We start from the raw sequence: 55,318 nt of genomic DNA, 5'->3' as shown, positions 1-55,318 counted from the left end.
ACCTGGGCGAGAACCCGGCGATCTGGACACTCCAGGCGCGGTTTCCCAGGGTGCGGTGAGCCCTCGGGGAGTCCCTGGGTGAGCCCGGTGGGTCCCCGGGATGAGCCGCCGCCCCCTCAGCCCTCCACCCGAATCCCCAGCTCCGCCGCCAGCACCCCCGCGAGATCCAGCAGCTGCGTAGGACTGATGACCGCCCCCGCCAGCCGGTCCACGCCACGCGCGATCTCCAGCGACGCGGCCCCGCGCAGATCGACGTCCTTCAGCGTGGCCGCGTTGAGATCGACCCCCTTCAGCTCGCAGTCCAGAAACTCGACCCGCTCCAGCCGGGCACCCCCGAAGTCCGGCTCGACCAGGACACAGCCCTGGAAGACGACGTCCTTGAGGCGGGCCGTGCGCAGGTTCAGGTAGTCGATCTTGCCGCCGCGGATCAGGACGCGCTCCAGGACGGCTCCGTGCATCTGCGTGCCGCCGAGCCGGGCGTCGACCAACTCGACGTCCCGCAGGGTCGACTCGGCCAGGTCGGTGCCCACACCCCGGATGCCGGTGAGGACCGAGTCCAGGACACGCGCATGGTGCAGCCGGGTCTCGTCCAGCGCGCACCCCGTCAGCGCGCAGTCCATGAAACGGGCGCCCCGCCCGTCCTGCCCGGCGAGGTCGGCCGCCACGAACTCCAGCCCGTCGTAGTCCCCGTCCGGCTCCAGCCCGCCGCCGCCGTACGGCTCCAGTGGCGGCAGCCTCACCTCCGGCCGCCGCGCCGACTTCACCCGGGCCCCGCCGACCCCATCCGTCCCGCCCACCGCTCTCCTCGCCATGCCCCCATGCTGCACCCCACCACTGACAATCGCCCTGACCTGCACAGACTCCCCCGATGTCACATTCCGGGGCCCTCAATCAGTCGTACTCACAGAACGGAGCACAACGGAACGGCACGAGAACCACCCCCGACCGAGGGAGACCCGAACCATGCACCGCATCACCGTCATCGGCGGCGGCTTCGCCGGACTCACCGCCGCCATCACCGCCGCCGAGGCGGGCGCCAAGGTCACCGTCCACGAAGCCCACCACACCCTCGGCGGACGGGCACGGACCGCCGAGGGGCAGTACAGGACGAACGAAGGACCGCACGCCCTCTACAACGGCGGCCCGCACTGGGTCTGGCTCAAGCAACGCGACCTCATCGGGCCGCTCGCGCCGATCCCGCCCCTGGAGGCCGCCCGGCTGCGGCTGCGGCACAAGGGCGTACTACGCCGCACCCCGCCCTTCGCGATGCTCAAGCTGCTGCGCCCAGGCGCCCGACAGGCGCCCGTCGACGTCGACTTCATGACCTGGGCGACCGAACTGGCCGGCGAGGAGGGCGCCCGGGCCGCCGCGCACCACTCCGCCGTCGCCGTCTTCCACCACGACCCGGGCTCCCTGGCCGCCGCGTTCGTGCAGGAACGCCTGCGCCGCGCCACCAAGCTCCCGCCCGAGGCCCACTACCCGCGCGGCGGCTGGGCCACCGTCATCGACCGGATGGCCGCCCGGGCCTGGAATCTGGGCGTCCGGATGGAGACGCTCTCCCGCGTCGACACCCTCCCCACCGACACGCCCGTCGTCGTCGCCACCTCGCTCGGCGCCGCCCGCCGCCTCCTCGGCGACGACTCGCTGACCTGGACCGGCGGCCGTACCACCCTCGTCGACCTCGCCGTACGCTCCCGGCGCGGCGACGCCTTCGCCGTCTGTGACCTCGACTCCCCCGGCTGGCTCGAGCGGTTCACCGCCCAGGACCGCTCCCTCGCCCCGGCCGGCGAGCAGCTCATCCAGGGGCAGATCCCGATCGCCCCGCACGAGACGAAGGCCGATGGCATCGCCCGCGCCGAGCAGCTCCTCGACCTCGCCTTCGAGGGCTGGCGCGAGCGCCTCACCTGGCGGCGCGAGGCCGTCGCGAACGGCCGTACCGGCGCCGTCGACCTGCCGGGGACCAGCTGGCGGGACCGGCCCGCCGTCGACCGCGGCGACGGTGTCTACCTCACGGGCGACCAGGTCGCCGCCCCCGGCGTGCTGTCCGAGGTCTCCTTCAACAGCGCCCTGACCGCGGTCTCACTGGCCCTCGGCCGGAACACCCTTGACCTCAAGCATGCTTGAGGTTGAAAAGTGGCTTCCTGACGACGCGTTCTGACGATGCGTTCCGATGGCGCGTTCCGGCGACGCGTCCTGACGACAGCACCAGCCACCGATGGGGGACCCCACATGCACGCCATCCGCCTGCACGCCTTCGGCCCGGCCGACAACCTCACCTACGAAGAGGTCGACGACCCGCGGCCCGGCCCCGGCCAGGTCCGTATCGCCGTAGCGGCGGCAGGAGTCCACCTCCTCGACACCGCCCTGCGCGAGGGCGCGCAGGGCCCCCTGCCCGAACCGCCCGCCCTGCCCACGATCCCCGGCCGCGAGGTCGCCGGCATCGTCGAGTCCCTCGGCGACGGCGTCGCCGCGCTCTGGCTCGGCAGGCGCGTCGTCGCCCACCTCGGATTCGCCCCCGGAGGCTACGCCGAACTCACCGTCACCGAGGTCGAACGCGTCCGTGAGATCCCCGCCAACCTGGACTTCGCCCAGGCCGTCGCCATGATCGGCACCGGCCGTACGACGATGGGGATCCTGCAGTTCGCCGAGCTCGGCCCCGACGCGGTCGCCGTGATCCCGGCCGCCGCCGGCGGCATCGGCACCCTCCTCGTCCAGTACGCCAAACACGCCGGCGCCACCGTCATCGGCCTCGCCGGCGGCCCCGAGAAGGCCGCCCGCGTCCAGGCGAACGGCGCCGACCTCGCCGTCGACTACAAGGCCCCCTCCTGGCCGGACAAGATCCGCGCCTACCTGGGCGGCCGTACCGCCACCGTCGTCCTCGACGGCGTCGGCGGCGACATCGCCCGCGAGACCGTCGCCCTGCTCGGCCCCGGTGGCAGGCACATCGTCTTCGGCTGGTCCGCGGAAGGCATCCACGACGGCGGGCCCTACCTCGTCGACGGTGTCTCCGAGCAGGTCCTCGGCCCCGTGATGATGCGGAAGGCCGGCGGCCCCGACCCCGTACGCACCCTCGAACTGCGCGCCCTCACCCAGGCCGCCGAGGGGCGCCTCATCCCCGCCGTACAACGCTTCCCGCTCGCCCGGGCCGCCGCGGCACACCGGGCCCTGGAGACCCGCGGGACAACCGGAAAGGTGGTTCTGGAGCCATGACCTCCTCGGATGCGACAGGCCGCGATCCGTGGTCTGCTGACCGAATGAGCGTCACCCCAACAGGTGATCACGCGAACGCCGATCCCCGCCGTTGGTGGGGCCTGGTGATCATCGCCCTCGCCCAGCTGATGGTCGTCCTCGACGCGACCATCGTGAACATCGCGCTCCCTTCCGCACAGCGCGACCTGGACATGTCCGACGGCAACCGCCAATGGGTCATCACCGCCTACACGCTCGCCTTCGGCGGACTCCTCCTGCTCGGCGGCCGCATCGCCGACCTCGTCGGCCGCAAACGCACCTTCATCATCGGCCTCATCGGCTTCGCCGCCGCCTCCGCACTCGGCGGCGCCGCCACCACCGCCGGCATGCTCTTCGGCGCCCGTGCCCTCCAGGGCGCCTTCGCCGCCGTACTCGCCCCCTCCGCGCTCTCCCTGCTGACGACGACCTTCACCGACCCCAAGGAACGCGGAAAGGCCTTCGGCATCTACGGCGCCCTCGCCGGCAGCGGCGCCGCCATCGGCTTCATCGTCGGCGGCCTGCTCACCGAGTACCTCGACTGGCGCTGGTGCCTCTACGTCAACGTTCCCATCGCCGTCATCGCCGTCATCGGGGCCCTCGCCCTCCTCCACGACCGCCCCGGCCACGCGGGCGCCCGCCTGGACGTCCCCGGCGTCCTGCTCGGCTGCGGCGGCCTCGTCGCGATCGTCTACGGCTTCAGCGAGGCCCAACCACGAGGCTGGACCGACGCCGTCGTCCTCACCCTCCTCGCCGCAGGAGTCGTACTCCTCACGACGTTCGTGTGGTGGCAGACCCGGGCCGCCCAGCCCCTGCTCCCCCTCCACATCATCAAGGACCGCAACCGCGCCGGCTGCTTCCTCACCATGGCCCTCGCCGTCATCGGCATGTTCGGCCTGTTCCTCTTCATGACCTACTACCTGCAGGTCATCCTCGGCTACTCCCCCGTGAAGACCGGCCTCGCCTTCCTCCCCCTCACCGCCTCGATCATCACCGGCTCCACCCAGATCTCGGCCCGCCTGATCAACCGCGTACCGCCCCGCATGCTCATGGTCCCCGGCATGATCCTCGCCTCCGCCGGCATGGTGCTCCTCACCCGGATGACCGCGGACAGCGAGTACGCCACCGACATCCTCCCCGCCCTGATCCTCATGGGCCTCGGCATGGGCCTCACCTTCATGCCGGTCTTCTCCACGGCCACCGCGGGCGTCGCACCCCAGGACGCCGGCGTCACCTCGGCCACCGTCAACACCTCACAGCAGGTGGGCGGTTCCATCGGCACGGCCCTCCTCAACACCATCGCCACCACCAGCAGCACCGCCTACGTCACCGCCCACCTCACCGACCCCGGCGGCCGCGCCCGGATCGCCAGGGAAGCCGTCGTCCACGGCTACACGGTCGCCATCTGGTGGGCCGCCGGCATCATGCTGCTGGCCGGCCTCATCGCGGGCCTGATGGTCACGACGAAGCCACCGAAGCAGGGCGCCCCGGCGGAGGCGGCGGTACCGGAGTCGGTGGCCTGACCAGATCCACGTGCCGGGGGCGCCGGGAACGAACGTCCACACCCTGTGGATATCCCCGGACAATTCGCGTGAGGCGATTCACGTACGCGAGTAGGGTCCGCATCGTGATCGACATTCCGGACGAGCTGGCCGCATCACAGGAGAAGTTCAACGGGAAAGCGGGCCGCGCCTTCATAGCCGGCCTGCCGGAACTGGCGGCCGAGTTCATGGAACGCTGGGAACTGACAGCCGACGGACGCCCGATGCACGGAGTCACCGCCCTGGTCCTGCCGGTCGTCCGCGCGGACGACACGCGCGCCGTACTGAAGCTGCAACTCCTCGACGACGAGAGCGAGGGCGAGCCCGTGGCCCTGCGCATCTGGAACGGCGACCGGGCCGTACGACTCCTCGATCACGACGAGAGCACCGGCACCATGCTCCTCGAACGCCTCGACCCCACCCGCATGCTGTCCCACCTGGGCGACACCCGAGAAGCGGTCCTCGTCATCGCCCGCCTCCTGACCCACCTCACCTCCGTACCCGCCCCCCGGGGCATGCGCCGCCTCGGCGACATGGCGCAGACCATGCTCGACCGGACCCCGTCGGCCCTGAACCACATCCCGGACCCGGAAACCCGCCGCCTGGTCACCGACTGCGCCGCCGCCGTACGCGAAGTCATCGACGAACCCGGCGACCGCCTCCTCCACTGGGACCTCCACGACGAGAACGTCCTCGCCTCCGACCGCGCCCCCTGGCTCGCCATCGACCCCAAACCCCTCGCCGGCGACCCCGGCTTCGAACTCTGGCCCGCCCTCCACAACCGCTTCGACGCCGACGAGATCCGCTGGCGCTTCGACGCCATGACCGACGTACTCGCCCTCGACCGCGCACGCGCGCGTGCCTGGACACTCGGCCGACTGCTCCAGAACACCCTGTGGGACATCGAGGACGGCCGCCCGCCGCAGCCCCGGCAGCTGGAAATCGCCAGGCGCCTGAGGAACCACGCGGGCTAGCCTCCCCGCATGATCCGCGCCGCGACTCCCGCCGACATCCCCGCCATCCACACCTTCGTCCGCGAACTCGCCGAGTACGAGAAGGCACCGCACGAGGCCAAGGCGACCCCGGACCAACTCCACGAGGCCCTCTTCGGCGAGCATCCCGCCGCCTACGCCCACATCGCCTGCGACGACACGACAGGCGACCCGGTCGGCTTCGCCCTCTGGTTCCTGAACTTCTCCACCTGGCGAGGCGTCCACGGCATCTACCTGGAGGACCTCTACGTCCGCCCCACCGCCCGCGGCGGCGGCCACGGCAAGGCCCTCCTCACCGAACTGGCCCGCATCTGCGTGGAACGCGGATACGAACGCCTGGAGTGGTCCGTCCTGAACTGGAACACCCCCTCCATCGCCTTCTACGAGGCGCTCGGCGCGCGACCGCAGGACGAGTGGACGGTCTATCGGCTGACGGACGGGCCACTCGGGGAGCTGGGCGCACGGGCATGAAGAAACCCAGGCCAGACAGGCGCTGACCTGGGCTTTTCCTTACCGAGAGCCCCCTGTCGGATTCGAACCGACGACCTACGCATTACAAGTGCGTTGCTCTGGCCAACTGAGCTAAGGAGGCCTGCACGCGTGTGACGCGGTGACGTGCCCGAGCAGTGTACCCAGGCCGCGGGGTGGCCCTCTCGAAAATTTCGGCGAAGTTCACACTCCCGCAGGTACTGACAGAAGGTGTTGACGCCAGGTACCGTCCTGACCCAGTCCGCGCATGTGGACTACACCACCCTGGGCTGTGTCCGGGGCGGCTCACCACCTTCCTACAACGGATCGTCCGGCACGTTCCTGCCGGTAGAAGGGGGCCCTTCACCATGGCCACTGTTTCGTTCGACAAGGCGACCCGGATCTACCCGGGTTCCACCAAGCCCGCCGTCGACGCTCTGGAAATCGACATCGAGGACGGCGAGTTCCTCGTCCTGGTCGGCCCGTCGGGTTGCGGCAAGTCCACCTCGCTCCGGATGCTCGCGGGGCTCGAGGACGTGAACGGCGGTTCCATCCGCATCGGTGACCGTGACGTCACGCACCTGCCGCCCAAGGACCGGGACATCGCCATGGTGTTCCAGAACTACGCGCTGTACCCGCACATGTCGGTCGCCGACAACATGGGCTTCGCGCTCAAGATCGCCGGCGTCAACAAGACGGAGATCCGGCAGAAGGTCGAGGAGGCCGCGAAGATCCTCGACCTGACGGAGTACCTGGACCGCAAGCCGAAGGCGCTCTCCGGTGGTCAGCGTCAGCGTGTCGCCATGGGACGCGCGATCGTGCGTGAGCCGCAGGTGTTCCTCATGGACGAGCCGCTGTCGAACCTGGACGCCAAGCTCCGCGTCAGCACCCGTACGCAGATCGCCTCGCTGCAGCGCCGTCTCGGCATCACGACCGTCTACGTCACCCACGACCAGGTCGAGGCCATGACGATGGGCGACCGGGTGGCCGTGCTGAAGGACGGTCTGCTCCAGCAGGTCGACTCGCCGCGCAACATGTACGACCGGCCCGCGAACCTCTTCGTCGCCGGCTTCATCGGCTCCCCCGCGATGAACCTGGTCGCGGTCCCGATCACCGACGGCGGTGTGAAGTTCGGCAACAGCGTCGTCCCGGTCAGCCGTGACGCTCTGAAGGCCGCCTCCGACAAGGGTGACACCACGGTCACGGTCGGTGTCCGTCCGGAGCACTTCGACATCGTCGAGCACGGCGGCGGCGCCGCCGCGTCCCTGTCGAAGGACACCGAGGACGCCCCGGCCGGTCTCGCGGTCTCCGTGAACGTCGTCGAGGAGCTCGGCGCCGACGGCTACGTCTACGGCAGCGCCAAGGTCGGCGACGACCTCAAGGACCTGGTCGTCCGCGTCAGCGGCCGCGCGGTCCCGGACAAGGGCGCCACGCTGCACGTCGTGCCGCGGCCGGGCGAGATCCACGTGTTCTCGACCTCCACGGGCGAGCGCCTCACCGACTGAGGCGAAAAGAGCGACCGACCCGGGCGCATTCACCCGAGTTGACGAAGAGGTCCCCGCAGCAGGCTGCGGGGACCTCTTCGTTGTCGGCAAATACCCCGGCAGACCGGCCATTTCGAGCAGTGTGCGTCAACCCGCTACCCAAAAAAACGCACCGCTCGTCCCTCGAAACGGTGACTAAATGTCGCCAAATCATCACCCCGCGCTACCCTCACACGCGTGAAGCACTCCACTAACGAACAGACGCGAGGCGGCCGGGGCCCCGCCCGCCGGATCGGCCGCTCCCTCGCCCTCGTCCTGCCCGTCGTCCTGGTGCTCTCCGGGACCCTCGCGGTCACCCGGGTCAACTGGTCGGGGAATCCCTCGAACTCGGTGCTCACCGCGTCGGACGCCACACTGTCGGACGCCAAGGCGCCCGCGGCCCGTGCTCCGCAGGACGTGCTGCGCGACCGGCTCCTGACCGAGCTCCAGGAGAAGAACCCCGGCGTCGCACTCACGCACCTCCAGGAGGCGGTCAACGGCCGTCCGTCGCTGGCGAAGCACTGTGTGTCCATCGCGCGTGCCCTGGGCCGTGCCGCGGTCCGTGTGTACGGGCCGACGCGTGCGCAGTCGTACGCCCGCCCGGTCTGTGACACGTCCTTCGCGACGGGCGTCGCGGCGGCGCACAGCTGATCGCGGCTCGACGGGGGGAGGGTGATAACGGCTGATTAAGGAACGGTTGCGACCCGGGTCGCGGGCGGGACGCCACGTACAGTTCGGTCATGACCGATCCGAATGCCGCGTCCCGCCCTGTTCAAGCCGTCGTTCTGGCCGGCGGCCAGGGATCCCGGCTGCGTCCCTACACCGACGACCGGCCCAAGCCGATGGTCGAGATCCCCGGTACGGGGACTCCGATCATCGGCCATCAGCTTGTCTGGCTCGCCGAGGAGGGCGTGACCGACGTGGTGGTCAGCTGCGGCCACCTCGCCGACGTCCTGCAGAAGTGGTTGGCGAGCGCCGACCTGCCGGTGAACATCACGACGGTCGTCGAGACGGAGCCGCTCGGCCGCGGCGGCGGTCTGAAGTACGCCGCCGCGCATCTTCCGCACCCGGACCGGGCCTGGTACGCCACCAACGGCGACATCTGGACCCGTTTCTCGCTGCGTGACATGGCGGACTTCCACACCGAGCGCGACGCGGTGGCGACCCTCGCGCTGGCCCGCCCGCGTATTCCGTGGGGGGCGGTGCAGACGGACGGCTTCGGGCACGTCACGGACTTCATCGAGTCCCCGCCGACGACGTATGAGATCAATGCGGGCGTGTATGTCTTCTCGCCGGAGTTCGCGGGGCTGTTGCCCGAGCGCGGCGATCATGAGCGTACGACGTTTCCCCACCTTGCGCGTGAGCGGCGGTTGGCCGGGTTCCCGATTCCGCAGGGGTCGTATTGGCGTGCCATCGATACGGCGAAGGATTTGACGGAGGCGGCGAAGGAGCTGGCCGCGTTGGGGCGGTAGGGCTCCGGGGGTCGTCTTCAGAGCGCGGGCCGGTGGGGGCTGATCGCGCCTACGCGGCGGAGCCGCATGTCGTCACGGCCCCGCGCCCCTGAAAGGCGTTGCAGTCTCCTGCGACGAAGGGGCCCCGCACGTCATCCGTGCGGGGCCCCTTCGTCGTGTGGGCCAGGATGTTCAGCCGGCAGGCGTGCCCAGGACTTCGCCCACCGGCTCCGCTACCCCAACAGGCCGCCTACCAGGCCCGGCTGGGAGGTGGAGCCTCCGCTGTCGGAGCCGCCTGACGAGCCGCCGGTTGCGCTGCCGCCGGAGGTGGGGCCTGCGGTGGTGCTGGGAGCCTGCTGGACCGGGGAGGACTGCTGCGGTGGGGCCTGCCCGGTGGTGCCCTGGGTCTGGCTGGGCGAGCTGCCGGTGGCGGTGCCGCGGGTGGTGCCCGGGGTGGTGGCGGTGTCGGCGGGCGGGCTGGCTCCTGCCGTGGCGCCCTGGGTGGGGGAGCTGGAGGCCGACGGGGTTTCCCTGTGCCGCTTGGTGGGGTCCTGGGGGAGCGGGGAGCCGGGCAGTTCGTTGCGCGGGGCCTCGCCGGGGCCGGGGACGACGACGCGGTCGGCGTCGCGGACGGCCCCGCCGAGGAGCGAGCCGATGAGCAGGGTGAGCCCGGTGACGATGGCGGTGATGAGGGCGCCGCGGCGCAGGACGTAGCGGCGCAGGTCCCAGAGGTCGGCGCGGGGGCCGAGGCGGCGCCAGGCGCTGCCGGCGAGGCGGCCGTCGATGGAGTAGACGGGGGCGCCGGCGATGATCAGCGGGGACCAGGCGGCGAGGTAGATGATGTCGGGGGTGTCGTAGGCGGGGACGCTCTTCCAGCTGACGGTGACGAGGAGCGCGGCGGAGAGGCCGGCGCCGACGACCGCGCCGACGCGCTGCCAGCAGCCCAGGATCGTGAGGACGCCCACGATGACCTGGAGGAAGGCGATGACGAGGCCGGCGCCGACGGGGTGCTGGAGGGCGAACTGCCGCAGCGGCTCGGCGACTTCCCAGGGGTGCAGGGTGTTGAGCCACTTGACCATGGAGCCGCGTTCGCCGCCGTCGAAGTAGACGGGGTCGCAGAGCTTGCCCATGCCGGCGTACATGGAGATGAAGCCGAGGAAGATCCGGAGAGGGAGGAGGACGACGCCGAGGTTCATGCGGCGGCCCGGGTAGTAGGCGTGCCGGCCGGGGTCGTCTCCGTGGCGCTTGGCGGAGCGGGTGTGGTCGGTGCCGCAGTAGTCGTCGAACTGCTCGCTGCTGTAGGCGGGTTCGTCGTCGACGCTGCCCACCGTCCGCATGTTCGGCAGGAGTCGGGTGCCGTGCGGGGTGGGGGTCCCCCCGCTCGAGCGGAGCCGAGGGTGGGGGAGGGTGCGCTGGGCGCCGACGACGGGGGTTTCGACGGTCCGGGTGAGGTCGTCGTAGCCGGTGTCGGCGTAAGTGCCGTCGGCGTAGCCGCCGTTGACGTCGACGCGGGGGATGACCTGGGTGGCTCCGGCGTCGGCGGCGGAGGGGGCCGGTTCCTCGCCGTGGCGGACGCTTCCGCCCCGTACGGCCTGGAGCAGGCGGTGGGCGCCCGTGTCGTCGGGGTCGGACTTGCCGCTCCAGACGACGGGCCGGCGGCGGGCGCCCGCGCTCGCGCCGGGTCTGCCGACCGCGGCGCCGGCGACGGGCATCAGGGCGGTGTCCTCGGTGGCGCTCAAGTTCCGTGCGATCCGCGAGGATTGGCCGCGCCGCGTCGAAGCGCCCAACTGCACGCGGAAGCTCGCATGATTGACGATGATCTGCGCCGGATCGCTCGGCACCTTCACCATGCTCAGCGCGGGAGCGTCGTCGAATCCCGACGGGCCGTCCCCCGTAGGTGTGCGGGGTGTTCTGGTGTCCACGCTCATCTAACCGAGTGACGTGTGGTTAGGACACTGCCTTGACTGGGCGGATCTGTCCGGGCCCCGTCAAGGTTGTCCTCGACGCCAGGAATACCCCGTGTGGGTGACTACGTCGAACAATCGCTCAGGCGCGTCGTCGTGCCGTCTCGTAGAGCACGATGCCCGCCGCGACACCGGCGTTGAGCGACTCGGCGCCGCCCGGCATCGGGATCCGCACCCGGTGGTCGCAGGTCTCGCCGACCAGCCGGGACAGTCCCTTGCCCTCGCTGCCGACGACGATGACGACGGGCCCCGACAGGGCTTCCAGGTCACCGAGTTCGGCCTCACCGTCGGCGGCCAGGCCGACGACCGTGATGCCGGCCTTCTTGTACGCCTCGAGGGCGCGCGTCAGGTTGGTGGCGCGGGCGACGGGCGTACGGGCGGCCGTACCGGCGGACGACTTCCAGGCGCCGGCGGTCATGCCGGCCGCGCGCCGCTCGGGGACGACGACGCCGTGGCCGCCGAAGGCGGAGACGGAGCGGACGACGGCGCCGAGGTTGCGCGGGTCGGTGACGCCGTCGAGGGCGACGATGAGGGGGTCCTCGCCCTTGTCGTAGGCGGCGCTCGCGAGGTCCTCGGGGTGCGCGTACTCGTAGGGCGGGACCTGCAGGACGAGGCCCTGGTGGTTGAGACCGTTGGTCATGCGGTCGAGCTCGGGGCGGGGGGCCTCCATGAGGTGGATCCCGCCGCGCTCGGCGGCGAGCTGGAGTGCCTCGCGGACCCGCTCGTCGTTGTCGATGAACTGCTGGACGTAGAGCGTCGTCGCGGGCACGCCGTCGCGCAGCGCCTCGAAGACGGGGTTGCGGCCGACGACCATCTCCGAGGTGCCCTTGCCGCCCCGGCCGCGGGCCGCGGGCCGGCGTACCGTCTGCTTCGCCTTGGCGTTGGCGACGCGGTTCTTCTTGTGTCCCTTGCGCATCTCGGCGGGCGGGGTCGGGCCCTTGCCTTCGAGACCCCTGCGTCGCTGGCCGCCACTGCCGACCTGCGCGCCCTTCTTGCCGGACATGCGGCGGTTGTTGGCTGCCATGACCTACCTGTCTGTTCTCTGCTTCTGTTCACTGCGAATTCGAAGCGTGCGTGTGTACGTATATGCAGTGTGCCGCCCGGATGGCCGGGCGGCACAATCGATCAAGAAAGGGTCAGCGCGGGCCGAGGCTCCAGCGCGGACCCTGCGGGCTGTCCTCGATGACGAGACCGGACTGGTTGAGCTGGTCGCGGATGGCGTCCGCGGTGGTCCAGTCCTTGCGGGCGCGGGCCGCCTCGCGCTGGTCGAGGACCAGTCGTACGAGGCTGTCGACGACCCCGTGGAGGTCGTCGCCGCGGTCGGTCTCGCCGGCCCAGTGCGGGTCGAGCGGGTCCAGGCCGAGGACGCCGAGCATGGCGCGCACCTCGGCGAGGCGGGCCACGGCGGCTTCCTTGTCGTCGGCGGCCAGCGCGGAGTTGCCCTGCCGGACGGTGGTGTGCACGACGGCGAGGGCCTGCGGGACGCCCAGGTCGTCGTCCATCGCCTCGGCGAAGGCGGGCGGGACGTCGGCGGAGGGTTCGACGACTCCCCCGGCCTTCTCCACCACGCGCTGCACGAAGCCCTCGATCCGTGCGAACGCGGACTCGGCCTCGCGCAGGGCCTCCTCGCTGTACTCGATCATCGAGCGGTAGTGCGGGGTGCCGAGGTAGTAGCGCAGGACGATCGGGCGCCAGCGCTGGACCATCTCGGAGACGAGGACGGAGTTGCCGAGCGACTTGGACATCTTCTCGCCGCTCATGGTGACCCAGGCGTTGTGCACCCAGTACCGGGCGAACTCGTCGCCGTAGGCCTTGGCCTGGGCGATCTCGTTCTCGTGGTGCGGGAAGATCAGGTCCAGGCCGCCGCCGTGGATGTCGAAGGCGGAGCCGAGGTACTTGTGGGCCATCGCCGAGCACTCCAGGTGCCAGCCGGGGCGGCCACGTCCCCACGGCGTCTCCCAGCTGGGCTCGCCCGGCTTGGCCGCCTTCCACAGGGCGAAGTCGCGGGGATCGCGTTTGCCGGTCTCGCCCTCGCCGGAGGGCTGGAGCAGGTTGTCGAGCTCCTGGTTGGACAGGCGCAGGTACTCCGGGAAGGACCTCACGTCGAAGTAGACGTTGCCGTCGGCCTCGTAGGCGTGTCCGCGCTCCATGAGGCCGCGCATCATCTCGATCATTTCGGTGACGTGGCCGGTGGCGCGTGGTTCGTATGTGGGGGGCAGGCAGCCGAGCGCGGTGTAGCCGTCGTCGAAGGCCCGCTCGTTCTCGTAGCCGATCGACCACCAGGGGCGGCCCTGGTCGGCCGACTTGGCGATGATCTTGTCGTCGATGTCGGTGACGTTGCGGATGAACGTGACCTCGTAGCCGCGGTACTGGAACCAGCGGCGCATGATGTCGAAGTTCAGGCCCGAGCGGATGTGCCCGATGTGCGGTGCTGCCTGCACGGTGGCGCCACACAGGTAGATCGAGACACAACCCGGCGTGAGCGGGGCGAAGTCACGGATCTGCCGGGCGCTGGTGTCGTACAGGCGAATGGTCACGAGTCCAGGGTAGTAGGCGCAGGGCGATGCCTTGCGCCCGTTCCCGCCAAGGCCACACATTCGTGACGTCGGCCGGCTTCGTCAGCCGGTCCGCACCACCAGCGCCGTCGCGATCGCCATCAGCCCCTCCCCCCGTCCGGGGAAGCCGAGGCCGTCGGTGGTCGCGCCGGACACCGAGACGGGGGCGCCGGCCGCCTCCGACAGAAGTTTCTGCGCCTCGTCCCGGCGCTTGCCGATCTTCGGACGGGGTCCTACGACCTGTACGGCGACGTTGCCGATGGTGAAGCCGGCCTCGCGGACGATCCGGGCGGCCTCGGTGAGCAGCGTGACACCGGAGGCGCCGGACCACTCGGGGCGCCCGGTGCCGAAGTGCTGACCGAGGTCTCCGAGGCCGGCCGCCGAGAACAGGGCGTTGCAGGCGGCGTGGGCGACGACATCGGCGTCGGAGTGGCCGGCGAGTCCCGTGCCCTCGCCCTCCCACTTGAGGCCGGCGCACCACAGCTCGCGGCCCTCTTCGAAGGCGTGGATGTCGGTGCCGATGCCGACCTGCGGAAGCAGGGCTCCCTCAGAAGCCATCGGTGAGCCTCCTGCGGGCCAGGACCGCCTCCGCGAGGAGGAGGTCCAGCGGGCGGGTGACCTTGAAGGCCTCCTCGTGGCCGGGGACGGTCACGACCGTCTCGCCGAGCTGCTCGACCATGCTCGCGTCGTCGGTCACGTTGTCGATGACCGTCTCGTGGGCGCGGACCAGGGTGGCTCGGTCGAAACCCTGCGGGGTCTGTACGGCACGCAGGCGGGCCCGCTCGGGAGTGGCCACGACGGGCTCCGGCTCGCCCGGCGTCGCGGCCGGTTCGACCTCCTTCACGGTGTCCGCGAGGGGCAGCGCCGGGACGACGGCCACGGCCCCTTCCCGTACGGCATCGATGACGGCGTCCACCGTGTCGACCGGGACGAGGGGGCGGGCCGCGTCGTGCACGAGCACGATGTCGTACTCGGGCGGCAGGGCGTCCAGGCCGAGCTTCACGGACTCCTGGCGGCTCTCGCCGCCGGGCACCACGAGGTAGTCGGTGCGCTCGGGCAGGGCATGCGCGTCGAGCAGGGACTTGACCTCGCCGGCGCCGTCGGGCGGGGCGACGACGACCACGAGGGAGACGGCTCGGGACGCGGCCAACGCGCGCAGCGCGTGGATGAGCATGGGCGTGCCGTTCAGCGCGCGGAGCGCCTTGGGGGCGCCCGGGCCGAGGCGTACGCCGCGGCCGGCGGCCGGAATCACCGCGGCCGTGCGTGCAGCCGTGGGCGACGGAGGCGAAACGTCAGACATCGGTTCCTGTCAGGTTTGTGTGATCGAGGCCCTGCCGCCAAACCGGCGTCGTCCGCCCGGCAGGCGCCGGTTTGGCGGCAGGGCCTACGTGGGTATGGCCTCAGCGTGTCGGGAACGACAGCTTGACCGGAACCCTTCCGTGACCCTGGTCGAGGCCGTTGTCCGGGCCCGGCACACCAAGTATCGGGGGATCTTCCTCGAGATGAACACGCGTACGGCGCCCGAGTGCGGACATGCCGCAGCGCCCGGCGACGAGGAATACGTCATCGGGCACCGCGGCATTTCAAATGTGCTGAGGCTGGCTTGCGCCGGCGTCAGGACGCGAGGACCTCGTCGAGCAGGGCCTCGGCCTTGTCCTCGTTCGTGTTCTCCGCGAGCGCGAGCTCGCTCACCAGAATCTGGCGGGCCTTGGCGAGCATGCGCTTCTCACCGGCGGAGAGTCCACGCTCACGCTCACGACGCCACAGGTCACGCACGACTTCCGCGACCTTGATGACATCGCCGGAGGCGAGCTTCTCCAGGTTTGCCTTGTAGCGACGCGACCAGTTCGTGGGCTCCTCGGCGTACGGCGCGCGCAGCACCTCGAAGACCCGGTCCAGTCCGTCCTGACCGACCACATCACGCACGCCGACGAACTCCGCATTGTCCGCTGGCACACGTACCGTCAGATCACCCTGGGCGACCTTCAGCACCAAGTAGGTCTTGTCCACGCCTTTGATCTGGCGAGTTTCGATGGCCTCGATCAGCGCGGCCCCGTGATGGGGATAGACCACGGTGTCGCCAACCTTGAACGTCATGTGACAGGTACCCCTTCCGTGGCTATCCAGAGTAACACGGAAACTGCGGGTTCTGAATGGCGTTTTCGCAGGTCAGGGCATATCTCGGGGCTTGACAACAGCAACAGGAACGTGCTGCGCGGGTTGAGCGGAAGAATGTATTCGCAGGTCGGAGCGGCTGTCCGGGTGAGGTGAAACGCGTACGTTACACGCACTCGGAGGCCCCTCCAGGTGGCCGAACATCCCCATATGTCCGCTTCCAAGCGTGCGACTTCCGCTACTCCGTTCGGTACGTGGAGTCGGGTACGAGACGAATCCGGAATTGATCACAGGGTCGCCCGACCGGCCGATCGTGATCAATTCAGGGGTTCAAGGATTCCTGCACAGAAAATCCCCGGCGCACGGTCGGCGGTACTTATGTGAATGGCGGACAAGCGCCCGGCCCAATGTGACTCAGGGGTCACTTGTGAGCACTGCGGCGACGGCCCGCCGAGGGAAGACGGAGGAAGAGGAGGACCCGGGGGGAGGGTCGGGTGCGGCGGCGTGGGAACGGCTCGGTAACCTGAGGCCGCTGACAGACACTTAGTGCGGCTTTACGGGCCGCCTCGCTCGAGTCAAGGAGTTGCCGCCGCCGTGAGCAGCAGCCTTCGACGCGGTGCCCTCGCCGCCGCCGCCATCGCGTTCTCGATCGCCTCGCTCTCCGCGTGCGCGGCCGGCAACAACGCACAGACCCTGGAGGTCAAGCCGGACAACGCTGCCACGACGGTCGGGACCATCAAGATCCAGAACGTCGTCGTCATCACCCAGCCGGACGCCGCGGCCGAGGGCCCGGCCGTCATCTCCGCCACTGTCTTCAACAGCGGCGACACCGCCCAGACACTGGACTCGGTGAGCGTCGCCGGCGGCGGCACCGCCGAGCTCAAGCCCGCCAAGGGCAACGGCAAGGTGACCGTCCCGCCCGGCGGCTCCGTCATCCTCGGCGGCAAGGGCAACGCCTCCGCCGCGCTGACCAAGGTCGGCGAGACCGTCAAGGACGGCAACGCCCAGAAGATCACCTTCACCTTCAGCAAGACCGGTCCCGTGAACCTGCGCGCGTTCGTCGTCCCGTCCGAGAGCTACTTCTCCAAGTGGGGCCCGACCGAGATCCCGGCGACGCCGAGCGACACGGCGAGCCCCACCGCGACGACGGGCGAGGAGCCGGGCACCGGCACCTCGGGCTCCCCCACCGAGTCCGCGTCGGGCACCCCGGCCGGCTCGGCCACCCCGACGGACACCGCGGCCGCCGGCCACTGAGCGGCCGTCCGAGATCGTCGTACGACGGAAGGGCGGGACCTCACCACGAGGTCCCGCCCTTCCGCATGAGGTGCGTGTCGGGCTACGGCTCGAACTTGTAGCCGAGGCCGCGGACCGTCACCAGGTACCGCGGCGCGCCCGGGTCCGGCTCGATCTTGGCGCGCAGGCGCTTGACGTGGACGTCGAGGGTCTTGGTGTCGCCGACGTAGTCGGCGCCCCAGACCCGGTCGATGAGCTGCATACGGGTCAGGACGCGGCCGGCGTTGCGCAGCAGCATCTCCAGGAGGTCGAACTCCTTGAGTGGGAGGTCGACCTTGGAGCCGGAGACCGTCACGACGTGGCGGTCCACGTCCATGCGCACCGGGCCCGCCTCCAGGGCGGCCAGGCTGACCTCCTCGGGCTCCCCGCGGCGGCGCAGCACGGCACGGATACGGGCGACCAGCTCGCGGGAGGAGAACGGCTTGGTCACGTAGTCGTCGGCCCCTATCTCCAGCCCGACGACCTTGTCGATCTCACTGTCCTTGGCGGTCACCATGATGACGGGGACGTTGGAACGGTTGCGCAGCTGGCGGCACACCTCGGTGCCCGGCAGGCCGGGCAGCATCAGGTCCAGGAGGACGAGGTCGGCGCCGTTGCGCTCGAACTCGTCGAGTCCGTCGGGCCCGGTGGTCGCGACGGCGACCTCGAAGCCTTCCTTGCGGAGCATGTACGACAGGGCGTCGGAGAAGGACTCCTCGTCCTCGACGACGAGCACTCGGGTCACGGAAGGACCTCCGGGGAGGGGAGCGGTTCGTAAGAAGATGGCTGGGGGGTGGGGTCGTCGGGCTCGTCATCGAGACCGTCGAGGTCGGGGTGCTGCTGCGCGCGGTCGCGGGCCGCACCCGCCTCCGGCAGTCGGAGGGTGAAGGTGGAGCCCTGTCCCTCGGAGCTCCATACGGTGACCTCCCCGCCGTGCGAGGCGGCCACGTGCTTGACGATGGCGAGGCCGAGGCCCGTGCCGCCGGTGGCACGGGAGCGGGCCGGGTCGACGCGGTAGAAGCGCTCGAAGATGCGCTCCTTGTCCTTGTCGGAGATCCCGATCCCCTGGTCGGTGACGGCGACCTCGATCATGTCACCGCCCGGCGCGGTCACCCGGCGTGCGGCTATGCCGACACGGGTGCGGGCGGGCGAGTAGTTGACGGCGTTCTCGACGAGGTTGCCGAGGGCGGCGGCGAGCTGGCCGCGGTTGCCGTAGACGTGCAGGTCGGCGGTGCCGCCGGCGGCCATGGTGATCTGCTTGCTGCCGGCCTGGTGCCGACAGCGGTCGACGGCCTCGGCGACGAGTTCGTCGACGCGGACCGGTTCGGCGTCCTCGAGCGGATCGTCGTTCTGTACGCGCGAGAGGTCGATGAGTTCCTGGACCAGGTTGGTCAGTCGGGTCGCCTCGATCTGCATGCGGCCGGCGAAGCGTTCCACCGCCTCCGGATCCTCCGAGGCGTCCATGACGGCCTCGGACAGGAGGGAGAGTGCGCCGACCGGGGTCTTCAGCTCATGGCTGACGTTCGCGACGAAGTCGCGCCGCACCGCCTCGATGCGCCGGGCCTCGGTGAGATCCTCTACGAGGAGCAGCACCAGGCGGGAGCCGAGGGGTGCGACGCGTGCGGAGACTGCGAGGGCCTCGCCGCGGCCGGTGCCGCGTCTGGGAAGGTCCAGCTCCACCTGGCGTATCTCCCCGTCGCGTCTGGTGTCGCGAGCCATGCGGAGCATCGGGTCCACGGAGAGCTTGCCGCCGCGGACCAGCCCGAGGGCGTACGCGGCGGAGCTGGCCTTGACCACGGCGTCCGCCTCGTCCAGTACGACGGCCGAGGACCGGAGTACGGACAGGACGGTGTCCACACCCGGCGGAAGCACCGGGTCCGTGTGCAGTGAGGTGCGGGTGGGGCGTTTCTGCTCCCGCTCGCTCCAGCGGAACGCCAGCATGGCGATGACGCCGGTGAGTACACCGGCGATCGCTGCCGCTGCGGCGACCGCCGCGTTCACGTCCATGCACCCAGGTTAGGCACGGGTCGGGCTCCGGCCACAGCCGTCCGAGTGCGAGCTCGAACACTCGTCGCCCAGAGTTCACCTTGGAGCCAGTGATGGTTCATTTGGGGTGACGGAAACCGACGCGTACAGGGCGGAACGTGGGAGCGTGGGGTACGAAGCACCGGTTTTGCACGCACAGGCGCGCCGGGCCCCGGCCCCCGGTGACCCCCGAAGACCACGTACGAGAGGGAATCCCTGATGCGGGACGCGTACCACGAGGAACTTGATTCGATCGGCGACGGTCTGGTGGAGATGGCCCGGCTGGTCGGGTCGGCGATCGGGCGCGCCACGACGGCGATCCTCGACTCCGACCTCAAGCTGGCCGAGAGCGTCATCGAGGCCGACCAGCGGGTCGACGACCTCCAGCACGAGCTGGAGGCCCGGGCGATAGCGCTGCTGGCCCGCCAGCAGCCGGTGGCGACGGACCTGCGGATCGTCGTCACGTCGCTCAGGATGTCGGCCGACCTGGAGCGCTCGGGCGACCTGGCCCAGCACGTGGCGAAGCTCGCCCGGCTGCGCTTCCCGGCCCGTGCGATCCCGCACGACCTGCACGCGACCATCCTCGAGATGGGCCAGCTCGCGCAGCGCCTGATGGCGAAGGCCGCAGAGGTGATCATCACGAAGGACGTCGACCTCGCGCTCCAGCTGGAGCAGGACGACGACGCGATGGACCTCCTCCACCGCACCCTCTTCCAGCACCTGATGGACGACCGCTGGAAGCACGGCATCGAGACCGCCGTGGACGTCACCCTGCTCGGCCGCTACTACGAGCGGTACGCCGACCACGCCGTCGCGGTCGCCAAGCGGGTGGTGTACCTGGTGACGGGTGAGCACGCGGACGATCTTCAGCAGGAGATCCAGTCGGTGGCGGGGGTGGAGGGGGCGTGACGCTTCGGGGGTGCGAGTGCTGACCCTTCGGGCGTGCGAGGCCTGACCCGTCGGGCGTGCGGGTGCCTGTTCGGGGCGCTTGGGAGCCTCCGTGCGCCGTTGATGCGCCCATCGGAACGGGCATCCAATGGGCACAGGCACCAGCCTTGAGGAGGGACCATGGCCGAATCCCCCAGCACCCCCGGTACGCCACCCGACCCCACCCAGGAACGCCCGACCGAGCAGCCCGCCGAGATCAGGAACCTGACCTTGATCTCCGCGTGCGGCTGCGGGTCGGGGTGCGGGTGCGGGTGCCAGTCGGGGAACCCGTGCCAGTGCGGGTGACGGCGGCGTAGGGCGCCGACGGTCTCGTACGGCTTGGTTTGTACGGCTTGCTTCGTACGACGGTGAAGGGCTCCGGTGTTCGCCGGGGCCCTTCTCAGCGTCTCGGCGTGTCAGTGCTCGGGAGTCTTCCGGACCGTGAGGAAGACCTCGGTGGACCCGAGCCGCCGACCACCCACCAGGTCCGCCGCACGAATACTCTCCGGGTAGCCCGGGCTCCCGTACAGGCGCACCCTGAAAGAAGAGCAGGCGAACCACTCGCGCACTCGGAAGGACAAGGAGGTGCGAGGCCATGACGCAGTTCATGGACGTCCACCACGGCTTCGAGGGCATCACGTCCGAACAGCTGAGGGAAGCGCACGACGCCGACCTCGCCATAGAGAAGGAAGAGGGCGTGCACTTCGAGCGGGCCTGGGCCGACCCGGAGGCCGGAATCATCTACTGCCTCTCCGAGGCACCCTCTGCCGACGCGGTCCAGCGCGTCCACGAACGGGCGGGTCACAAGGCGGACGAGGTCCATCGGATACCGCTGTCGATCTGACGCACTGCACGAGGCCCTGATACTCGACGGCGTGCCGCAGGAAGACGCCGAGGCGGCAGTCGCGGCACTCCGCGATGTGGGAGCCGCGGCAGAAGCAAGGGAACAGCCACCGCCGGACTTCCTCAGGCCCTGACGACTGTCCCGAACAAAAAGCCCCCGCCCCGCGAGAACCGCAGACCGGGGGCTTACTGGCGTCTCGTTACCTCTTCTTGCCCTGGTTCTTGACCGCCTCGATGGCCGCCGCTGCCGCGTCGGGGTCGAGGTAGGTGCCGCCGGGCTTGAGGGGCTTGAAGTCGGCGTCGAGTTCGTACGACAGGGGGATGCCCGTGGGGATGTTCAGGCCCGCGATGTCGGCGTCGGAGATGCCGTCGAGGTGCTTGACGAGCGCGCGGAGGCTGTTGCCGTGGGCCGCGACCAGGACCGTGCGGCCGGTCAGGAGGTCGGGGACGATGCCGTCGAACCAGTACGGGAGCATGCGGACGACGACGTCCTTGAGGCATTCCGTCTGCGGGCGCAGCTCCGGCGGGAGGGTCGCGTAACGCGGGTCGTCGAACTGCGAGTACTCGGCGTCACGGTCCAGCGGCGGCGGAGGCGTGTCGTACGAGCGGCGCCACAGCATGAACTGCTCCTCGCCGAACTCGGCGAGGGTCTGGGCCTTGTCCTTGCCCTGGAGGGCGCCGTAGTGGCGCTCGTTCAGGCGCCATGAGCGGTGTACGGGGATCCAGAGGCGGTCCGCGGACTCCAGCGCGAGCTGGGCCGTGCGGATCGCTCGCTTCTGGAGCGAGGTGTGCACCACGTCGGGCAGCAGGCCGGCGTCCTTGAGCAGCTCACCGCCGCGGACTGCCTCCTTCTCGCCCTTCTCGTTGAGGTTGACGTCCACCCAGCCGGTGAACAGGTTCTTCGCGTTCCATTCGCTCTCGCCGTGGCGGAGGAGGATCAGCTTGTACGGTGCGTCGGCCATGCGTATGAGCGTAATCCAAGGGCTGGATGCCTCGTGCGTCCGCTCGACAGACGGACAGTTGACGGGATCTGCTGGGTCGCCGCGGTGGGGGTGGGGACTGCTGGCGATGTAGTGAGCGGTTCGGGACGCTGATGCGGCGGCTGCCGGCGGAGGAGTCGGCCGTCGTCGAGGCGCCCGGTGCGGCGGAGCCCGAGGTCAGCGCGGCCTGAGACGGGCTGACCAGGCGCAGGCACCGCGCCGGTTCCTGTCCCGGCGCCACGGGCGTCCTCACGGATGCATCCACGCCCCCTTCACCACCTTGTCGACCGCATTGCGCGGCCCATACACCGCGATCCCTACCAGATCCAGCTCCCCCGTCGGTACGGCCCGCACCGCCGCCCGGTTGTCCCGGTCGTTCCCCGTCGCGAAGAGGTCGGACGTGAACAGCGACCGCGGCAGCGCGCGGGACAGCACGCGCGCGTGGGCTGTCGTCAGCGTCTCCTTCGTGGCCTCGAAGACCATGACCGGCTGGCGGAACATCGGCAGGTAGGGCACGCCGTCGGCGTCCTCGTACGGTTCGCCGATCACCTCGGGGACCTGCGTGCCCAGGCCGCTGACCAGGAACGCAGTGACGTTCAGGCGCTGCCAGGGCTCCAGGTCCTCGCGCAGCAGGACGGCGATCTTGGTGTCGAAACGGATGGGTTCAGTGCTCATGCTCCGAGACTGCCGATCGCCGTACGACACCGTCTTGTACGTTCTTTGCATGACCGCCCAGCGGAACGTCTCCGCCTGGCGCCCGCAGGTGCCGGGCATCGTCGAGGTCTTCCACGCCCACTTCACCGAGTACGCGTATCCGATGCACGTCCATGAGGCGTGGACGCTGCTCATCGTGGACGACGGGGCCGTGCGGTACGACCTCGACCGGCACGAGCACGGCACGCCGCACGACACGGTGTCGCTGTTGCCGCCGCATGTGCCGCACAACGGCTCCCCCGTCACCCCGGAGGGCTTCCGCAAGCGGGTCCTCTACCTGGACGGCTCGCACCTCACCGACGACCTCATCGGTGCCGCCGTCGACGGGCCCGATCTGCGGGATCCCGTGCTGCGGCTGCGGGTCGGGCAGTTGCACGCCGCGCTCGCCCGGCCCGGGGACGAGTTGGAGGCCGAGAGCAGGCTGACGCTGGTGGGCGAGCGGTTGCGGGCGCATCTGCGGCCGAGTGCCGGCATCCCGGTCCCGCGCCGGGATCCCGTCCTCGCCCGGCGGTTGCGCGAACTCCTCGACGAGCGGGTTGCCCAGGGACTGTCCCTGGACGAGGCCTCGGGGCTGGTGCAGGCCCATCCCGCCCATCTCGTACGGGCGTTCAGCGCCGCGTACGGCATCGCGCCGCACCAGTATCTGAACGCCCGGCGCGTCGACCGGGCCCGGGGCCTGCTGCTCGCCGGGCGCGGGCCGGCCGACGTCGCCGCCGTCACGGGGTTCCACGACCAGGCTCATCTCACCCGCCACTTCAAGAAGTTGGTGGGGGTGACGCCGGGGCGCTACCGCGACAGCGGGGGGCGGGCAGGCCGTAAGTGACCCTTGGCCAGGTGCCGACGCGGCGTCAGTCGGCCGGCCGCTGTGTCAGATGGGCGAACGCGTCGAGGTTGCGGGTCGGCTCGCCACGGGACACCCGCCACTCGTACTCCTTGCGGATGGCGGAGGCGAAGCCCAGTTCCAGGAGGGTGTTGAAGGAGCCGTCGGCGGCTTCCAGGACCTGGCCGAGGATGCGGTCGATCTCGTCCGGCGTGATGGCGGCCAGGGGCAGTTTGCCGGTGACGTAGACGTCGCCGAGGGGGTCGACGGCGTAACTCACGCCGTAGAGCTTGAGGTTGCGTTCCAGGAGCCAGCGGTGGACGCTGGACTCGTTCTCGTCGGGGTGGCGGATGACGAAGGCGTTCAGTGAGAGGGAGTGCCGGCCCACCAGCAGGGACACCGTCGTCGACAGCTTGCGGGTGCCGGGGAGCTTCACGACGTAGTTGCCGGGTGCGGGGCTCTCCCACTCGAGTTCGGCGTCCTTCAGGACGCCCTCGATGACCTGTGCTGCCTTCTCTGCGTCAGCCATGGTGGGAGCGTACGCGACGCCGATGGGACTGGGCCGCGGCCGTGTAGACGTCCGCGGTCGCGGCGGCCGCGGTGTCCCAGCCGAACGACTGGGCGTGCCGGGCGGCGGCCGCGCCCATCCGGGCGGACAGCTGCGGGTCGTCGGCGAAATCGGCCAGCACGCGCGCGTAGGCGGCGGGATCGTGCCCTTGTACGAGGATCCCCGTCCGTCCGTCGTCGACGGCCACCGGCAGCCCGCCGACCGCAGCCGCGATGACCGGCGTGCCGGCCGCCTGGGCCTCTATGGCGACCAGCCCGAAGGACTCGCTGTAGGACGGCATCACGAGCACGGACGCGGCCCGGAACCAGTCGGCGAGCTGCTTCTGGCCGACGGGCGGGTGGAACCGTACGACATCGGCGACGCCCAGGCGGGCGGCCAGCTTCTGCAGGCCCTCCGGCTTGGCGAGGCCGCTGCCGCTGAGGCCTCCGACGACGGGCACGAGGAGGCGGGAGCGCAGTTCGGGGCGCTCGTCCAGCAGCACGGCCACCGCGCGCAGCAGCACGTCCGGTGCCTTGAGGGGCTGGATGCGGCCGGCGAAGAGGGGGATCAGGGCGTCCTGCGGGAGATCCAGGCGGGCGCGGGCGGCGGAGCGGCCGTCGGCGGGGCGGAAGCGGTCGAGGTTGACGCCCGGGTGGACCACGGCGACCTTGGCGGGGTCGGCCGCGTAGTGCCGTACGAGTTCCTCGCGCTCCTCGGCGGTGTTGGCGATGAGGCGGTCGGCGGCGGCGACGATCTGCGTCTCGCCGATGACGCGCGCGGCGGGTTCGGGGGTGTCGCCGTCGGCCAGGTTGGCGTTCTTGACCTTGGCCATGGTGTGCATGGCGTGCACCAGGGGGGTGCCCCAGCGCTGGGCGGCGAGCCAGCCGACGTGGCCGGAGAGCCAGTAGTGGGAGTGCACGAGGTCGTAGTAGCCGGGGCGGTGGCCGGCCCAGGCCTGCATCACGCCGTGCGTGAAGGCGCACAGCTGGGCGGGGAGCTCCTCCTTGGCGAGGCCCTCGTAGGGGCCGGCGTCGACGTGCCGGACCAGGACGCCCGGTGCGAGCTCCACGGCCGGCGGGAGGGCGGCGGTCGTGGACCGCGTGAAGATCTCCACCTCGATGTTGATCGCGGCGAGGCGCTGCGCGAGTTCCACGATGTACACGTTCATGCCGCCCGCGTCGCCGGTGCCCGGCTGGTGCAGCGGTGAGGTGTGCACGGAGAGCATGGCGACCCGGCGGGGCCTGCGGTGCAGCCTGAGCCGGGGGGGTGTGGCCGACGAGAGCCGCCCGAGCCTGGTGACGTGCTGGCTCACGGGCGTTCCTCCTCGCTGCGGGCATGCCTGACGGAGGGTGTGGGGCGCCCTCCAGAATCGGAAACACGGAGGGAGGCGTTCCCATTCCTGGCGGGGCGGTTTTTGCCCAGGCATTACCGGGTTTCGCTCAACCGTTCGACGGCGGTATGCGTCGGAAATGTGACGGCGGCACCTGAACCCGAACCCCGGGCGTGGCTCGGGGGTGACCCGGAAGCCGCCTACCCTCATACGCATGACATCCCGCGCCGCGGCCCTCCCCCACTCTCGGCTTCGTTCGAGCGGGGGGACCCCCATCGTGGGCACGGTGACGCGCGGGACGACCAATCCCAACCGGCTGCGGCGCATGGACCGCTGGATCGCGGCGACGCACGGCGTCGAGCTGCGCCGGGCGGACGACCCCGTCGCCGTCGACCTCGGGTACGGGGCCGCCCCCTGGACGGCCGTGGAACTGCTGCACCGCCTGCGTACCGTGGCGCCACGCGCGCGCGTGGCGGGCGTGGAGATCGAACCGGCGCGCGTCGCGGCGGCGAAACCGTACGAGCGCGACGGGCTGGTCTTCCAACACGGCGGCTTCGAGATCCCGGTCCCCGGGCCGCTCCACCTCGTCCGTGCCGCCAACGTCCTGCGTCAGTACGACGAGGCCGAGGTATCCGCCGTGTGGAAGCGGCTGCGTTCCCGGCTCGCGCCCGCGACGGCGGCCTCCCGTGGCGGACTGCTCGTCGAGGGGACCTGCGACGAGATCGGGCGCCGGCACGTGTGGGTCGCGCTCGGCCCGGAGGGGCCGCGCACGGTCACCTTCGCGACCCGGCTGGGGTCTCTGGAGCGGCCCTCGGACCTCGCCGAGCGGCTGCCGAAGGCGCTCATCCACCGCAATGTGCCGGGCGAGCCGGTGCACGCCTTCCTGCGCGACTTCGACCGCGCCTGGGCGGCCGCCGCGCCCTACGCGTCGTACGGCGCCCGCCAACGGTGGATCCGGGCGGTGCGGGACCTCGCGGCCGACTGGCCGGTGACGGATGCGCCGGGGCGGTGGCGGCAAGGAGAAGTGACGGTGGCGTGGGGGGCGTTGGCGCCGCGGGCCTGAGCGCTCGGCCGTCCTGGCCTGCGGGGAACGATCTCCGTGAGTCGTTCGTCACACAGGCGGGGAGATCGTCATGCCGGGGATGGAATGGGGGCAAGCACTGACTCTGTCGTCGTGTGCGGCGACCTCTGTCGTTTCGCGCGGCTCCATGGCACGATCCCCCAGACGTCCGTAAGTTACTGACGGTCAATCAGGTTGGGGGCAGAGGTATGGGTACGGGCAAGCGGGGCCTGATCGCGTCGGCCGTGACCGTGGTCAGTGCGGTCACCGTGCTGGCGGCACCGGGCACGGCGTTCGCGAACCCGACACCGACGCCGAGTGCGAGCGCGTCCACGACCGCCCTGACCAACAAGGACCTTGAGGCCGTACGCGCGCAACTCGACAAGCTCTACCGCGAGGCGGCCGCCGCCACGGACGCGTACAACGCGGCCGAGGAGAAGGCCGAGCAGCAGTCCGCGCAGCTCGTCGAGCTCGCGAAGAAGATCGTCCAGGGCGAGGAGCGGCTGGACGAGCTGAAGGAGCGCGCCGGCGCCGCGGCCCGGTCCCAGTACCGAAGCGGCGGGCTGCCGGACGAAGCCCACCTGATGCTCAGCGACAACCCGCAGGAGTTCCTCGACGGCGCCGGGCGGGTGCTCCAGGGACAGCGCGCCACCAAGGGCTTGATCGCGGAAACGTCCCGCACCCAGCAGGACTTGGAGCAGTACGCCAAGGACGCCTCCGCCCAGTGGAAGAAGCTGGAGTCGGGCCGCAAGGCCAAGGCCGCGGCGCAGAAGAAGATCGAGCAGCGGATCGCGGCGGCCGAGAAGCTCGAGTCCCGGCTTGAGGCGGACGAGAAGAAGCGCCTCGCCGAGCTGGAGAAGCAGGCCGCGCTCAAGGCGCAGACCTCCTGGCTCGACTCCGGCGTCCTCGACGGGATCAAGGGCGGCGCGACCGCGCAGGGCAAGAAGGCAGTGGAGTACGCGACCGCCCAGATCGGCAAACCGTACGAATGGGGCGCCGAGGGACCGAAGACGTACGACTGCTCCGGCCTGACCTCACAGGCCTGGGCGAGCGCCGGCAGCGCCATCCCGCGCACCTCGCAGCAGCAGTGGCAGCAGCTCACGCGGGTCGACGTCGCGGACATGCGGCCCGGCGACCTGATCATCTACTTCGACGACGCCAGCCATGTCGCGATGTACGTGGGCGACGGCGCGATCATCCATGCCCCACGGCCGGGACGGACGGTGACGCTGGCGGGTGCGGGGTCGATGCCGATACTCGGGGTGGTGCGGCCGGGCGCGTGAGGCTGCGCACGGCCGGGCGCGTGAAGGTCTGCGCGACCGGACGCGTGAGGCTGCGCACGGCCGGGCGCGTGAGAGTCGGCGCGACCGCACGCATGGGAAAGTCGGCCCGACCGGACGCATGTAAGTCGCTGCGGGTCGGCATCCCGGCACCGGTGACGTACGCCACGTGACCTGGCCCACGCCCAACGGCCCGCCAAACGGCCCGCGGACGTGACGTTCGTCATCCCCGGCTCACGACCGGCCTGTCCAACTGCGGCACATATCGCGGCATATGACAGCGGCGAGCGTACACGCGGCGTGCCTCACACCATTCCGTTGCGGTGCCGACAACCGCTATGGTCCCCGTCGGTAGGTCGAGGTCCCTCGCCCTGTCGTGCCCTCAGGGGGAGGGAAGGAACCCAAAACGATGCCCGTACCCGTACCGCGGCAGAGAGCGATCCCGGCCGTGGAGAGTGGTCAGGCGCAGGCCGCGTCCCCAGGCGGCGGCCCCTCCAAGGAAGAGCCCCCGCGCCAGGCGGACCCGACCGGGAACACGACGGCCGGGAACGCCACGGCCGGTGGCCCCGGCCGCACCACCGCCACCCGGACGAACAGCGCCGCAAGAGCCGCCGTGACCGCCACGACCGGCGCCGCGGCCAAGGCCGGCTCCCCGGAGACCCCCCTCACCCTCCTGGTGATCGAGGACGACCCCGGCGGCTCCGCCGTCGTGCCCGAGCTGCTGGACGCCGCCGGCAAGCCCATCCGCGTCCGCACGGCCCGCAACCTCACCGAGGCCGGGCGACTGCTGACCGATGACGTCCACTGCATCCTGCTCGACCTCGCGCTGCCCGTCACCGGCCGCCCCGATGACGACGACGAGCTCGCCGTGCTCAAGCACGTGCTCGAGCTCGCCCCCCGGCACGCCGTCCTCGCCCTCACCGCGTCCGGCGAGACCGAGCGCGGCGCCCAGGCGGTGCGCGTGGGCGCCCAGGACTACCTCTTCCGCGACGAGCTGGACAGCCGGCTGCTGAGCCGGGCGATCCGGTACGCCGTGGAGAGAAAGCGTTCCGACACGGCCGAACGGCGGCTCGCCGAGGGCAGGGTGCGCGCGCAGGAGAACCGCCGTCTGGAACGCGGGCTGCTGCCCACGCCCCTCCTGGACGGCTCCTCGCTCCGCTTCGCCGCCCGCTACCGCCCCGGCCGCTCGCGCGCGCTGCTCGGCGGCGACTTCTACGACACCGTCCGCACCCCGGACGGCACCGTCCACGCCATGATCGGCGACGTCTGCGGCCACGGCCCGGACGAGGCGGCGCTCGGCGTGGAGCTGCGTATCGCCTGGCGCGCGCTGACGCTGGCGGGCCTGTGCGGCGACGAGCTGCTCGGCACGCTCCAGCAGGTACTGGAGCACGAGCGCTCCGACGAGGAGATCTTCGCGACCCTGTGCACGGTCGACATAGCGCCTGACGGCCGCCGCGCGGGCCTGTGCCTCGCCGGCCACCCGTCGCCGCTGGTCGCCGGCCCGGGCCGGCCGGCCCAGCTGCTGCCGTACGACAACAACGGCCCCGCGCTGGGTCTGCTGCCGGGTGCCCGCTGGCCGCGGACGCAGGTGGAGCTGGGTGCCGAGTGGAGCCTGATGCTCTACACCGACGGCCTGATCGAGGGCCGCGTCGGCGACAGCGGCGAGCGGCTCGGCCAGGACGGCATGGTGAGGATGGTCCGCCGCCAGCTGTCCGAAGGCCTGCGCGGCGAGCAGCTGCTGCGGGCGGCGGTCAACGAGGTCCGCGACCTCAACGGGGGCGAGCTGACGGACGACGTGGCGGTCGTTCTGCTGGACCGGGTCGGCTGACCACCGGGCCTCGGCCCTGGGTCAGCGCAAGTCGTCGGTCCGGTCGGCCCGCCGGATCGGTCAGCGTCCGCCGTTGTACGGACCGTAGGGGCCGTCGCTGCTGGAGCCGCCCCGTCGGCTGCGGCCGCCGCCAGGGAGGCCGCGGAGCGCGGGTCGTACGTCGACCATGTACACGATGGTCGCGACGAGGCCGATGATCGGCAGGAACGACAGGATCGGGAACAGCAGGTTCACCACGAAGGCGATGCCCAGGATGATCAGCCAGAACGGCTTGGTCTTCTTGTCCGCCGCTCGATAGCCGTCCTCCCGGCGGGTGGCGGCGTCGATCAGCGCGAAGCCGCTGAACACGATCAGGGCCATGCTCAACAGCCACATGAAGCCCGCGAACCCCTGCATCAGCACTGCGTCCACCACCAGACTCGGCTCGTCCCTACGCGGTCACCGTACCCGTTCCCGCAAGTCCGCTACCCGGTGAACGGGCCGGGCACTCCGAGAGTGCCCGGCCCGTTCACCTACGCATACGCGCCGCCGCCGTTCACTTCGCGGGCGGCGTGGTCTTCTTGGCGGTGGTCTTGCGGGCGGCCGGGGCCTTCTTGGCCGCGGGCTTCTTCGCCGGCGCGGGCTCGGTCTTGGCCTCGGCGGGCTTCGGCTGCTCCTTGACCTCGACCGGCTGCGCCACCGGCTCGGCCTTCGGCTCGACGGCGACGGCCAGTTCCTCGATCTCCTCGGCGGCCTCGCCGCGCCAGGTCTTCACGGTCTGCTCGCCGCGCTCGGCGACCTTCTCGTAGGTCTCACGGGCCTTGACGGCGTACTCGGCGGCGACGCCCACGCTGCGCAGGGCGAAGTCCTGGGCGCTCTCGCCGAACTTCTTCAGGTCCGCGTCGATGGTGCTGCCGAGCTTCTTGATGTCACCGTCGAGGGTGCCGAGGAACTCGCCGACCTTGGCCTGGAGGCTCTCCTGAGCCTCCTTGGCCTTGTCGGCGGCCTCCTTGGCGCGCGCCTGGGCCTTCTCCTGGACGGTCTTCGGGTCGGTGTTGCGAACGGCGTCGATCCGCGCCGGCGCCTCGGCGCGCAGCTGCTCCACCAGGCCAGGCACCTTCTTGGCCTGCTGGAGGGCCAGGTCGGCGGTGCCGGCGGCGAAGTAGAGCGGAGTCGGGTCGCTGAGGGTCTTGCGCAGGTCGTCGGTGATGGCCATGGTGATGGTCCTCCCGGATTCACGTTCGGCTGAGGGTTTTGTGGTCCGCAGTCGGGCGGCCGGTGCCCTGGTCCGGCTCAACTGGCCGTCTGCTGCGGGTCGGCGTCAGTGCCGCCGGTCGTGCGGGTACGGCGTGCGGCGGACTTGCGCCCACCTGCCGTGCGGGTCTCTCGTACGGCGATCTCGCCATCCTGGGCGTCCATGGCATCGTCATTGCGAGCACCGGTGTCGGCCTCGGCCATGTCGTCCGTCGCCTCCGCCTCCCCTTCGTCCGCTGTCTCGATCCCGAAGCCGTTCTCCTTGCGGAAGGACTCGTAGATCTGGAGCAGCACCTGCTTCTGCCGCTCGTTCAGCGTGGGATCGGCGAGTATGACCGCGATGGTCTCCACCTCGTCCCGGTCCCGCTCGGCGTCGAGGATCCCGGCCCGCACGTACAGCGTCTCGGCGGAGATCCGCAGCGCCTTGGCGACCTGCTGCAGCACCTCCGCGCTCGGCTTGCGCAGCCCGCGCTCGATCTGGCTCAGATACGGATTGGACACCCCGGCGGCATCGGCGAGCTGCCTGAGCGACAGCTGCGCGGTGCGCCGCTGTTCGCGCAGGTACTCACCAAGATTGCCGACGTTGAGCGATGCCATGCCTCCACCTTGCCCCACGCCCGCTAACTATTGCAAGCACCCGCTTGCAAAAGTGTGTCACGCCACGCTCGTGAGGGTGTCCGCCTGTCCGGCCAAACGTGTCCGTTCCCTGTCTGTCTGCGGTTTCCCGCCGGGTCTGCAGTGTGAAGTGAACGGGTCCCGGACGACCTGCGCAGCGAGCTGCCCCACCGGCCCGCGAGGAGGATCGGACCGGATCTGGTGGGTTGGCGCTGGTGCTCTCGCGCTTGGCAGTCAGGATGGCTGGACCTGGTCGAAGAGGGCGAGGGCTTCGGCGGGGTCCGGGCTCACCAGGCGTTCCAGACCGGCCGTCGTGATCTTCGCCCACCTGCCGGCCCGTGCCCACATCCGTTCCTCGGAGGCGCGGACGGCGTCGTCCAGGTCTCCGGGGCCGGTGGCGATGGACTCGGCGAGTTCGGCGCCATCCAGCATCGCGAGGTTCGCGCCCGCCCCCAAGGGGGGCATCAGATGGGCGGCGTCGCCCAGGAGCGTCACCCCGAAGACGTGAGTCCAGGTGTGGGACACGGGCAGGACGTAGAGGGGGCGGTGGACGAAAGCGGTGCCGTGGCGGAGGAGATCCAGGACGGGAGCGGCCCAGCCGTCGAACAGAGCCAGCAGGCTCGATCGCACGGCCTCGACGTCGGCCGGGTCCAGGTTCGTGTGCCAGTCCAGCGGCGCGCGGAACTGGGCGTACACCTTGACGTGGCCGCCGCTGTTGCGCTGGGCGACGAGCTTTCGGTTCACGCCGTACACCGCCACGGAGCCGTCGCCGATCAACCGGGCGAGGTCGGGGTGGCGGGTGTCGACGTCGTCCAGGGAGGTCTCGACCGAGGTGACGCCGGTGTACTGCGGCGTCACCGGCGAGACTGCCGGGCGGGTCCGGGACCAGGCGCCGTCCGCGCCGACCACGAGGTCGAACGTCTCCTGCCGCCCGTCCGCGAAATGGACGAGTGCGCCGTCCCGGGTCCCCGGCACCACCTGCGTCACGCCCCGACCCCACTGGATGTCGAGAGGGCCGATCAGCAGGTCACGGAGTTGCCCGCGGTCGATCTCGGGATTGGCCCGGTCGTCCGGGCGGGGTCGCCAGTCGCGCAGGACGGTCCCGTCCGTTTCCAGGATGCGCATGGCCTGTCCCTCGGGGCGAGACAGCGCCTGGAACTCCGCCAGCAGCCCCGCCTTGTCCAGCGCGAGCTGGCCCAGCCCTTCGTGCAGGTCCAGCGTGCCGCCCGGGGGGCGGGCGTCGAGGGCGGGATCGCGTTCGAGGACGGTGACGGGGTGGTCATGGCGGTGCAGGACGCGGGCGAAGGCAAGGCCGGCAGGACCGCTCCCGACTACTGCGATGCGATGTCTCATGTCGATACACTGTATTGCTCATATACGGTGCATCGCAACGGTACGGTGAGAGCATGACTGTCTGGGACCGGCCGGAGCCGCCGACTCGCCCCGTGCCGCTCGACCGGGAGCGGATTGTCGCCGCCGCCATCGCACTGGCCGACGAGGGCGGGCTGGAGGCGGTGTCGGTGCGCAAGGTCGCGGCCCGCCTGGACGCCGGTCCGATGCGGCTGTACAGATACATCTCCACCAAGGAGGAGCTGTTCGACCTCATGGTGGACGAGGTCCAGGCCGAGACCCTCCCCGAGGAGCAGCCCGGTGACTGGCGGGAGGCCCTGGACGGCCTCGCCCAGCGCACCAGGCAGGCCGCCCTCCGCCACGAATGGCTGGCCGACCTGCTCGGCGGTCGCCCGACCCTGGGTCCGAACGGCCTCGCCGTGACCGAGGCCACGCTGGCCGCCTTCGACGGCCTCACCGATGTCGACACCGTCATGCGCGCCGTGGAGACTGTCAGCGCCTACTTCATTGGCGCGATCAGGCGCGAGATCGCGAACCTGCGGGCCGAGCGCGCCACTGGCCTGTCCAAGCACGACTGGCAGCGCGCCCACGGCCCGCATGTGACGAGAATGCTGGCCACCGGCCGCTTCCCGGCGCTGGCCAAGGCCGTGTACGACGGCACGGACGTGGACGCCGAGACATCCTTCGCAACCGGCCTGGACTGGGTCCTCGACGCCGTGGCCGCCAAACTGACCCGGCCGCCGGCGTGACGCTCAGCTCTTGCCGAAAGCCCCTCGCCTCAGCAGTCAAGAGACACGGCCGAAAGACACCAGGCCACAGCCATGCCATCAGACAGAACGCGTGGGACAGCCCCAGCTCGCGCACGAGCAAGCTCGGCACCGTTCAGATCCGGTGGGCCACCCATCCTCCGAGCCGTCCCAGCAGAACTGACAAAGCGCAGCGCAGAGATACCTCACCGATTCAGATCTCCTGGCAACGGACACCGGCAAACGCCTGCAGGCGAGGGCGCCTTGGCTAATCTGCACGGGTGACCACCGACCTGACCCTGCTGCCGCGTGTCGCCTGTCGCGGACAGGAGGTCACCGCGCCCCGGCTCCGCGGTCTCCTGGCGCTGCTCGCGGGCGACTTGCGCACGGGCTGCAGCACCGAGCGGCTCGTCGAAGGGCTGTGGCCGGACGAGTTGCCGGAGCGGCCGGGAAAGGCGCTGCAGGTCCTCGTGTCGAGGGCGCGGGCGCAGCTGGGCGCCGATGTCATCGCCAGCACACCGACCGGATACCGGCTCGCCCTCGCCGAGGACCAGGTCGACAGCTCCGCCCTGCTGCTGCACGCCGCCGCGAGCGCGGACCGGGCCAGGGCCGGGGACCACGCGGGATCGCTGGCCGCGGCCGAGGCCGGGCTCGCACTGTGGGAGGGCACCCCTGACGGGTCCGGCGACAGCGAGGACCCCGTGGCCGCGTTACGTGCCGAGCGCGCCCCCGTCCACGGCACGCTCATCCGCGCGCGGGCGCTCGCACTCGCCCGGCTGGGGCGGCACGCGGAGGCGGCCGGGCCGCTGGCCGTGGCCGCAGCGGAGCATCCGCGCGACGAGGAGGTGCTCGCCGAGCTGCTGCGCGGCGAGGCGGCGACGGCGGGCCCGTCCGCCGCGCTGACGCGGTACGAGGCCTACCGCCGTGAGCTGCGCGAGACGCTCGGCACGGATCCGGGCGCCGGGCTCAAGGCCGTACAGCGGGAGCTGCTGCGCGGCGAGGCACCCGTGGCCAGGCACGGCGTGCCGCACGAGCCGAACCCGCTGCTCGGCCGGGACGAGGACATCGCGGCAGTGCAGCGGCTGCTGCGCGCCTCGCGTGCCGTCACCGTCGTCGGCCCCGGCGGCCTGGGCAAGACCCGGCTCGCGCACGCCGTCAGCCGCCGGGCCGAGCAGCGCGTGGTGTACTTCGTGCCGCTCGCCGGCGTCAGCGCGGACGCCGACGTGGCCGCGGAGGTGGCCACCGCGCTCGGCGCGGGCGAGGGGCGGCCCGGCGCGCTGAGCGGCCACGCCCCGGCCGACCCGGTGCCCGGCATCCTCGGCGTGCTCGGCTCCGGGCCCGCTCTGCTGGTCCTTGACAACTGCGAGCAGGTCATCCGGGGCGCCGCCGGCCTCGTACGGGCTCTGGTGTCGTCCTCGAAGGACCTGCGGGTGCTCGCCACCAGCCGGGCCCCCCTCGGCCTCACCTCGGAGGCGGTGTACGCGCTGCCGGAGCTCGGCCTCGACACCTCGGTCGAGCTGTTCACGCAGCGGGCCCGGGCCGCCCGGCCCGGCGTGGAGCTGCCGCCGGACTCGGTGGCCGAGCTGTGCCGCCACCTCGACGGGCTGCCGCTCGCCGTGGAGTTGGCCGCGGCACGGGTGCGGGTGCTGTCCGTGCAGGAGATCGCCCGCCGCCTCGGCGACCGGTTCGCGCTGCTGCGCGGCGGGGCGCGGGACGCACCGGAGCGGCACCGCACGCTGCACGCCGTCGTGGACTGGAGCTGGAACCTGCTCGACGAGGAGGCCAGGGCGGCGCTGCGCCTGCTGTCCGTCTTCCCCGGCGGCTTCTCCGGCGAGGCGGCGGAGCAGGTGCTGGGCGAGGACGCGCTGTTCCTGCTGGAGCAGTTGGCCGACCAGTCGCTGCTCACCGTCGCCGACACCCCGGCCGGCGTGCGGTTCCGGATGCTGGAGACCGTACGGGAGTTCAGCGCGGCCCGGCGTGCGGAGGCGGGTGAGGACGAGGAGGCCGTCGGCCGGTTCCTCACCTGGGCGCGGGACTTCGGGGTCGCGTACCACGACTGGTACTTCGCCTCGGAACCGCTGGCCGCCGGGGAGCGGATCAGGGCCGAGCAGGACAACCTCGTGCAGGCCCTGCGACACGCCCTGGCCCGTACGGACGGCCCCACCACCGCCGCCCTCACCGCCGTCCTCACCGCCCTGTGGTCCACCGGCTCCAGCTATCCCCGCCTCGCCGCCCTCGCCGCGGACACCGGCCCGCCGCTGTCGCACTACCACCCCGAGCCCGAATACGTCGAAGTGGCCCGCGCCGCCGCGGTGTTGTGCACGGCGAGCCTGTTCATGGGCTACGGCCCGGTCGCCGTACGCCAGCTCGTCACCCTGCGGCGGCTGCCCCCGGCCCCGCCGGACACGCTGCTGCGCGCCATCGCGGCAGTGCTGAGCGCGATCCCCGAGATGCTGCCTCCCGACTACGACGTGCTGCGGGGGCTCTGCGACAGCGAGCAGCCGCTGCTCGCCGGCGTCGCCGAGTGCGTCGCCACCTACGTCTGGGAGTCGGAGCACGACATCGACCGGGCGCTCGCCTCGGCTCGCCGGACCATCGCCGCACTGGCGCCGGTCGACAACCCGTTCCTGAAGGTCATGGGCCACGCCCGGCTGAGCGAGCTGTGCCTGCAGACGGAGCAGGGCGAGGCCGCGTACGGGCACCTCAAGGCGGCGCTCGAGGCGCTGCCGCGGCTCGGCGACGAGCACGACTCCATCGGCGTCCGCGGGGGCCTGGTCCTCGCCTGCCTGCAGCGCGGCGACCCCGACGAGGCCGAGTACTGGCTGCGGCAGGCGGAGGACGTCAGCATCCCGCAGAAGGACGACTCCGACACCGCCGACCTCGGCGCCCGCGCCGAGATCGCGCTCGCCCGCGGACTGACGGAGGTCGGGCTCGGCCTGTGGCGCAGCGCTGCGGAGGGGGTGGCCGAGGCCGGCTCGATGTACCGCGGTGATCCCTTCCTCGACCGGTGGGCGCTGGAGATCCAGTCGGCGGCGGTGACGGCGCACGCGCATGCCGGCCGGCTCGAGCGGGTAGCGCAGCCGGTCGACCGGCTGCGGCAGGGGCTGCGAACCCTGCTCTCCGGTCCGCCGCGGCCCATGGAACTGACCCTGTTCGGGACGGTGCTGCACGCCCTTGGCATGGCGGGGCTCGCCTGCGGCGACACCGCCGCCGCACGGATGATCGCGCTGGCCGAACGGCTGCGGGTACTGCGCTCGTACCAGCCGACGATGTCGGCGGACCGCGCCCGGAAGGCGGTCGAGGCCGCCGGGAACGCAGCCAGGGCGGCGTACGCCGACGCGGTGTCGGAGTACGCCGCCCTGGGGCGGGACGAGTTGCGGGAGGCAGCCCGCGCTGTCATGGCGGTTACTTCGGGTCGCGGTTGAACAGCGCCGTCGACCAGCGGTAGCCGAGCGCGGTCAGGCCGACGCACCAGAGGAGCGCGATCCACCAGTTGTTGCCGATCTCGGTGCCGAGGAGCAGGCCGCGCAGGGTCTCGATGGCCGGCGTGAACGGCTGGTACTCGGCGATCGGCTGGAACCAGCCCGGGATGGCGTCGATGGGGACGAAGGCGCTCGAGATGAGCGGGAGGAGGATCAGCGGCGTCGCCATGTTGCTGGCCGCCTCGGGGTTCGGGCTGGCCATGCCCATCCCGACCGCGATCCAGGTGAGCGCCAGGGTGAACAGCGTGAGCAGTCCGAACGCCGCCAGCCACTCCACGGCCGTCGCGTCCGTGGACCGGAAGCCGATCGCCACAGCGACGGCACCGACCAGGACCAGGCTGGCGAGCACTTGCAGCACGCTGCCGACCACGTGCCCGACGAGCACGGACCCGCGGTAGACCGCCATCGTACGGAAGCGGGCGATGAGGCCCTCGGTCATGTCCATGGAGACGGAGACCGCGGCCCCGATCACGGTGCTGCCGATGGTCATGATCAACAGGCCCGGGACGAGATAGGCGATGTAGTCGGAGCGGTCCGCGCCGCCGCCACCGATGCCCGCGCTCATCACGCCTCCGAAGACGTAGACGAAGAGCAGCAGCAGCATGATCGGCGTGAGCAGCAGGTTCAGGGTCATGGACGGGTAGCGCCGTACGTGCAGCAGGTTGCGGCGCAGCATCGTGTTCGAGTCGCGGACGGCGAGGGAGATCCGGGTCGGGCGGGCGGGAGCCAGGGGGGCGCTCATCGGACGGACTCCTTGGGCTGGTGGGGAACGTCGGTGCCGCCGGTCAGGGCGAAGAACACGTCGTCGAGGTCGGGGGTGTGCACGGTCAGCTCGTCCGCCTCGATGCCGGCCGAGTCCAGCCAGTCGAGGATGGAGCGCAGTTCGCGCTGGCTGCCGTCGCTGGGGATCCGCAGCGACAGCGCCTCGTCGTCCCTGGTGGCCTCGCGCAGGGCGACGGCGGCGGCCTGGTACGTGGCCGGGTCGGTGAAGCGGAGCCGGACGTGCCCGCCCGGGATGAGCCGCTTCAGCTGGTCGGCGCTGCCCTCGGCGGCGATCCTGCCGTCGTTCAGCACCGCGATGCGGTCGGCGAGTTCGTCTGCCTCCTCCAGGTACTGGGTGGTGAGGAAGACGGTGACACCGCCGGAGACCAGCGCGCGGATGATCCCCCACATGGTGTGACGGCTGCGCGGGTCGAGGCCGGTGGTCGGCTCGTCGAGGAAGATGATCCGCGGATCGCCGACCAGCGTCATGGCTATGTCGAGGCGGCGCTTCATGCCGCCGGAGTAGGTGGAGACGGGCTTCTTCGCGGCCTCCACCAGGTCGAAGCGCTCAAGGAGTTCGGCGGCGGTCCGGCGGCCCTCGCCGCGGGAGAGGTGGTGCAGGTCTGCCATGAGGAGCATGTTCTCCTCGCCCGTGATCAGGCCGTCGACGGCGGAGAACTGCCCGGTGACGCCGATCGCGGCGCGTACGGCCTGCGGGTCGGCGGCCAGGTCGTGGCCGCCGACGTGCAGCTCGCCGGCGTCGGCGGTGATGAGGGTGGAGAGGATCTTGACTGCGGTGGTCTTGCCGGCGCCGTTCGGGCCGAGCAGGGAGAAGACCGTGCCGGCCGGCACCGCCAGGTCGATGCCGTCCAGGACCGTCTTGTCCCCGTAGGCCTTGCGCAGCCCCTTGGCCGCGATGGCGGGAGAGTGCGAAGTCGTTGTCGTCATGCCGAGGAGGTTGCGGCAGGGCGCATTCAGCGCGGTTTCACGATGGTTTCAGCGCCCTGGAACCGGGGTTGCCGGGTTGCCTCGACGGCGTCGGTCAGCGGCGCCGCAGTGACGGGTCGAGCAGCGCGGGCGGGGTGTCGAACTTCTCGTGCGCGGCCAGGTCGGTGCCGGGGGCGACGACGGCGTCGACCGCGTCGAGCACGTCGGCGGAGAGCACGGTGTCGGCGGCGGCGAGCTGCGAGCGCAGGTGGTCCAGGGTGCGGGGGCCGATGAGCGCGCTGGTCACGGCCGGATGCGCGGTCACGAAGCCGAGCGCGAGCTGGATCACCGTCAGGCCGGCCTCGTCGGCGACCTTGGCCAGCTGCTCGACGGCGTCGAGCCTGGCCCGGTTGGCGGGGATGGCGGTGTCGAAGCGTTGCGGCATGAACGTCGAGCGGTTTGTGGTGATGGACCGGCCCTCGCGGATCGCGCCCGACAGCCAGCCCGAGGCCAGCGGGCTCCACGCCAGCACGCCGAGCCCGTATTCCTCGGTCACGGGCAGTACGTGGGTCTCGATCCCGCGCTGCAGGATCGAGTAGCTGGGCTGTTCGGTGACGTAACGGCTCAGGTGATGCTCGCGGGCGGCCCACTGGGCCTGCACGATGCGGTACGCGGGGAAGGTCGAGGAGCCGAAGTAGCGGATCTTTCCCGCGCGTTGCAGGTCGGTCAGGGCCGACAGGGTCTCCTCGTCGCCGGTGCGCGGGTCCCAGCGGTGGATCTGGTAGAGGTCGACGTGGTCGACGCCGAGACGACGCAAACTGTTGTCCAGCTCGGTGACCAGCCAGCGGCGCGAACTGCCCTGGTGGTTGCGCTCGTCGCCCATGGGCATGCCCGCCTTCGTGGCGAGCACGATGTCGTCGCGGCGGCCGGCGATGGCTTTGCCGACCATCTCTTCCGACTCGCCGTTGCCGTACATGTCGGCGGTGTCGATGAGGTTGATCCCGCCCTCGAGAGCGGCGTCGACGATGGCGGTGGCCTCGTCCTGGGTGGTGCGTCCGATCGCGCCGAAGTTCATCGCGCCGAGCGCGAGGGAGCTGACCTGCACGCCGGTGCGGCCCAAAGTGCGGTACTGCATGACCGTGTTCCTCCATTGCGGGTTCAAGCGTGGCGCAGATGCGTGGCGGTGGCGGTAGTAGCGCGTGGTGGTGGCAACCGTGAGGGTGGGGTGTCGACGCAGGTGCCGGCGCATGGCTTGGTTGCGGGTGCTTCGCTCTGACATCATGAGCAAACGGAACCTCGTTCCGGAAACGATACGGAACACTGTTCCGCTTTGGCAAGCCTGGTAGTGGAGGGAGTGGCGCGGTGAGCGACAGCGACGAGGGCGCGGGGCGCGCGGCCCAGTCCAAGCGGGCGGACGCCCGACGGAACAAGGAGACTCTGCTCGACGCGGCCGCCGCGGTCTTCGTCACGTCGGGCGTGGAAGCGCCGGTACGCGACATCGCGGCCAAGGCCGGCGTCGGGCTGGGCACGATCTACCGCCACTTCCCGACGCGGGCGGATCTCATCATCGCCGTCTACCGGCACCAGGTGGACGCCTGCGCCGAGGCCGGGCCGGCCCTGCTGGCGAGCAGCCCGACTCCCCACGCCGCACTGGGGCAATGGATCAACCTCTTCGTCGACTTCCTGGTCACCAAGCACGGACTCGCCGCCGTACTGCGGTCCGACGACGCCGGCTACGACACGCTGCACGCCTACTTCCTCGACCGCCTCGTGCCCGTGTGCGCCGAGCTGCTCGAAGCGGCGGCCGCCGCCGGCGAGATCCGCTCCGACCTGCCCGCCTACGAGCTCATGCGCGGGGTCGGCAACCTCTGCATCGGCGCGGACAGCGATCCCCACTACGACGCACGCCGGCTGGTCGAACTCCTCGTCGCGGGACTACGCCGACCGCACTGACAGAGCGCTCCGAGGGGGCACCCCCCGTGGCACTCCCCGGAGCGCCGTCGTCGTGAACGCGCCGTTTAGGGTGCGGGCATGACCTCGCAGACCTACCTCTCCGAACTCTTCTCGCTGGACGGCCGGGTGGCCTTGGTGACGGGCGGCAGCTCGGGCATCGGCCGGGCCATCGCCGGGGCTCTCGCGCGAGCGGGGGCGAGCGTGGTGATCGTGGCGCGCAAGGAGCCGGAACTGGCCGCCACGGTCGACGAGTTGACGGCGGACGGCTGCCGGGCGGCCTGGGTGAGCGCCGACCTCAGCACCCGCGACGGGGTGCACGCGGCGGCGGAGCGGGCAGCCAGGGTGTTCGCAGAGCCCGACATTCTCGTCAACTGCGCCGGCATCAACCTGCGGCCGCCGATGAGTGAGCTGGACGAGGACGTGTGGGACGCCACGATGGCGGTGAACCTGGAGGCGCCCTACCTGTTGGGCCGGCGGTTCGGGCCCGGCATGGCCGAGCGGGGCTTCGGGCGGATCATCCACATCAGCTCCCAGCAGGCGCACCGGGCGTTCGTCGACAGCGGCGCCTACGGCGTCTCCAAGGGGGCCCTGGAGTCGCTGGCCCGCTCTCAGGCCGAGGCGTGGTCACCGCACGGCGTCACCTGCAACACCCTGGTTCCCGGCTTCGTCCTGACCCCGCTCAATGCCCGGTTGCAGTCCGACCCGCAGAAGGTGGCGGCGCTGGCCGCGCGCACGATGGTCGGGCGCAACGGCCTGGCCGAGGACTTCGCCGGAGCGGCGGTGTTCCTGGCCGGCCGTGCCTCCGCCTACGTCACCGGGCAGGCGATCTTCGTCGACGGCGGGTTCTCCGTCCACTGAGCCCCCGGGACCGCTCACCGACGAGGGGGTGACGGCTCTGAACCCCGAGATCTGAGATCTCCCTGGGCTCCCTGGTCCTCGACATCGCCCGGATCGGATACCCGGCGATCGGCGGCACCGGCAACTGACACCGCCATGGCCGCCGTACCCACTTTTTTGTGCGTACTTGGCAGCACCCGCCAGACACCGGAGGCTGGTGTCCGCATCAAGGGGCCGCCAGCTTCTCCAGGCGGCGGTGGCCCCAGTCGGAGAGGGGGGCCAGAGCCTCGGAGAGTTCGCGGCCGAAGTCGGTCAGGGAGTACACGGTCTTCAGTGGGAGCACGTCGTGCACCTCCCGGTGCACCAGTGCGTCCGTCTCCATCTCGCGCAGCGCCTGAGTCAGCACCTTCTCGCTGAGCCCGGGCAGCCGGCGGCGCAGCTCGGCCGGGCGGTGCGGGCCGGACTCCAGCAGCCACAGCAGTGCGGTCTTCCACTTGCCGTCGATCACGCTGATCGCGGCGGTCACTCCACAGACGTTCAGGTCCTGAGCACGTCCGCGTGTCATCTTCGCCCCTCATTCGTCTTGTCATCCGTTGCCGACGCCAGTTCGGCGAATTCCCGTCACTTTCACAGGAGTTGAAGCATGCCCACGTCCACCGGTTCCGACCAGTCCGCCGTCACCGTCCTCGGCCTGGGCCCGATGGGCCGTGCCCTCGCCGGCGCCCTCCTGAACGCCGGTCTGCGGACCACCGTATGGAACCGCACACCCGGCAGGGACCGGGAGCTGCTCGCCCGCGGAGCTGCCGGCGCCGGCTCCGCCGCCGAGGCGGTCGCCGCGAGCCCGCTGACCGTCGTCTGCGTGGTGAACTACGACGCGGCCGACGCCGTCCTGCGGGACGCCGCCGTCACCGACGCCCTCAAGGGCCGTACGGTCGTGAACCTGACCGCCGACACCCCCGAGCGTGCCCGGCACACCGCGGACTGGGCGGCCGCCCACGGCATCCGCTACCTGGACGGCGCGATCATGACGCCGACCACCACCATCGGAACGCCCGACGCGGTGTTCCTGCACAGCGGCCCCGCCGAGCTCTACCAGGAGCACCGCCCCGTACTGGACGCGCTGGGCGGCACCCACACCCACCTCGGTGAGGAGATCGGCCGGGCCGCCTCCTACGACATCGCCCTGCTCGACATCTTCTGGTCGGCGATGGCGGGTTACGCGCACGCCCTGGCGGTGGCACGGGCGGAGGGCATCACCGCCCTGGAACTCGCCCCCTTCGCCCAGGGCATCGGCGCGATCCTCCCGCCACTCTTCGAGGAGTTCGCGCGGGACGTCGACAGCGGCACCTTCTCCGGCGAACTCAACCCGATCACCTCGGCGGTGTCGACGATGACGCACATCGTCCACGCTTCCGAGTCCCACGGCATCGACGCGAGCGTGATGCGCGCGACCGAGGACCTCGCCCGCCGCGTGGTCGCCCTCGGCCACGGCGAGGACGGGTTCATGCGGGTCACGGAGCTGCTGGGGCGAACTGCCGCGAGGTCCTGAAACCCGGTGGCGTCGGCCGTGGGCCCGCCGTTAGCGTGCTCCCATGACTGCCGGGTCGGCCTCGTGCCGTGAGCGAGTTGGGTGCCCGGCCTCTGAGTGAGGTCGGGGTGGGCCAGGGGCCCGCCTTCTTCTCTGCGCATTTCCCCAGGAATTCCCAGGACGGAAACCAGCGACAGAGAAGGTACCGAAAAGAATGCCCAACGAGTTCAATCAGCAGGTCATCGACGAGTTCCGTGCCAACAAGGGCCGTATGAGCGGCTACTTCGAAGGCGCCCGCATGATCCTGCTCACCACCACCGGCGCCCGCTCCGGCGCCCCGCACACCACCCCCGTCGGCTACCTCCCCGACGGCGGTGAGCGCATCCTCGTCATCGCGTCGGCCGGCGGTGCGCCCACGCATCCGCACTGGTATCGCAACCTCATCGCGCATCCCCAAGTGGCCGTGGAGAGCGGCGTGTTCACGTACGAGGCGAGGGCGGTCGTACTGGAGGGCGAGGAGCGGGAGCAGGCCTTCGCGCGGGCCGTCGAGGCGGAACCGGGGTGGGCGGCGTATCAGGAGAAGACGGAGCGGGTGATCCCCGTGGTCGCCCTGTACGAGATCGTGCAGGGCGGCCCGCCGAACATCAACGCCGATTCCTTCGGCGAGGCGATCAAGGTCGTCCATGACGCCTTCCGGCGTGAACTCGCCCAGATCCGCAAGGAGATGAGCTCGGGCACGTCGACTCTCGGTGCTCAACTCCGCGTCAACTGCCTGACCTTCTGCCAGGGCCTGCACAATCACCACACCGGCGAGGACCTCGGCATGTTCCCGGTCGTCGCCGACCGTCACCCGCAGGCCGCCCCGGCGCTGGCGCGGCTGCGCGCGGAGCACGAGCGGATCGCCGCGCCCCGGCGCTGGCGCGGCTGCGCGCGGAGCACGAGCGGATCGCCGCCCTCGTCGAGGACCTGCGCCGGGTCGTGACCGCCCCGGACGCGGACCCGGCCGCTGCCCGGGCCGAGGTCGAACGCCTCACCGCGGAACTCGAGGCCCATCTGACGTACGAGGAGGAGCAGTTGATCCCGCTCCTCGACGCGTGAGGTGCGTGCGGTCGTAACCGGCGAGCGCTTCAGAACGGCAGCGGTCGCCCGTGCACCACCTCCAGCCGGGACACCGCCCGCGTGACCACCACGTACAGCCGGTGCAGCCCCCGCTCCTCCGCCTCCGCGATCGCGGCGGGCTCGACGGCGACGACATGGTCGTACTCGAGGCCCTTGACGAGGGTCGCGGGTACGACGCTCACCCGGGCGGCCGGTTCCGACGGGTCCGCCGCCGTGATCCCGGCCGCGTCGAGGGCCCGCCGCACCCGCTCGACGTCCGCGTCAGCCGCGACGACCCCGACGGACCCTTCGTGCGCCACGGCGTCCCGTACGGCGTCCACGACCGCCCCCAGCAGGTCACCCTCCGCGACCGGCCGCATCCGCAACTCCCCGTCCCCGCGCAGCGACCGCCCCGCCGGGACGTCCACGTCCAGCCTCGCCAGCAGCCGGTTGGCGAGGGCCACGACGGCCTTCGGCACCCGGAAACCGGTCGTCAGCGCTGCGACCGCCGCGTCCGGCTTCCCCAGATGACGCAGGGTCGTGTCCCAGGACCGGGCCGCCCAGGGCGTGGTCCCCTGCGCGAGGTCGCCGAGGACCGTGAGCGAGCCGAAGGGGGCCCGGCGGGCGATCGCCCGGCACTCCATCGGGGAGAGGTCCTGCGCCTCGTCGACGACGAGATGGCCGTACGCCTGCGGATGCTCCACGAGCCCGGCGACCTCGTCGAGCAGGACGAGGTCGGCGGCCGACCAGCGCGCCGACTTCCACGACCGCGGCGGCCTCGCCCACAGCAGCGCCTTCCGCTCGTCGGCGTCGAGGATCCCGTCGGCCGCCGCCTCCAGCACCTCCCGCTCGGTGAGCAGCTCGGCCAGGACCTCCTCGGGACGCACCCGCGGCCATACGGCGTCCACGTACGCGCCGACCGCCCTGGACCTCGAGATCTTCTGCACCCAGGCACCGTTCTGCGGCCCGGCCCGCCGCTCGGCCCGCGTCTGTACACACCGCACGACCCGGCTGCGCACCCGCTCCCGCCCGACCCCGTACGGCGGCTCCTCCTCCCGTACGGCCCGCAGGATCCGCGCGAGTTCGTCGGCGGACACCCGCCAGCGGTACGACCCGTCGGGCACCGCGAGAGCCTCGGTACCGCCCGCCGACACCCGCGCGTACAGCGCCCGCCGCAGCACCTGAGCCATCCGGACGTCGTGCTTGACGACGGCCGTCCGCTCGTCGTCGGCGCCGGTGACCGGGTGCCGGGCGATCTCCTCCAGGAGCGTCGACTGCCGCACGCCCGTCTCACCCAGGGCCGGCAGGACCGCCGCGATGTACGACAGGAAGGTCCGGTTGGGTCCGAGGACCAGCAGTCCGCCGCGCCGGACGCGCTGCGGGTGGGTGTAGAGCAGGTAGGCCGCCCGGTGCAGGCCGACCGCGGTCTTGCCGGTGCCCGGGGCGCCCTGCACACACACCGAGGCGGCCAGGTCCCCGCGTACGAGATCGTCCTGCTCGGGCTGGATGGTCGCGGCGATGTCCCGCATGGGACCGACCCGAGGCCGCTCGATCTCGCGGGCAACAATGTCGCTGACCTGCGACTCCCCCCGGCCGAGATGCTCGTCCTCCAGCCCCGTCAGGTCGGCGGACTCGCCGCGGCTGCCGGGCGCCCAGCCGAACCGGCGGCGGACGGCGACGCCCTGCGGATCGCCGGCGCTCGCCTGGTAGAAGGCCCGGGACACGGGAGCGCGCCAGTCGACGACGAGGGGCGGGGCGGCCGGGTCCTCGCTGATCCGCAGCCGGCCGAGGTGATACCGCTGCCCGGCATGCTCACCGCCCGCGAAGTCCAGCCGCCCGAAGAACAACGGCCCTTCGGGCAGTTCCCGCATCTCCTTGGCCCGGCTGCGCAGCCGGTACCCGAGCACTTCCGCGTCGGCACCGGAGGCGGAGACGTCCTCGCCGGTGACGACGTGCTCCCCGGCCCCGTCGACCATGGCGGTGAGGGCGGCGCGGCAGCGGTCGTGGTGGGCACGTTCGTGACGGAGGGCGTCCTGGAGGGAGGGATCGGGTGACGTCATTCCAGCGAGCGTACCGGAATAACGTAACCGAGTTAAATTTCTTACTCAGACTCATCCAGCTTGGTCCGGGCCAGATGCGGCAACCCGGCCGCCAACACCCCGAACGCCCGCTCCGCCGCCGCCACCGCGTCCCCCCGTACGTCCGCCACCCGCTCCCCGCCCGCGATCCGCCGCCAGTTCTCCAGCGCCAGGATCCGCTGTACGGCCACGATCTGCCCGGCCGCCAGCCGCGCCTCCAGCCCACCGCCGAGCGCCTCCGCCAGCGCGGCCTCCGACCGCTCCTGGAACCCGTACAGCCGGGCCACCAGCGCGGGCGTCCCGTACAGCAGGGCGTGAAAGGCGAGCACCTGCGGATGGTCATTGAGCCCGGTGACGGGATCGCACCGCTCCAGCCCGTCGAGAAAGTGCCGCCGCAACGCCACGAGCGGCGCCGCCTCCCCCCGCTCCACCACCCGCGCGGCCTCCCCCTCGTGATCGGCGAACCGATACAGGACGAGGTCCTCCTTCGCCGGGAAGTACCGGAAGAGCGTCGGCTTCGAGATCTCGGCCGCGGCGGCCACCTCGGCGACGGACACCGCGTCGAACCCCTTCTCCAGGAACAACCGGATCGCGATCTCGGAGACGGTCTCGTACATCCGCCGCTTCTTGCGCTCACGCAGCCCGATCTCAGCCATGTGGTGAGGGTACGCACCGCCCCGCGCTCGGCCGGGCCATGGCCTCCCTAGGCCAGGGCCCGGGCGAGATAGGGGTTCGCCGTCGGGCGGACCGGCAGGCCGAGGGAACCCGTGGCGACCGCCAGTGTCACGGCGTAGGAGTCGACCGCCCGCTTGACGTTGGGGGCGTCCAGGCTCGCGCCCGTCACGATGCGGTCGAGGTCGATGTACGCGGACCGGACGATCTCGATCCAGCGGTACACACGCCAGTCCTTGCGCCAGTCGCAGGTGTACTGGGGCGGCAGCTTCTTCTCCCAGCGACGGAACATCCGGTCCCGGATCTCGGGCCGGGTCGGAGTGAGGTGCATGTGCCGCACCAGGTCGTACAGCGGATCGCCGACCACGGCCATCTCCCAGTCGATGATGGTCAGCGCCAGGCGGTCGTCGCGACGTACGAGGTTCCACGGGTTCAGGTCACCGTGCAGCAGGGCCGGCTCCCGGTCGCTCACCTCGTGCCGGGACAGGATCTCCTTCAGACGGTCCGCTTCGGGCAGCCCGAGCAGCCGGGCGAGCTGCTGCGACTCCTTCGGCAACTCCCGTACGAGGGCGACGAGTTGGTCTCTCAGCCAGCGATGGAAGTGGCCTTCCCCGGAGGTGGGGTCGACCTGCTTGTAGTCCACGCGCGTCAGCGCGCTCAGCTGATCGACGAGCGCGTCCGCCTCGTGCGGCAGCAGCCCGTGCTCCGGATGGCGGAGGGGCTTGTCGATGTCCAGCGGTCCGACGTACGTGTGGATCGCGAAGCGGTCGTTCGGATAACTCTCCCCCAGCGCCAGTGCCCTCGGCGCCGCCACGTCGATGTCGGCCTGCTCGATGGCCCTCAGCACGGCGTGTTCACTGAGAAAGCTGCGCTCCCGGCGGCAGACGTCGGGCAGCTTGCGCCGCACGACCACGGGAAAGTCGATGCTCGGCACCCGGACCACCGTGTTGAGGTGCGCGGTCCCCTTGAACACCCGGCCCGCGGAGGCGGCCCCCTCCGCCACCAGGGCCTCCCGCACGGCGGAGGCGGGAAAGTCCGGATGCTCGGGAAGACGCCGGTCCGGCTCCCAGCGGAACGTCTGTACGAGCCGCCCCTGGCCGTCGTAGGAACCGCCGCTGCGGGACGTCAGCCACCGGAACAGAGCCCGCTCGATCTCCAGCTCGCCCGGCAGATTGGTGAGCCGCAACGGCTCCGCAGCCGCCGCGAGGGCACGGTGGACCTCCGCCGTCGCCTCGTTCAGGCTCTTCGGGGTGCGGGTCTCCTCCAGGAACCGTGCGGCCCGCATCACGTCCGGGTAGACGGACTGCGCCCGCTCGAAGGCGACGTAGTGGCGCAGGTCCCTGGTCAGGCCGTTCACGGCAGCCGGACGAGTACGCTGCATCGCCTCCGCCCACGCCTCGACCACCTCGTCCCACTGGTGCGGCGGGTACTGCATGCGCACGAGATGGGTCGCGAGGTCGTGCAGGGGGTCGCCGTAGGTCGCCAGCTCCCAGTCGACGCAGATGAGCGGCGGAGCACCGCCGTACGACACGATCAGATTGTCGCGGTGCAGGTCGGCGTGGAGCATGCTGTACGGCCGCCGGGCCATGGCGGGGACCCGCTCGGCCAGCCGGAGCAGGGCGTCCTCGGGGATGCCGAGCGAGGCGAACAGCCCGCCGAAGACCGCCCGGTTGGGCCGCCTGATCTGCCGGTCCGCGAGGTGCGCCAGAGTCCGTAGGAATCCCTGGCTGTCGGTGTCGTTGCGCGGCCAGGCGGACGGCAGCGCCGGCAGCGCCCCGCGCCGCACCTGCGTCATCTGGGCAAGCAGGCCGGCCAGCGCCTTGATGAGCAGCGTGTCGACCGGTTTGCCGTTCGCACAGACGGCGGAGAGCGGTACGCCTTCCACGTGGCTGTGGATAGCGAAGTGTTCCCGCTGGACGAGGCACTCCGGCACATGTGGCAGGACCCCCTTGACCGCGGCGAGGATCTCCGCCTCGTCCTGCCAGGTCCTGATCACCACGGGCAGCACGTCGCTGCGCCGGATCCGGACGGTGACGGACGTGCCCACCGGACGCTTGAGCGCCCGCGCCACGGGTTCCGTCAGCGGCAGCACGTAGTTCTGGTTGTGGTACCCGCTGGCCGACTGGCCCTTCGCGGCGGCCCATCCCACGAACGCACGATAGGTGTCGTCGAGCGTGGCGCGCTCCCCGACGGAACGGGGATCAGGAAGTGCGCCCACTGGCTGCTCCGGGTAAGAGAAGGGGGAAGCTATGGCAAACGGTAAGCACGCGTCGAGAATTACGCATGACGAACGACGCCGGCGTGGCCACAATGGGTGATCGCCACTCTTCTGCGCGAGGTCCGTTCGAAGCCGTTCGACGTCGTTCGCGTTGACCTGTTGGCCATTTCATACGGACGAAGGCGAGCGTTTGCTCAGTGTGTGCGGGCATGCTAGCAAGCCGCCGGACCCACCCTCGACCCGCCCCGGTTATTCGGAGAGATGAGTCCAGACCGATTCGAACCACTTCTGCATGCTCTCCACGAAGACGGTGCCCGGCGAGTTCGCGTCCCCGTCCTTCATGTGGTGGGTGAGGGTGGCGCCGAAGCCGAGGACGTCGAGCGCGGTGACCTCCTCGCTGGAGTCCAACACGATTTTGCGCTCGATCACTTCGTACAGGCCGTGCAGTGCCTCGATGCCGTTGAACAGGTAGAGCTTGAAGGCCGGGGTCAACGGCGCGTGGCGGATCTGTACGTCGACGAAGGGCACCAGCCCTTCGGTCTGCAGATCTCCCAGCAGTCCCTCGAGTGACTTCGTGTGCAGCTCGGTGATGGTACGCAGGCGTTCCCGCAGGCGCGGGTCGTTCTTGTCGTCCTTGACGCGCGGGTAGGGCAGGGCCAGCGTCACGTCCGGCAGGAGCATGCGCAGGGTGATGTGCTGTGGTGTGATGGCGCCGCCACGGATGCGCTCCACCTGGAGCCGGATGTGCGCGTCCAGGGATTCGGACGTCAACGTGTAGACGTCCAGCGTGACTTCTGGCTGCTCGAAGGCCTCACTGATGAGCGGGCCCAGCGTCATGCCGTGTCGCGATCTGGTGGCCTTGGCCGCCGAGGACTGTATGCGCTGGGTCTTCACCACCCGGGACCCGCTGCCCTGCCGTGACTCGATCCAGCCCTCGTCGGCCAACTCCCGCAGCGCCCGCTGCACGGTGTCCCGGGAGACTCCGAGTTCCTCGGCCAGGTCGCGTTGCGACGGCAGGAAGGAACGCAGCGGATACGTCCCATCCGTCATGCGCCCGCGCAACTCGTCGGCGACCCGCTGGAACTCCCTGCCGCCGCCGCTCTCGCCGGTCTCCTGTGCGTCCACCTCTGGACCGTACCGCCTTCGGTCCACCACCAAACCATCATCCAGCCAACTGGGCTGCCGTATTGGCCTGTTGGTTAAGGGATCAATCGGACCGGGCAGACCAGTCTCAAGCAATGCAGTCCAATTGGACGGATGGTTGGGGCACTTCACCGAAAGCGGAAGGGAGGTGGATGGACATGCTCCTGTTCCACGTACTCACAGGACTCTGCGAGCTCTCCCTGGGCCTGTTGGCGCAGGCGAAGCTCGGCGCGCTCGGTGTGGTGCTCCTGTTCCTGATCGGCGTGGGCATCAGGGCGCGCCGCGGCGGTCTCGCCGTCGGGGCCGTCGTGGTGTTCACGCTGCTGATGACTCAGGCCTGACGGATCAGCTTGAGCACGGGTTCCAGCGAGGCCACGACCGTCGTCGCGCCCGCGTCCCTCAGGAGCTTTTCCTTGCGCTCATTACGCGCGTAGCCCAGAAACGGAACGTCGGCCTCATTGGCGGCCAGCAGGTCCGAGGGGGTGTCGCCGATCATCAGTGCGGCCGACGGTGCCGAACCCATCGCGCTGAGGGCCCGGTTGAGGCAGTGCGGGTCGGGCTTGAGGCGGTTGAGTTCCTGGGTACGGCCGTAGATGTGCGGGGCGAAACACGAGGTGAGACCGCGGTCGGCCAGGTAGGTGTGGACCACCCGGGGGGAGTTGTTGGTGGCGATCGCCAGCCGGGAACCCACCGCCTTCCAGGTGCGTATCAGCGGATCCGCGTACGGCGTCGGCATCGCCGACGGGGTGGCCCGCAGTTCTTCCTGGGTGAGACGTTCCTCCAGCTCGTCCACCAGATCACTGCCGGGGTGTCTGCGATCGACGGCCCGCAGGACGATATGCGGATCCAGCGACTTGCGTTCGGTCTCGCTCAACAGTCCGTGCAGGCCGCGCCCTTCGAGCCACCCCACCAGGTCCACTGCCACCCGCTCCGCCGAATGCCCTGCGAACAGACGGCAGATCGGGCCGTCGAAGTCCCACAGGACGACCTGGGCACGCGTGATCAGTTCACGCAGGCTTTCGATCTCGTCGCCCGTCTCCGCTGTCACTTGATCGGTCTGCGTCGTATCAGGAGTCACTAGGAGAGTGTCAGGTCCGTCGTGATGGTTTCCCAGAGGGCGTCGAACCACTTCTGGGATTCCTCCACAAATGCGGCGTCGCGCTGGCCGGCCGCGCTGTCGAAGGAGAAGAGGAGGGATTCGGTGCCGAGGACGTCGTACATGTCGAGGGTTCCGGTGTCCGAGAGCTCCTCTCGGCGGGTGACCATGTAGTACGCCATCAGCGCCTCGGTGCCGTTGAGGAGGTACAGCTTCACCGGTGGGGTGAAGGGAAGGGCGCGGAAGGTGACCGAGACGTCGATGCCGTGGGAGGAGCGCAGGGAGCGAAGGTTGTGGCGCAGGACGTGGACCTGGGCGTTGCGCTGGGCCAGCCAGCGTTCGTGGACGGTGTTGTCGTCGCCGTCCACCTGGACCGGGAAGGCCAGGTTGATCTCACGGGAGGGCAAAAGGATGCGGACCTCGATCGCGTCGGGGCCCACCCGGCCCTCGTGGACCAGCCGGAGAGGTTCGCTGAGTGCCATCATCAGCGACTCGGCCGTGAGGCAGACCGCGTCGATGCGTACGTGCGGTACGGCGAACGCCGCCGACAGGCGCGGCGCCAGTGCGACCATCGTCGGCTGGGGCTCCCCCATGGCCCGGACCGGCTCTGCGATCCGCGGCGGGCTGCCCTTGCTCACGTTGCTGAGCAGTCCGTCCTCCTGGAGCACGCGCAGGGCCTGGCGCACCGTGCCCCGCTCCACGTTGAACTCCTCGGCGAGTTCCGCCTGGGTGGGGAGGCGTTGACCCGCCTTGAGGTCGCCGACGCGGATGCGTTCGCGCAGGATGTCGGCGATTTCCTGAGGGGAGAGCCTTCTGCTGCCGTTCACTGCCACGTTCTCCTGGGTCACGACCAAACGCTACAACTCGGATCCATCTATGGGGAGTTGTTTGGAAGTTGTTTATAGATAGCTGCCAAGTGGGGACAACCTAAGCAGGGTTGGTTGCCAACTTGGTTAAGTTGGCGGAAGTTTTGCCTCCTGTTCCGTCCCGCCCCGGAAGCCCGAAGGGGGAACCACCGTGCCTGTCCTCGCCCTCATCGCCGCAGTGTTCGTCGTCGGCATCGAGCAGACCGTCCAGTGGAAGTACGGTTTCGCCGGCATCGCCGGACTGCTCCTGCTCACCATAGGCATCAAGGCCAAGAGCCCGGCCGTCAGCTCCGTCGGGGCGGTCGTGCTCGCGTTGCTGGTCACCAGGCCCGCCCTATGACCGAACGGCGCCCCGATCCACCCCCGTGGGAGACGTCAGCTCGTGAGCACCAGCTCCGAACTGATCGTCTCCCACAGTGCGTTGAACCACAGGTGGGACTGTTCCACGAAGGTCGTGTCGCGCAGGCCGGCGCCCTGCGCGAAGGCGAACAGCATCGACTGGGTGCCCTCGGTGTCGTACATCTCCAACTGCTCGTGGTCGATCTCCTCCGCGCGCCGCGTCAGCAGGTAGTACGCGAACAGGGCCTCCGCGCCGTTGAGCAGGTACAGCTTCACGGGCGGGGTGAAGGGCAGCGCACGGAAGGTGACGTTCACGTCGATACCGTGGGTGGTGCGCAGGGCGAGCAGGTTGTGCCTCAGCACCTGGCCCTGGGCGTTGCGATGGGCCAGCCAGCGCTGATGGACCGGGGCGCCCTCGCCGTGCCCCTCCACCGGCACCGGGAAGGCGAGGTCGATGTCCCGGCTCGGCAGCAGCACGCGGACCTCGATCTTGGCCGGTTTCAGCTGTCCGGCGTGGATCTGCCGCAGCGGTTCACCGATCGCGAGCGTGAGGGACACGGAGGTCAGACACAGGGCGTCGATCTCGACGTGCGGGGCCGCGAAGGCGGCGGCGATGCGGGGGGCGAGGGCCACCATCGTGGGCTGCGGCGGGACCCCGGGACCGGCCGGCGCCCCGCCGAGGCCCAGGTCGGGGGCCACGGTGGCCGGACTTCCCTTGGAAACATTGGTCAGCAGGTGCTCCGACTGCAGGATGTACAGCGCCTGCCGTACGACCCCCCGCTCGACCCCGAACTCGTCGGCCAGCCTGGCCTGGGTGGGCATGCGCTGGCCCGGCCGCAGGGCCCCGGACCTGATCCGGGCCCGCAGCTCGTCGGCCACCTCGCGATGTGTCCTGTGGGGCCGTCGTGACCTCTTCCGCCCACTGACGGCGGCGTGTTTGGGGTCCACGACCAAACACTACAACTTCCCGCCATCTTTGGGCAGTTCTAGTGAAGGTGGTTATGAGTCGCTTCCAAGTGGAGAGAAGTAAAGTGAAGTTGGTAGCCAACTTGAGCAACATGGTCAAACTTTCACAAGGTTGGCCACCGTCCATATCAGGGGGACCGCCATGCCGCTCATCGCCCTCGCCATCGCCGCCCTCGCGGTCGGATTCGAAGCATTCGTCCAGTGGAAGCTGGGCGCGATGGGCATCATCGCCTTCGTCGCGCTGACCGTCGGCGTCAAGACGAAGAGCGCCGCGATCGGCGGCATCGGAGCGGTCATCCTCGTGATGCTGCTCGCCCAGTCCGGCTGATCGGGCTCCCTTCCGGAGGGGAGCCGGGAGCCCGGTCGGTCCGCACAGACACAACTGAACATCGTCGGCATCCAGCACAGTCACAACTCAACAAGGTCAGCACAGCCACAACTTCACAGCTCGCTACGGATGCAGAGCAACAAGCAGCAAGAGCAGCGATCAGCACTGTCGTCGGCAGAGGGGAGGCCTCAGAACATGTCCGGGCACCAAGGTCGCCTGGACGTACGCAGCAGGGCGTCGGCCAACCGGGCGGCGCCCGCTCGTTCTTCCCGGACCCGGCCCAGCGCCGCCAGCCGCACCGCGGACTCGTCGCCCAGCCACAGGGTCGCCAAGTCGCCGACGTCCAGCGCGAGGTCGGCGTTGTCCTTCGTCGGCGTACAGGTTCCGCCCGTCGGCGACGCCTCCAGCCGGTAGCGCCCGCCGGTCAGGCCGTCCCGGTCGGCCACCGCCAGGACCAGCGACCCCTCACCCTCGTACGTCCGCGCCTCGAGCGCTCGTACGACGTCCAGGATCCGCACCCACAGCCAGTCGCCCTGCGTGGTGGCCGTGGCCGCCCTCGGGTTCGGGAGGAGGAACGGCAGCAGGTCGTCGGGGGCCCGCCAGCCGCTCTTCACCTTCGTGACCCAGTCGACCGAGCAGAGGTAGCGCCACAGGGCGCGCTCTGCGTTCGGGGTCGCCGCGAGCAGCCACCTCACGGACAGCGTGTCGTGCGGCTGCTTGCCGTGCCAGTTGTCGTCGGCCGCGTACGCGACCAGGCCCTCGACCTCGCCGCCCGCCGAGCGGTACACCGCGTAGTGCGGCTCGGTCCACGACGGGTCGAACCGTACGGCACCGGTGTTGATCCGCCACCACAGCTCGTCGCGGCTGACCGCGCCCGGCTGGGCGTGGCGCACCCTCTCGTGGAGTTCGGGGCCGAGCTTGCGGACGTCCTCGCCGTCCACGAGGTCGATACGGCCGCCGTCCTCGGGGCTGCCGGAGCGGCGCGGGTCGAGGCCGGTGCGCGGGACGTCGACCGTCCACTCGGTCATCCAGGTGGCGGGGCCGAAGCCGTAGCGGCCGTAGATCTGGTACTCGGCGGCGATCAGGGTGGCGACGACGTCACCGCGGTCCTTCGCGGCCGCCAGGTCCTGGGCCATCATGCGGGTGAGCAGGCCGCGGCGACGGTGGGTGGCGGTGACGGTGACGCCGGTGACCGCGTCGGCGGGGACGGGGGTGCCGCCGACGGCCGTCAGTTCCTGGGAGAAGGACTTGAAAGTGGCTACGCAGCGGCCGTTGTCGAAGGCGCCGAGGTAGCGGCCCGGTTCGCCGGTCTCGAACTGGGCGCGGCGGGCTTCGAGTTCGGTGTCGGTGGGGACGGGTTCGCGCAGGAAGCCGGTGTTCACCGCGCGGAGCCAGTCGGAGAACTCGGACTCGGTGATGGGGCGGACGTCCAGGTCGGGGCGGCGGCTCAGGTGGGTCATGGGATCACGGTAGGCGGGTGGTGGGGTGGTGTGCGGGGGTTTTCTCGCCCCCGCCGCCCCTTCCCGTCCCGTCCCCCGGGGGGGGGGGCCCCCGCGCCCCCCCCCCCCCGCGCCCCCCCCCCCCCCCCCCCGGGGGGGGGGGGGTGGGTTTAAAGTAAAAT

Annotated in this window: 53 protein-coding genes, 1 tRNA gene and 1 pseudogene (1 of these 55 cut by a window edge); 25 read left to right on the top strand and 30 right to left on the bottom strand. The window is 70.7% G+C overall.

Going from position 1 to position 55,318, the window contains the following annotated elements:
* Positions 1-59: the final stretch of a hypothetical protein gene (locus ACFYO2_RS39685; protein ID WP_388359564.1), read on the top strand. Its footprint begins 442 nt before the window's first position; the window shows 59 of its 501 coding nt (coding positions 443-501); the start codon falls outside the window, past its left edge; its stop codon occupies positions 57-59.
* 57 nt (positions 60-116) lie between these two features.
* On the opposite strand, the gene ACFYO2_RS39680 is transcribed toward ACFYO2_RS39685, so the two are convergent.
* Entirely contained in the window at positions 117-812 is a 696-nt protein-coding gene (locus ACFYO2_RS39680) for a pentapeptide repeat-containing protein (RefSeq protein WP_388359561.1), read from the bottom strand.
* Between the two features lie 151 nt (positions 813-963).
* Here ACFYO2_RS39680 and ACFYO2_RS39675 point away from each other — a divergent pair, with 151 nt between their 5' ends.
* From ACFYO2_RS39675 to ACFYO2_RS39655, 5 genes are all read left to right on the top strand, one after another.
* The gene (locus ACFYO2_RS39675) at positions 964-2,124 is read left to right on the top strand and encodes an NAD(P)-binding protein (protein ID WP_388359558.1); all 1,161 of its coding nucleotides are present in this window, start codon (positions 964-966) and stop codon (positions 2,122-2,124) included.
* Between the two features lie 105 nt (positions 2,125-2,229).
* The gene (locus ACFYO2_RS39670) at positions 2,230-3,210 is read left to right on the top strand and encodes a zinc-binding dehydrogenase (protein WP_388359555.1); all 981 of its coding nucleotides are present in this window, start codon (positions 2,230-2,232) and stop codon (positions 3,208-3,210) included.
* 44 nt (positions 3,211-3,254) lie between these two features.
* On the top strand, positions 3,255-4,748 hold the full coding sequence (locus ACFYO2_RS39665; protein WP_388359552.1) for an MFS transporter: 1,494 nt from the start codon (positions 3,255-3,257) through the stop codon (positions 4,746-4,748).
* 104 nt (positions 4,749-4,852) lie between these two features.
* Positions 4,853-5,740, top strand: a complete 888-nt coding sequence (locus tag ACFYO2_RS39660) for an aminoglycoside phosphotransferase family protein (RefSeq protein WP_388359549.1) — start codon at positions 4,853-4,855, stop codon at positions 5,738-5,740.
* A 9-nt stretch (positions 5,741-5,749) separates the two neighbouring features.
* Entirely contained in the window at positions 5,750-6,229 is a 480-nt protein-coding gene (locus ACFYO2_RS39655) for a GNAT family N-acetyltransferase (RefSeq protein ID WP_388359546.1), read from the top strand.
* Positions 6,230-6,276: 47 nt separating this feature from the next.
* Here ACFYO2_RS39655 and ACFYO2_RS39650 read toward each other — a convergent pair.
* Positions 6,277-6,350 (bottom strand) — tRNA-Thr (locus ACFYO2_RS39650).
* Between the two features lie 244 nt (positions 6,351-6,594).
* On the opposite strand from ACFYO2_RS39650, the gene ACFYO2_RS39645 reads away from it, so the two are divergent.
* The 3 genes from ACFYO2_RS39645 (at position 6,595) to ACFYO2_RS39635 (ending at position 9,221) form a co-directional block, all read left to right on the top strand.
* Positions 6,595-7,731 carry an ABC transporter ATP-binding protein gene (locus ACFYO2_RS39645; protein WP_388359543.1) on the top strand — a complete coding sequence of 379 codons (1,137 nt, stop codon included), beginning with the start codon at positions 6,595-6,597 and terminating at the stop codon, positions 7,729-7,731.
* Positions 7,732-7,947: 216 nt separating this feature from the next.
* Entirely contained in the window at positions 7,948-8,400 is a 453-nt protein-coding gene (locus ACFYO2_RS39640) for a hypothetical protein (RefSeq protein WP_388359540.1), read from the top strand.
* An 89-nt stretch (positions 8,401-8,489) separates the two neighbouring features.
* Entirely contained in the window at positions 8,490-9,221 is a 732-nt protein-coding gene (locus ACFYO2_RS39635; protein ID WP_388359537.1) for an NDP-sugar synthase, read from the top strand.
* Between the two features lie 212 nt (positions 9,222-9,433).
* On the opposite strand, the gene ACFYO2_RS39630 is transcribed toward ACFYO2_RS39635, so the two are convergent.
* The 6 genes from ACFYO2_RS39630 to ACFYO2_RS39605 form a co-directional block, all read right to left on the bottom strand.
* Positions 9,434-11,128: a DoxX family membrane protein gene (locus ACFYO2_RS39630; RefSeq protein WP_388359534.1), complete on the bottom strand. Its 1,695-nt coding sequence runs from the start codon at positions 11,126-11,128 to the stop codon at positions 9,434-9,436.
* A gap of 118 nt (positions 11,129-11,246) precedes the next feature.
* Positions 11,247-12,188 (bottom strand): 23S rRNA (guanosine(2251)-2'-O)-methyltransferase RlmB, encoded by a 942-nt coding sequence (gene rlmB, locus ACFYO2_RS39625; protein ID WP_388359532.1) that lies wholly within the window; start codon positions 12,186-12,188, stop codon positions 11,247-11,249.
* A 112-nt stretch (positions 12,189-12,300) separates the two neighbouring features.
* The gene (gene cysS, locus ACFYO2_RS39620) at positions 12,301-13,701 is read right to left on the bottom strand and encodes a cysteine--tRNA ligase (RefSeq protein WP_388359529.1); all 1,401 of its coding nucleotides are present in this window, start codon (positions 13,699-13,701) and stop codon (positions 12,301-12,303) included.
* Between the two features lie 81 nt (positions 13,702-13,782).
* On the bottom strand, positions 13,783-14,277 hold the full coding sequence (gene ispF, locus ACFYO2_RS39615; protein ID WP_388359528.1) for a 2-C-methyl-D-erythritol 2,4-cyclodiphosphate synthase: 495 nt from the start codon (positions 14,275-14,277) through the stop codon (positions 13,783-13,785).
* The gene (gene ispD, locus ACFYO2_RS39610) at positions 14,267-15,019 is read right to left on the bottom strand and encodes a 2-C-methyl-D-erythritol 4-phosphate cytidylyltransferase (protein ID WP_388359525.1); all 753 of its coding nucleotides are present in this window, start codon (positions 15,017-15,019) and stop codon (positions 14,267-14,269) included. The genes ispF and ispD overlap by 11 nt, the downstream gene beginning before the upstream one ends.
* 314 nt (positions 15,020-15,333) lie before the next feature.
* Positions 15,334-15,816: a CarD family transcriptional regulator gene (locus ACFYO2_RS39605; protein WP_003953493.1), complete on the bottom strand. Its 483-nt coding sequence runs from the start codon at positions 15,814-15,816 to the stop codon at positions 15,334-15,336.
* A 612-nt stretch (positions 15,817-16,428) separates the two neighbouring features.
* Between ACFYO2_RS39605 and ACFYO2_RS39600 the strand changes: the two genes are divergently transcribed.
* Positions 16,429-17,088 carry a DUF461 domain-containing protein gene (locus ACFYO2_RS39600; protein ID WP_388359520.1) on the top strand — a complete coding sequence of 220 codons (660 nt, stop codon included), beginning with the start codon at positions 16,429-16,431 and terminating at the stop codon, positions 17,086-17,088.
* An 82-nt stretch (positions 17,089-17,170) separates the two neighbouring features.
* On the opposite strand, the gene ACFYO2_RS39595 is transcribed toward ACFYO2_RS39600, so the two are convergent.
* Positions 17,171-17,851, bottom strand: a complete 681-nt coding sequence (locus ACFYO2_RS39595) for a response regulator (protein WP_388359517.1) — start codon at positions 17,849-17,851, stop codon at positions 17,171-17,173.
* Positions 17,848-19,113, bottom strand: coding sequence for a sensor histidine kinase (locus ACFYO2_RS39590; protein ID WP_388359515.1), 1,266 nt, complete (start codon positions 19,111-19,113; stop codon positions 17,848-17,850). The genes ACFYO2_RS39595 and ACFYO2_RS39590 overlap by 4 nt, the downstream gene beginning before the upstream one ends.
* 237 nt (positions 19,114-19,350) lie before the next feature.
* Between ACFYO2_RS39590 and phoU the strand changes: the two genes are divergently transcribed.
* The gene (gene phoU / locus ACFYO2_RS39585; RefSeq protein ID WP_388359513.1) at positions 19,351-20,040 is read left to right on the top strand and encodes a phosphate signaling complex protein PhoU; all 690 of its coding nucleotides are present in this window, start codon (positions 19,351-19,353) and stop codon (positions 20,038-20,040) included.
* 613 nt (positions 20,041-20,653) lie between these two features.
* Positions 20,654-20,902, top strand: a complete 249-nt coding sequence (locus ACFYO2_RS39580; protein ID WP_388359510.1) for an SCO4226 family nickel-binding protein — start codon at positions 20,654-20,656, stop codon at positions 20,900-20,902.
* 199 nt (positions 20,903-21,101) lie between these two features.
* Here ACFYO2_RS39580 and ACFYO2_RS39575 read toward each other — a convergent pair whose 3' ends face one another.
* Positions 21,102-21,863 carry a phosphoglyceromutase gene (locus ACFYO2_RS39575; RefSeq protein ID WP_388359508.1) on the bottom strand — a complete coding sequence of 254 codons (762 nt, stop codon included), beginning with the start codon at positions 21,861-21,863 and terminating at the stop codon, positions 21,102-21,104.
* Positions 21,864-22,130: 267 nt separating this feature from the next.
* Positions 22,131-22,556, bottom strand: coding sequence for a DUF2000 family protein (locus ACFYO2_RS39570; RefSeq protein WP_388359505.1), 426 nt, complete (start codon positions 22,554-22,556; stop codon positions 22,131-22,133).
* A gap of 49 nt (positions 22,557-22,605) precedes the next feature.
* Here ACFYO2_RS39570 and ACFYO2_RS39565 point away from each other — a divergent pair, with 49 nt between their 5' ends.
* Complete coding sequence (locus ACFYO2_RS39565; protein WP_388359502.1) at positions 22,606-23,418, top strand: AraC family transcriptional regulator; 813 nt, start codon at positions 22,606-22,608, stop codon at positions 23,416-23,418.
* Positions 23,419-23,443: 25 nt separating this feature from the next.
* On the opposite strand, the gene ACFYO2_RS39560 is transcribed toward ACFYO2_RS39565, so the two are convergent.
* Together ACFYO2_RS39560 and mshA are read right to left on the bottom strand one after the other, a co-directional pair.
* Positions 23,444-23,944 carry a YbjN domain-containing protein gene (locus tag ACFYO2_RS39560; RefSeq protein ID WP_388359499.1) on the bottom strand — a complete coding sequence of 167 codons (501 nt, stop codon included), beginning with the start codon at positions 23,942-23,944 and terminating at the stop codon, positions 23,444-23,446.
* Positions 23,937-25,274: a D-inositol-3-phosphate glycosyltransferase gene (mshA, locus tag ACFYO2_RS39555; RefSeq protein WP_388359497.1), complete on the bottom strand. Its 1,338-nt coding sequence runs from the start codon at positions 25,272-25,274 to the stop codon at positions 23,937-23,939. The genes ACFYO2_RS39560 and mshA overlap by 8 nt, the downstream gene beginning before the upstream one ends.
* A 295-nt stretch (positions 25,275-25,569) precedes the next feature.
* Here mshA and ACFYO2_RS39550 point away from each other — a divergent pair, with 295 nt between their 5' ends.
* From ACFYO2_RS39550 to ACFYO2_RS39540, 3 genes are all read left to right on the top strand, one after another.
* Positions 25,570-26,355, top strand: coding sequence for a class I SAM-dependent methyltransferase (locus tag ACFYO2_RS39550; protein ID WP_388359494.1), 786 nt, complete (start codon positions 25,570-25,572; stop codon positions 26,353-26,355).
* Positions 26,356-26,561: 206 nt separating this feature from the next.
* A complete protein-coding gene (locus ACFYO2_RS39545; RefSeq protein WP_388359492.1) occupies positions 26,562-27,635 on the top strand; it encodes an NlpC/P60 family protein in 1,074 nt (357 codons plus the stop codon).
* A 406-nt stretch (positions 27,636-28,041) separates the two neighbouring features.
* The gene (locus tag ACFYO2_RS39540; RefSeq protein WP_388359490.1) at positions 28,042-29,460 is read left to right on the top strand and encodes a PP2C family protein-serine/threonine phosphatase; all 1,419 of its coding nucleotides are present in this window, start codon (positions 28,042-28,044) and stop codon (positions 29,458-29,460) included.
* A 60-nt stretch (positions 29,461-29,520) separates the two neighbouring features.
* Here the strand turns inward: ACFYO2_RS39540 and ACFYO2_RS39535 are convergent, their stop codons facing one another.
* The 4 genes from ACFYO2_RS39535 to ACFYO2_RS39520 all read right to left on the bottom strand — a co-directional run bounded on the left by ACFYO2_RS39535 (position 29,521) and on the right by ACFYO2_RS39520 (position 32,661).
* On the bottom strand, positions 29,521-29,856 hold the full coding sequence (locus tag ACFYO2_RS39535; RefSeq protein WP_388359632.1) for a DUF2516 family protein: 336 nt from the start codon (positions 29,854-29,856) through the stop codon (positions 29,521-29,523).
* A 139-nt stretch (positions 29,857-29,995) separates the two neighbouring features.
* A complete protein-coding gene (locus ACFYO2_RS39530) occupies positions 29,996-30,655 on the bottom strand; it encodes a hypothetical protein (protein WP_388359487.1) in 660 nt (219 codons plus the stop codon).
* Positions 30,656-30,732: 77 nt separating this feature from the next.
* Positions 30,733-31,290, bottom strand: a complete 558-nt coding sequence (locus ACFYO2_RS39525) for a helix-turn-helix domain-containing protein (RefSeq protein ID WP_388359485.1) — start codon at positions 31,288-31,290, stop codon at positions 30,733-30,735.
* A gap of 252 nt (positions 31,291-31,542) precedes the next feature.
* On the bottom strand, positions 31,543-32,661 hold the full coding sequence (locus ACFYO2_RS39520; protein ID WP_388359482.1) for an FAD-dependent oxidoreductase: 1,119 nt from the start codon (positions 32,659-32,661) through the stop codon (positions 31,543-31,545).
* 53 nt (positions 32,662-32,714) lie between these two features.
* On the opposite strand from ACFYO2_RS39520, the gene ACFYO2_RS39515 reads away from it, so the two are divergent.
* Together ACFYO2_RS39515 and ACFYO2_RS39510 are read left to right on the top strand one after the other, a co-directional pair.
* Positions 32,715-33,407: a TetR/AcrR family transcriptional regulator gene (locus tag ACFYO2_RS39515; protein WP_388359479.1), complete on the top strand. Its 693-nt coding sequence runs from the start codon at positions 32,715-32,717 to the stop codon at positions 33,405-33,407.
* Between the two features lie 278 nt (positions 33,408-33,685).
* Positions 33,686-36,829 (top strand): ATP-binding protein, encoded by a 3,144-nt coding sequence (locus tag ACFYO2_RS39510; protein WP_388359477.1) that lies wholly within the window; start codon positions 33,686-33,688, stop codon positions 36,827-36,829.
* On the opposite strand, the gene ACFYO2_RS39505 is transcribed toward ACFYO2_RS39510, so the two are convergent.
* The 3 genes from ACFYO2_RS39505 to ACFYO2_RS39495 form a co-directional block, all read right to left on the bottom strand.
* Complete coding sequence (locus ACFYO2_RS39505; RefSeq protein WP_388359474.1) at positions 36,810-37,628, bottom strand: ABC transporter permease; 819 nt, start codon at positions 37,626-37,628, stop codon at positions 36,810-36,812. The two genes, ACFYO2_RS39510 and ACFYO2_RS39505, sit on opposite strands and share 20 nt — an antisense overlap.
* Positions 37,625-38,596: an ATP-binding cassette domain-containing protein gene (locus ACFYO2_RS39500; protein WP_388359471.1), complete on the bottom strand. Its 972-nt coding sequence runs from the start codon at positions 38,594-38,596 to the stop codon at positions 37,625-37,627. Before ACFYO2_RS39500 ends, ACFYO2_RS39505 begins: the two co-directional genes overlap by 4 nt.
* Before the next feature lie 94 nt (positions 38,597-38,690).
* A complete protein-coding gene (locus tag ACFYO2_RS39495) occupies positions 38,691-39,710 on the bottom strand; it encodes an aldo/keto reductase (protein ID WP_388359468.1) in 1,020 nt (339 codons plus the stop codon).
* Between the two features lie 227 nt (positions 39,711-39,937).
* Here ACFYO2_RS39495 and ACFYO2_RS39490 point away from each other — a divergent pair, with 227 nt between their 5' ends.
* Together ACFYO2_RS39490 and ACFYO2_RS39485 are read left to right on the top strand one after the other, a co-directional pair.
* Entirely contained in the window at positions 39,938-40,528 is a 591-nt protein-coding gene (locus ACFYO2_RS39490) for a TetR/AcrR family transcriptional regulator (protein WP_388359465.1), read from the top strand.
* Positions 40,529-40,606: 78 nt separating this feature from the next.
* On the top strand, positions 40,607-41,386 hold the full coding sequence (locus ACFYO2_RS39485; RefSeq protein ID WP_388359462.1) for an SDR family NAD(P)-dependent oxidoreductase: 780 nt from the start codon (positions 40,607-40,609) through the stop codon (positions 41,384-41,386).
* Positions 41,387-41,591: 205 nt separating this feature from the next.
* Here the strand turns inward: ACFYO2_RS39485 and ACFYO2_RS39480 are convergent, their stop codons facing one another.
* Positions 41,592-41,930, bottom strand: a complete 339-nt coding sequence (locus ACFYO2_RS39480) for a winged helix-turn-helix transcriptional regulator (RefSeq protein WP_388359460.1) — start codon at positions 41,928-41,930, stop codon at positions 41,592-41,594.
* 78 nt (positions 41,931-42,008) lie between these two features.
* Between ACFYO2_RS39480 and ACFYO2_RS39475 the strand changes: the two genes are divergently transcribed.
* Both ACFYO2_RS39475 and ACFYO2_RS39470 read left to right on the top strand, forming a co-directional pair.
* On the top strand, positions 42,009-42,914 hold the full coding sequence (locus tag ACFYO2_RS39475; protein WP_388359458.1) for an NAD(P)-dependent oxidoreductase: 906 nt from the start codon (positions 42,009-42,011) through the stop codon (positions 42,912-42,914).
* A 193-nt stretch (positions 42,915-43,107) separates the two neighbouring features.
* A pseudogene (locus ACFYO2_RS39470) lies at positions 43,108-43,991 on the top strand (nitroreductase/quinone reductase family protein).
* A 29-nt stretch (positions 43,992-44,020) separates the two neighbouring features.
* Here the strand turns inward: ACFYO2_RS39470 and ACFYO2_RS39465 are convergent.
* The 4 genes from ACFYO2_RS39465 to ACFYO2_RS39450 form a co-directional block, all read right to left on the bottom strand.
* Positions 44,021-46,051, bottom strand: a complete 2,031-nt coding sequence (locus ACFYO2_RS39465) for a HelD family protein (RefSeq protein WP_388359456.1) — start codon at positions 46,049-46,051, stop codon at positions 44,021-44,023.
* A gap of 41 nt (positions 46,052-46,092) precedes the next feature.
* Positions 46,093-46,725, bottom strand: coding sequence for a TetR family transcriptional regulator (locus ACFYO2_RS39460; RefSeq protein ID WP_388359453.1), 633 nt, complete (start codon positions 46,723-46,725; stop codon positions 46,093-46,095).
* Between the two features lie 47 nt (positions 46,726-46,772).
* Positions 46,773-48,959 (bottom strand): phosphotransferase family protein, encoded by a 2,187-nt coding sequence (locus tag ACFYO2_RS39455; RefSeq protein ID WP_388359450.1) that lies wholly within the window; start codon positions 48,957-48,959, stop codon positions 46,773-46,775.
* Between the two features lie 249 nt (positions 48,960-49,208).
* On the bottom strand, positions 49,209-50,084 hold the full coding sequence (locus ACFYO2_RS39450) for a GntR family transcriptional regulator (protein WP_388359448.1): 876 nt from the start codon (positions 50,082-50,084) through the stop codon (positions 49,209-49,211).
* Positions 50,085-50,254: 170 nt separating this feature from the next.
* Here ACFYO2_RS39450 and ACFYO2_RS39445 point away from each other — a divergent pair, with 170 nt between their 5' ends.
* Positions 50,255-50,443: a hypothetical protein gene (locus tag ACFYO2_RS39445; protein ID WP_388359446.1), complete on the top strand. Its 189-nt coding sequence runs from the start codon at positions 50,255-50,257 to the stop codon at positions 50,441-50,443.
* Here ACFYO2_RS39445 and ACFYO2_RS39440 read toward each other — a convergent pair.
* Both ACFYO2_RS39440 and ACFYO2_RS39435 read right to left on the bottom strand, forming a co-directional pair.
* A complete protein-coding gene (locus ACFYO2_RS39440; protein ID WP_388359443.1) occupies positions 50,434-51,150 on the bottom strand; it encodes an HAD family hydrolase in 717 nt (238 codons plus the stop codon). The genes ACFYO2_RS39445 and ACFYO2_RS39440 overlap by 10 nt on opposite strands.
* Before the next feature lie 29 nt (positions 51,151-51,179).
* Positions 51,180-52,052 (bottom strand): winged helix-turn-helix domain-containing protein, encoded by an 873-nt coding sequence (locus ACFYO2_RS39435; RefSeq protein ID WP_388359441.1) that lies wholly within the window; start codon positions 52,050-52,052, stop codon positions 51,180-51,182.
* Positions 52,053-52,215: 163 nt separating this feature from the next.
* Here ACFYO2_RS39435 and ACFYO2_RS39430 point away from each other — a divergent pair, with 163 nt between their 5' ends.
* Positions 52,216-52,404: a hypothetical protein gene (locus tag ACFYO2_RS39430; protein ID WP_388359439.1), complete on the top strand. Its 189-nt coding sequence runs from the start codon at positions 52,216-52,218 to the stop codon at positions 52,402-52,404.
* Between the two features lie 35 nt (positions 52,405-52,439).
* On the opposite strand, the gene ACFYO2_RS39425 is transcribed toward ACFYO2_RS39430, so the two are convergent.
* Positions 52,440-53,357 (bottom strand): winged helix-turn-helix domain-containing protein, encoded by a 918-nt coding sequence (locus ACFYO2_RS39425; protein ID WP_388359437.1) that lies wholly within the window; start codon positions 53,355-53,357, stop codon positions 52,440-52,442.
* Between the two features lie 154 nt (positions 53,358-53,511).
* Here ACFYO2_RS39425 and ACFYO2_RS39420 point away from each other — a divergent pair, with 154 nt between their 5' ends.
* Positions 53,512-53,697 carry a hypothetical protein gene (locus ACFYO2_RS39420; RefSeq protein ID WP_388359435.1) on the top strand — a complete coding sequence of 62 codons (186 nt, stop codon included), beginning with the start codon at positions 53,512-53,514 and terminating at the stop codon, positions 53,695-53,697.
* A gap of 188 nt (positions 53,698-53,885) precedes the next feature.
* Here the strand turns inward: ACFYO2_RS39420 and ACFYO2_RS39415 are convergent, their stop codons facing one another.
* A complete protein-coding gene (locus ACFYO2_RS39415) occupies positions 53,886-55,148 on the bottom strand; it encodes a GNAT family N-acetyltransferase (protein WP_388359629.1) in 1,263 nt (420 codons plus the stop codon).
* Positions 55,149-55,318: the final 170 nt, after the last annotated feature.

The sequence above is a fragment of the Streptomyces sp. NPDC006602 genome (assembly GCF_042870385.1).
Lineage (GTDB): Bacteria > Actinomycetota > Actinomycetes > Streptomycetales > Streptomycetaceae > Streptomyces.
The sequence above is the reverse complement of the archived record's forward strand: the minus strand, read 5'-3'. Positions and strand labels throughout refer to the sequence as shown.

What these genes read in the sequence shown, in the direction of transcription:
- ACFYO2_RS39680 (WP_388359561.1), bottom strand. Translation starts at nt 812, where the DNA reads ATGGCGAGGAGAGCGGTGGGCGGGACGGATGGGGTCGGCGGGGCCCGG.
- ACFYO2_RS39675 (WP_388359558.1), top strand. Translation starts at nt 964, where the DNA reads ATGCACCGCATCACCGTCATCGGCGGCGGCTTCGCCGGACTCACCGCC.
- ACFYO2_RS39670 (WP_388359555.1), top strand. Translation starts at nt 2,230, where the DNA reads ATGCACGCCATCCGCCTGCACGCCTTCGGCCCGGCCGACAACCTCACC.
- ACFYO2_RS39665 (WP_388359552.1), top strand. Translation starts at nt 3,255, where the DNA reads ATGAGCGTCACCCCAACAGGTGATCACGCGAACGCCGATCCCCGCCGT.
- ACFYO2_RS39655 (WP_388359546.1), top strand. Translation starts at nt 5,750, where the DNA reads ATGATCCGCGCCGCGACTCCCGCCGACATCCCCGCCATCCACACCTTC.
- ACFYO2_RS39645 (WP_388359543.1), top strand. Translation starts at nt 6,595, where the DNA reads ATGGCCACTGTTTCGTTCGACAAGGCGACCCGGATCTACCCGGGTTCC.
- ACFYO2_RS39635 (WP_388359537.1), top strand. Translation starts at nt 8,490, where the DNA reads ATGACCGATCCGAATGCCGCGTCCCGCCCTGTTCAAGCCGTCGTTCTG.
- ACFYO2_RS39630 (WP_388359534.1), bottom strand. Translation starts at nt 11,128, where the DNA reads ATGAGCGTGGACACCAGAACACCCCGCACACCTACGGGGGACGGCCCG.
- rlmB (WP_388359532.1), bottom strand. Translation starts at nt 12,188, where the DNA reads ATGGCAGCCAACAACCGCCGCATGTCCGGCAAGAAGGGCGCGCAGGTC.
- ispF (WP_388359528.1), bottom strand. Translation starts at nt 14,277, where the DNA reads ATGGCTTCTGAGGGAGCCCTGCTTCCGCAGGTCGGCATCGGCACCGAC.
- ispD (WP_388359525.1), bottom strand. Translation starts at nt 15,019, where the DNA reads ATGTCTGACGTTTCGCCTCCGTCGCCCACGGCTGCACGCACGGCCGCG.
- ACFYO2_RS39605 (WP_003953493.1), bottom strand. Translation starts at nt 15,816, where the DNA reads ATGACGTTCAAGGTTGGCGACACCGTGGTCTATCCCCATCACGGGGCC.
- ACFYO2_RS39590 (WP_388359515.1), bottom strand. Translation starts at nt 19,113, where the DNA reads ATGGACGTGAACGCGGCGGTCGCCGCAGCGGCAGCGATCGCCGGTGTA.
- phoU (WP_388359513.1), top strand. Translation starts at nt 19,351, where the DNA reads ATGCGGGACGCGTACCACGAGGAACTTGATTCGATCGGCGACGGTCTG.
- ACFYO2_RS39580 (WP_388359510.1), top strand. Translation starts at nt 20,654, where the DNA reads ATGACGCAGTTCATGGACGTCCACCACGGCTTCGAGGGCATCACGTCC.
- ACFYO2_RS39575 (WP_388359508.1), bottom strand. Translation starts at nt 21,863, where the DNA reads ATGGCCGACGCACCGTACAAGCTGATCCTCCTCCGCCACGGCGAGAGC.
- ACFYO2_RS39570 (WP_388359505.1), bottom strand. Translation starts at nt 22,556, where the DNA reads ATGAGCACTGAACCCATCCGTTTCGACACCAAGATCGCCGTCCTGCTG.
- ACFYO2_RS39565 (WP_388359502.1), top strand. Translation starts at nt 22,606, where the DNA reads ATGACCGCCCAGCGGAACGTCTCCGCCTGGCGCCCGCAGGTGCCGGGC.
- ACFYO2_RS39560 (WP_388359499.1), bottom strand. Translation starts at nt 23,944, where the DNA reads ATGGCTGACGCAGAGAAGGCAGCACAGGTCATCGAGGGCGTCCTGAAG.
- ACFYO2_RS39545 (WP_388359492.1), top strand. Translation starts at nt 26,562, where the DNA reads ATGGGTACGGGCAAGCGGGGCCTGATCGCGTCGGCCGTGACCGTGGTC.
- ACFYO2_RS39540 (WP_388359490.1), top strand. Translation starts at nt 28,042, where the DNA reads ATGCCCGTACCCGTACCGCGGCAGAGAGCGATCCCGGCCGTGGAGAGT.
- ACFYO2_RS39535 (WP_388359632.1), bottom strand. Translation starts at nt 29,856, where the DNA reads ATGCAGGGGTTCGCGGGCTTCATGTGGCTGTTGAGCATGGCCCTGATC.
- ACFYO2_RS39530 (WP_388359487.1), bottom strand. Translation starts at nt 30,655, where the DNA reads ATGGCCATCACCGACGACCTGCGCAAGACCCTCAGCGACCCGACTCCG.
- ACFYO2_RS39525 (WP_388359485.1), bottom strand. Translation starts at nt 31,290, where the DNA reads ATGGCATCGCTCAACGTCGGCAATCTTGGTGAGTACCTGCGCGAACAG.
- ACFYO2_RS39520 (WP_388359482.1), bottom strand. Translation starts at nt 32,661, where the DNA reads ATGAGACATCGCATCGCAGTAGTCGGGAGCGGTCCTGCCGGCCTTGCC.
- ACFYO2_RS39515 (WP_388359479.1), top strand. Translation starts at nt 32,715, where the DNA reads ATGACTGTCTGGGACCGGCCGGAGCCGCCGACTCGCCCCGTGCCGCTC.
- ACFYO2_RS39505 (WP_388359474.1), bottom strand. Translation starts at nt 37,628, where the DNA reads ATGAGCGCCCCCCTGGCTCCCGCCCGCCCGACCCGGATCTCCCTCGCC.
- ACFYO2_RS39500 (WP_388359471.1), bottom strand. Translation starts at nt 38,596, where the DNA reads ATGACGACAACGACTTCGCACTCTCCCGCCATCGCGGCCAAGGGGCTG.
- ACFYO2_RS39495 (WP_388359468.1), bottom strand. Translation starts at nt 39,710, where the DNA reads ATGCAGTACCGCACTTTGGGCCGCACCGGCGTGCAGGTCAGCTCCCTC.
- ACFYO2_RS39485 (WP_388359462.1), top strand. Translation starts at nt 40,607, where the DNA reads ATGACCTCGCAGACCTACCTCTCCGAACTCTTCTCGCTGGACGGCCGG.
- ACFYO2_RS39480 (WP_388359460.1), bottom strand. Translation starts at nt 41,930, where the DNA reads ATGACACGCGGACGTGCTCAGGACCTGAACGTCTGTGGAGTGACCGCC.
- ACFYO2_RS39475 (WP_388359458.1), top strand. Translation starts at nt 42,009, where the DNA reads ATGCCCACGTCCACCGGTTCCGACCAGTCCGCCGTCACCGTCCTCGGC.
- ACFYO2_RS39465 (WP_388359456.1), bottom strand. Translation starts at nt 46,051, where the DNA reads ATGACGTCACCCGATCCCTCCCTCCAGGACGCCCTCCGTCACGAACGT.
- ACFYO2_RS39460 (WP_388359453.1), bottom strand. Translation starts at nt 46,725, where the DNA reads ATGGCTGAGATCGGGCTGCGTGAGCGCAAGAAGCGGCGGATGTACGAG.
- ACFYO2_RS39445 (WP_388359446.1), top strand. Translation starts at nt 50,255, where the DNA reads ATGGACATGCTCCTGTTCCACGTACTCACAGGACTCTGCGAGCTCTCC.
- ACFYO2_RS39420 (WP_388359435.1), top strand. Translation starts at nt 53,512, where the DNA reads ATGCCGCTCATCGCCCTCGCCATCGCCGCCCTCGCGGTCGGATTCGAA.